Origin of the sequence: Rhizobium sp. AG207R (assembly GCF_027109195.1) — a bacterium.
GTDB classification, from domain to species: Bacteria; Pseudomonadota; Alphaproteobacteria; order Rhizobiales; family Rhizobiaceae; genus Rhizobium; species Rhizobium dioscoreae.
The window spans coordinates 225,563-281,706 of the sequence record NZ_JAEPVT010000003.1; the positions used below are offsets into that span (position 1 = coordinate 225,563).

The following is a 56,144-nucleotide window of genomic DNA, read 5'->3' on the forward strand; positions in this document are numbered from 1 at the left end:
CTTCGAGAATGTTCGTTTCGCCTACAAATCTGGCAAGCCCGTCATCAATGACCTTTCGCTGACGGTGCGGCCGGGCGAAAAGGTCGGCCTCGTTGGCCTCTCAGGCGCGGGTAAGACGACGCTCGCCAACCTGCTCCTGCGCTTCTACGATATTAAGGACGGCGCGATCCTGATCGACGGGCAGGATATCCGCGCCATCACGCAGGCAAGTCTTCGCCGCGCGATCGGCGTCATCGCGCAAGATGTGGCGCTGCTGCATCGTTCGGTCGGTGACAATATCCGCTACGGACGGCCGGAGGCGACCAAGAACGAAATTGAGGAGGTCGCGAAAATGGCTAGCGCCGATGCCTTCATTGCCGATCTCGCAGACAGCGAAGGCCGCAAGGGCTATGACGCCTTCGTCGGCGACCGCGGCATCAAGCTTTCCGGCGGCCAGCGCCAGCGCGTGGCCATCGCCCGCGCCCTGTTGAAAGACGCACCGATCCTGGTGCTGGATGAGGCAACCTCGGCGCTGGACAGCGAATCCGAAGCCGCCATCCAGGATAGGCTCAATTTGGTGATGGAGGGCAAGACAGTGATTGCCATCGCTCATCGCCTTTCAACCATTGCGAAGATGGACCGCATCGTTGTGCTTGATCACGGGCGCATCGTAGAAGAAGGCAGGCCCGAAGAACTGGCCGAACAGAATGGCCTGTTTGCCCGCCTGTGGAAACGCCAGACCGGCGGCTTCATTCCCGAAGACATCAACGAACTCCTGCCGACATCGTCTACGAGCTGATGTCAGAAGTCTACAGGCAACTGCTGCCTCAAGCATGTCGCGAAAAATACGAAGCGGTTTTACGATAACGACATGCGCAAAATCACGAGCCCCGAGCGCGGCGAGCGAATCTGAAAAATCGCCAAGCGCCTTAGCAGCCTTCTATCCCCTCGACGCGGCTGCGGGGCGCCCGGTAGGTGTTGATTTTTCGGTGGATGGAGCCTGCTGCGCCCGCTGGCTCAGCCAGACGCTGCCGAGCACGACGACAATGCCGAAGATCTGCATCGGGCTCAGCTGCTGGCCGAGCACGGCCCAACCCAGGATCACCGCCATCGTCGGGCTGAGGAAGCCAAGCGGCGAGACCATCGAAGGCTCGAGCCGCGACAGACCCCGAAACCAGAGAATATAGGTGAGTGCTGCGCCGATCAGCCCGAGATAGGCGAAGCCGAGAATGTTGGCGCCGGTCAGATGCGGCAGCGGTGGCTCAAGCAGCAGCGCCACCGGCAGCAACAGCATGCCGCCGGCCGTCAGCTGCCATGCCGTAAAGGTCAGCGGCGAGACATCGGGCCGCCAGCGGCGGCTGAGCACGGTTCCCGCCGCCATGGAGAAGGCACCGCCGATGCCAGCAGCGATGCCGATCGGATCGAGCGTCGCATTCGGCGTCAGAATCAGCAGTGCGACACCGCCGATGCCGGCAATGGCGGCAACAATCGAAAGGCTGCGGATCGGCGATCCCAGCAGCAAGCGCGCCAGCACGATGACGATCAGCGGCTGGACTGCACCGACCGTCGCTGCCACACCACCGGGCAGGCGATAGGCCGAAATGAACAGCAGCCACCAGAAGACGGAGAAGTTCAGTGCGCCGAGGGCCAGCGTTTTCAACCACCAGATCCCGCGCGGCAGCCGCCGCACGATCACAAGCAGCAGCAGCCCGGCCGGCAGGGCGCGCAGCATAGCGACCGTGAGGGGATAGCCCGCCGGCAGCAGTTGCGTCGTTACCAGATAGGTGCTGCCCCAGATCGCCGGCGCGATGGCGGTCAGCAACAGGTCGAGATTGCGGTTCATGATCTTGGCCTCGAATTTATCTCGACCTCAAGATAACCTGAAATACCTTGACGTCAAGATAAATTCATGGCGAAGTTCCGGCATGGATCGCATCGACAAAATTCTCGCCCAGTGGCGCCGCGAACGACCGGATCTCGACACCACGGCCATGGGCCTGTTCGGGCGCTTGCGCAATCTCGCGCTCCATCTCTCGCGCGAGATGGAGAAGACCTTCGGCCGCTTCGGCCTGAACTCGGCAAATTTCGACATGCTGGCGACCCTGCGCCGCTCGGGCGAGCCTTATACTCTCTCCCCCAGCGACCTTATGGAGACGATGATGGTCTCGTCGGGCACGATGACCAATCGCATCGATCAGCTGGAGAGGGCCGGCCTCGTCGCTCGCAGCCAGAACCCGGATGATGGCCGCAGCTTCCTGATATCTCTGACGCCGAAAGGCTTCGAGCTTATCGATGCGGCGGTGACGGCGCATGTCGAAACACAGAAACGCCTGATCTCCACCCTTTCCGAAGGCGAACGCATGGCTCTTGACCGCCTGCTGCGCAATTATTTAGCCGACTTCGAATCTGATTGATCGCTCCGACGCGATCCGGCGCAGACGTCGCGAATGCAGCCCCTCAGCCAGCGGTGCGCCGGGTCCGCATCCATGCGCGGATGCCAGAGCAGCGAGATCGTCACATCGGATGTCGGCACCGGCAGCGCGAAACTATGCATGCCGACACGCAGATTGCCCGTATAGCGCTCCGGCAGACTGACGATCAGGTCGGAGGCGCGCGCCAAGGCCAGCGCCGCCGAGAAGCTGCCGACAATCGTTGCGATCTGCCGCGCCAGCCCCAGTTTCTCCAGCGCCTCGTCGATCTGTCCCTTCTGCAGGCCACGCCGCGAAACGAGAATATGCCGGCCGGAGGCATAACACTCCGGGGTGATCTCCCCTTCGCTAAACGGATGCCCGCTTCGGACCACGCCGATGAAGCGATCATGAAACAGCGCCTGCGTCCTGAGCTCTGGGCCGGTATCGTCTCCCACGACGCCGGTCTCGAAATCGATCGTGCCGTCGCGCAGAGGCATGCTGTCCTTGTCCAGCTTCTGAGTGAAGTAGAGCCGAACGCCAGGCGCCTGCTCGGCAATGCGTGCGATCAGTTCGGCGCCAAAATTCTCCACGAAGCCTTCGCGGGTGCGCAACGTGAAGATTCGAGCAAGCTGCTTCAGATCGAGGCTTTCGGCGGGCCGCAAGGCCGCTTCCGCCTCCTGAACAAGATGACCGACACGCTCGCGTAGCTCCAGCGCCCGCGGCGTCGGCACCAGCCCTCGCCCGGCCCTGACCAACAATGGATCGCCCGTCGTCTCGCGCAGCCGCGCCAGCTGCCTACTCATGGCCGACGGGCTCAATCGCAATCGCCGGGCGGCGCGCGCGACGCTGCCCTCGGCAAGCAGGACATTGAGAGTGACGAGCAGGTTGAGATCAGGCGTGGACATGATGCGACCATAACATGGTTTTCTCAATGCATAGCGTCAAATGCACTGATCAAGTGCAAATGCTGCGTATTCCGCCATATCATGCCGAGAGCTACCTTTCTGCCGGAAGTTTTATTACGTCACTAGAAATGGAGCTCATGTTGCAGCCAATCATTGAAGATCCGGCCAAAGCCGGCCACACAAAGTCCACATCCTCCATCCGCTGGGCCCTTACCAGCCTATCGCTGTCCATGCTGATGCCTTCGCTCGATACCAGCATTGCCAATGTCGGATTGCCAACGCTCGCCCAGGCATTCGGCGCCTCCTTTCAGCAGGTGCAGTGGATCGTGCTTGCCTATCTGCTCGCCATCTCCACGCTGATCGTCAGCGTCGGACGGCTGGGTGACATTTTCGGCAGGCGGCGCCTGCTGCTGATTGGTATCAGCCTTTTCACCCTCGCCTCGCTCTTCTGCGGCATTGCGCCGACACTCTGGCTATTGCTCGCCGCCAGAGGTCTGCAAGGTCTCGGCGCCGCCATGATGATGGCGCTCACTGTCGCGATGGTCGGTGAAACCGTGCCGAAAGAGCGCACAGGCAGCGCCATGGGCCTGCTCGGCACAATGTCTGCGATCGGCACTACGCTCGGCCCGTCGCTCGGTGGCATCTTGATCGCCAGCCTCGGCTGGGAAACCATCTTCCTCGTCAACGTGCCACTCGGGGTCGTGAATTTCCTGCTCGCTGCGCGTTTCCTGCCAACTGAGCGGCAAAACAGCAAAAGAGCTCAGGGACGCCCGGACGGAATCGGCACTTTTCTGCTGGCCCTGACGCTGGCTGCCTATGCGCTGGCAATGACGATCGGGCATGGAAGCTTTGGCGCTTTGAATATCGGCCTGCTGTTGGCCGCAGCTTCAGGCATCGCCCTGTTTGCCTTCACCGAAACGAAGGTAAAGTCGCCACTGCTGCGCCTTTCCATGTTCCGCGATCCTAAGCTCAGCACGGGTCTTGTCATGAGCACCCTCGTTTCCACCGTCATCATGACGACGCTGGTGGTCGGGCCTTTCTATCTCTCCCGCGCTCTCGGCTTCGATGCAGCCCAGGTCGGCGCCATCATGTCCGTCGGCCCGCTGGTGTCAGCGCTGACGGGAGTGCCGGCCGGCCGCATCGTCGATCGCTTCGGCGCCCACCGCATGACCATGACAGGTCTTGTGGGCATGATCATCGGCCTGGTCCTGATGGCAGCACTGCAAGGCAGATTCGGAGTCGCCGGCTATATCGGGCCACTGGTCATCATCACCTCCAGCTACGCGATGTTTCAGGCATCCAACAACACCGCGATCATGAAGGGCATAGGCTCCGAGCAACGCGGCGTCGTTTCAGGCATGCTGAGCCTGTCGCGAAACCTCGGGCTGATAACGGGCGCGTCTGTCATGGGCGCCATCTTCACACTAGGATCGGGAACGAGCGATATTATCACAGCACGCCCGGAGGCCATTGCAACAGGCATGCAGATCACCTTTGTGGTCGGCGCCCTGCTGATCGGCGCGACGCTGGCCATCGCCGTCACAGGCATGGCACGTTCAAGGCGTGGCGCCCTTGCGCAAGAGGTCTCGTGAGAATGAGCCGAGAGGATGGCGGAGGATAATCCCGCCATCCGGTCACACCGATCCGTGGCCGCCGAATTGCGCCGAAACGAAATCGAGAAAGCTGCGGAGCTTCGGCGTGATGCGGCGATCCGGCGCATAGAGAACATGCAGCTGGCGCGTCGGCACGCTGTACCCGGGCAAAAGCGGCACCAGTGCTCCGGTTTCCAGGCTCGACTGAATGAGTTCGGACGACTGCAGAACGATACCGAGCCCTGCCAGCGCGGCTTTCAGCAGCGCCTCACCATTGTCGATCATCAGCCGGCCAGAAATCGGAACGCTCACATTCCCCTCTGGTCCTTCAAAATCCCAATGAGTCCTCAACATTGTATGCGAGAAGATCAGGCACTCATGATTTCGGAGATCGTCCGGCGTGGAGGGGGTGCCGTGGGCGCGCAGATAGCTCGGCGCAGCACAGATCATCAGGCGATAAGGCCCTAGACGGCGGGCGATCAATCCGCTGTCAGCAAGCTCACCGATGCGAAAGACCGCGTCATAGCCCTCATCGATCAGATCCACCATGCGGTTCGTCAGCGACAAATCGATCGAAACTTCCGGATGCGCATTCAGATATTTCGGAAGCACCGGAGCGAGCGCATGGATACCGAAGGTGACCGGGGCATTGACCCTCAGCTTGCCGCGCGGCACGGCCCGGGTTTCCGCCGCCAACGCCTCTGCTGCCTCGACTTCTGCCAGAATATTGCGCGAGCGCTCGTAAAACTGGCTGCCGACCTCCGTCAGGTGCTGACGGCGCGTGGTGCGGTGGAGAAGCCGAACACCAAGATGTTGTTCGAGAAATTGTACATGTTTGCCGACGAGCTGCGGCGACATGTTCAAGGCCTCTGCCGCGGCGCTGAACGAGCCGAGCTCGACTGCCTTGACGAAGATGCTCATGCCGGACAATCGATCCATTAGAAACAATCCGTTTAAAGTATCGATATATCTAGATCATTTATCCGGATATGGATATAATCTTATGTGTTTGTCAGTCACAACAAGGAGCTGACGAACATGAAAATCGCTGTCATTGGTACCGGAAATATGGGGGCGGGACTGGCTCGTCTGCTGACCCAAGCAGGGTCCGACCTGGTCATTGGCCATCGCGATCCCGCAAAGGCAGCAGCCTTTGCCGCCGAACTGGGCGCTGGCATCGAAGCGGGCGGAGTTGCCGCCGCTATCAAGCTTGCCGATATCGTCATACTGGCGCTGCCCTATAGCGTAATCGCGGAAACGCTGAAGGAAGCCGGAAATCTCAAGGGCAAGGTGCTGATCGATATCAGCAATCCCGTCACCGCAGATTTCAGCGACCTCGTCGTCGGGCACTCGAGTTCGGCCGCCGAAGAAATCCAGGCGCTTGCGCCCGAGGCGACGGTGGTGAAGGCTTTTAATACGATTTTCGCACCGCTGCTGCCCGTCGAGGGACGTAACAGCAAGGTGCTGCAGGTCTTCATTGCCGGAGACGACGAGAAGGCCAAGCGCGCCGTATCCAGCCTCGTCAAATCCATCGGCTTCGAGCCGGTCGACGCGGGTCCGCTCCGCAATGCCCGTTTCATCGAACCGATCGGCGAGATGAACATCCACTTCGGCTTCTTCCTCGGCAAAGGTCCGACGGTGGCACCGGCCTGGGTCCAGCTCTGACGGCACTCAGGACTCTAAAGCGCGTCGCGCGATCTTTCAGAGTCGTTTCCCGCGCTTTAGGTTTTTGATTTTGTGCATGTCGTTGTCGCAAAACCGCTGCGCACTTTTGCGCGACATGCTTTAGGATGAAAAAAGGGCTCGGAGCCTTCACTCCGAGCCCCTTTGCATAAGCGGATCGCAACCTGCGATCAGAAACTCGCCGTCAGCGGGTCCGGGCCGATGCGGCCACTGGCCGAATCGAGCTTGGCCATCTCGGCCAGGTCTTCGCTGTCGAGCTTGAAGTCGAAAACCTTGAGGTTTTCCTCGATGCGGCTCGGCGTCACCGATTTCGGGATGACGATCAGGCCGTTGTCGATATGCCAGCGGATAATGACCTGCGCTGGCGTGCGGCCATGTTTGGCGGCGACCTTGCCGATGGCGGCGTTGGTGAGAAGCTTGCCCTGGCCGAGCGGGCTCCAGGATTCTGTCTTGATGCCGAGCTTGTCGTGAACCGCACGCAGTTCCTTCTGCTGGAAGGTGGGATGCAGCTCGATCTGGTTCAGCACGGGCGTCACGCCGGTCTCGCCGATGATACGTTCGAGATGCGCGGCGGCAAAATTGGAAACGCCGATCGAACGGGCGCGGCCTTCTTCCTTCAGGCGCACGAAAGCCTTCCAGGTATCGAGGTAGCGGTTGCGGTGCGGCGACGGCCAATGGATCAGGTAGAGATCGACATAATCGGTGCCGAGCCGCTTCAGGCTTTCGTCGAAGGCCTTCAGCGTGGAATCGAAGCCCTGCGCCTCGTTCCAGAGCTTGGTTGTGAGATAGATATCCTCACGGGCGACGCCGGACTGGCGCATGCCTTCGCCGACGCCATCCTCGTTGGCATAGATGGCTGCGGTGTCGACATGGCGATAGCCGGCCTTCAAAGCCGTGCTGACCGCCATCGGCGCGACATTCTCCGGCGTCTGCCAGACGCCGAGGCCGACCTGCGGAATGGAATGGCCATCATTGAACGTGATTGTTGGTTGCGTGGTCACGATAAGTCTCCAAAGGATGATAAGTGGGTGGAGTGAAGGCGTGATTTAAATTCTGAAAGGAAAGGGCCGGCCTGGTCCGCACAAGCGACCGGTCGAAATCCCATATAGTGGAGAATATCCGGATGTTAACCCCGGGCGACCTTTCAGACAACCCGGACCGTCATACCTCTTCGCAATGATGGCAGGATGCGCTTCATGTCGCGCAGGTTGACCGCGATGCACCCGGCCGTCGGCTCGTATCCCGGCCTGATCAGGTGAAAGAAGATCGCCGAGCCGCGGTTGCGCCTGCGAGAGCTCACATTCCAGTCGAGCACCAGGCAGACGTCGTAGAGGCCGTCGCCTCGCCGCAATTCCTCGTGGCTCGGCCCGAAAGGAGCCTTCACCAGCCTGTTGTAGTTGGGATCGCCGGGCTGGTCGCACCAGAGCATATCCTCCCGGATATGCCGCATCGGCAAGGCCGTTCGCAGAAAGCGGATCCGATCGCCGCGCGTGAAGCCGTGAAGCAACTTCATATCCGCGATGGGTGTCGCGCCGTCTCCTTCACGCTTCAATATGCTGCGTCCGGATCGGCCGATTGCTGCCGGTACCGTCATGCTCCCCACCTGTACCAGCGCCCGCGTTTTCTTACCTGGCGCAGGACGCACGACGATTGTCGAAGCGGTCCGCCTGGCCCCCGCCCTTGTCTTTTGCATTTTCCTCACATGTTTTTGCTTTGCGTGTGATTTCGTTTGAAATCATAGCAGTTTCAACCAAACGACCAAGCCTGAGCCGCGTCGCGACTTGCTAAAAATGCAATTTGGCGTAGGACTTAAGTGGGATTAGAACGAGGACCCGAACGGCATGACCGCACGCACCATTCTCCTGGTGGACGATGATAACGACCTGCGTGAAATGTTGGTCGAGCAATTATCGCTTTACGAGGAATTCAACGTCCTGCAGGAGGCGACCGCCGGAAAAGGCGTGCAGACCGCGCGCACCGTACCCGTCGATCTCCTCATCATGGATGTCGGCCTGCCCGATATGGATGGCCGCGAAGCCGTGAAGCTGCTGCGCAAGAACGGCTTCAAGGCGCCGATCATCATGCTGACGGGGCATGACACGGATTCCGACACTATCCTCGGGCTTGAAGCCGGCGCCAACGACTATGTGACGAAGCCCTTCCGCTTCGCCGTCCTGCTCGCCCGCATCCGCGCACAATTGCGCCAGCACGAGCAGAGCGAGGATGCGACCTTCACGGTGGGACGCTACCTCTTCAAGCCAAGCCAGAAGCTGCTCACCACGGAAGACGGACAAAAGATCCGGCTCACCGAAAAGGAAGCCGCCATTATCCGGTATCTCTATCGCGCCGACCAGAAGGTCGTGACCCGCGATATCCTTCTCGAAGAGGTCTGGGGCTACAATTCCGGCGTGACCACCCATACGCTCGAAACCCACGTCTACCGCCTTCGCCAGAAGATCGAGCGCGATCCCTCCAACGCCGAAATCCTTGTCACGGAAAACGGCGGCTACAAGATCATTCCATAGGCGATCGATGGCGCTGAACGACGATATCCGACTGCTGTCGCAACTGCCGCTGTTTCACGGCATGGGCGATGAGCCGTTGCGGCTGATCGCCTTCGGCGCCGACCGCCGCCATGTGAATGAGGGCCAGACGCTGTTCCGGGAAAAATCGCCCGCTGAATGCGCCTATGTCATCACGCGCGGCAGTTTCGAGCTCAGCACCATCGATGCAAACGGCCAGACACAGGTGGAAGCGGTGGTCCAGGCAGGCACCATGCTTTCGGAACTGGCGATGGTGACCTTGGTAGAGCGGAAATACACGGCCGTTGCCGCCGAAGAATCCGACGTGATCCGCATCACCCGCGCCCTCTTTCACCGCTTGATCGAGGAATATCCAGACGCCGGCCTGCTGATCCAGAACCGTATCCGCGAAAACTTCGCCGCCCTTGCCAGGCAGGCAGCCGCAATGCTCGGCCGCTTCTCCTGACAGCAATTCCAGGAAAAGTATGAAGCGGCTTTCCGTCCGGAATTGCGTAAATACAAAAGGATAGAGCGTTTTCGCGATTCAAAGAAAAGCGCAAACGCTCTAGCAAGTTCAATCCCGCTTCAGAGATTGAAATGCGCCACGACCGGCACATGGTCGGACGGACGATCCCAGCCGCGCGCCGCCTTCAGAATCTCGATCCGCTGCAGATGCGGACCCAGATCGGAGGAGGACCAGATATGGTCGAGGCGGCGACCGCGGTCGGCAGCCTCCCAATCCTTGGCGCGATAGCTCCACCATGTATAGAGCTTCTCGCTTTCCGGCACCTGCTGGCGCATCAGGTCGAGCCAAGCGCCGCGTTTCATCACCTCGAGCAACCCTTCGGTCTCTACAGGCGTATGGCTGACGATCTTCAGGAGCTGCTTGTGCGACCAGACGTCGTGCTCCAGCGGAGCGATATTGAGATCGCCGACGAGGATCGCAGAGGTGTTCTGCTCGGCATTGGCATGCAGCTTCTTCATCTCCTCGATGAAATCAAGCTTGTGGCCGAATTTCGGATTTATCGTTCGATCCGGCTCATCGCCACCCGCCGGGACATAGAAATTGTGCAGGCGGATGCGCCGGCCGCCGCGCTCGAAGATGGCCGAGATATGCCTGCTGTCGCCAACATTGCAATAATCCTGGCGATGATCCTCGGTCAGCGGGAAACGCGATGCGATGGCCACCCCATGATAGCCCTTCTGGCCATGAATGATGATGTGCTCATAGCCAAGCGCCCGGAGCGGCGCATGGGGGAAAAGCTCGTTCGGAACCTTGGTTTCCTGCAGGCAGAGAATATCGGGCCGGGCCTGCATGACGAACTGCTCGACGATCGGCATACGCAGCCGCACCGAATTGATATTCCAGGTCGCAATCGAAAATCCCATACCCGAGCCTTTTCCTTGGAGCAATTCGAGGAAAAGTGCGCAGCGGTTTTCCGTCCGGAATTGCGTCAAAACAGACAGTCGGAGCGACTCGGCGATTCGATGAATCACCGCTCTCTCCGGTCAGCGTAAGGCTTTAGACCGGCTGTAGTGGAAAGAAAAGCGCCATTCGCCGCTTATCTATGGCTCGGGATGGAGTCGACCGTCAGCGCGTATAGTCGATGCGGAAAACGCTGTCGTCGAAGGCGACGTTCGTCTTCACGTTGTTGATGATAACATCGGTTGTCTTGCCCTGCGGATCGATAACGGTCCATTGGCGCAGGTCGTAGCTTTTCGAATCGAAGATCATCGTGATCGTCGAATCGCCAAAAACGGTGCGGTTGCCGAGCGTGAGCTTGGTCAGATCCGGCTGCGAATCGACATTGCGCACCATGTCGGCCGAAAGGTCGATCTTGTTGGCGAGCAGCAGGCTCAGCGGCGTCTTCGATAGCTGATACATATTTCTTGTCTGCGTCTGGTCGTTGATGACCTGTACGTTATTGCCGTCGCAGATTACGCGCATGCGCGACGGCGGATCGTAGTTGAAACGCATCTTGCCGGGCCGCTGGATGAAGAATGCGCCGCTCATCTGATCGCCGCGCGGTCCGATCTGCAGGAAACCGCCCTTCATCGACTTGATGGATGAGAAATGATCGGCAATGGCCTGGGCGATACCGGGATTGAGGGTCGCTGCAGCTGCCTGCGTCTGTGCTTGAGCCTGCGCGAAAGCCGAAACCGGCAGAGCGCCTGCCCCGCCGACGGCGAGCACGGCGCCGAGTAGGTGCCGGCGGGTCAGGGACAGTCGGCTAGACGGCTGCGCATCAAATTTCGTCATCGAATTCTCCTTCATGCTTCGTCCATGGCGCGCAAAATCGGCGTCTTCATGGCGCAACGGCCCAAGGCCGGTAAGGGGCGGCAATCAAATTTCCCTGAACATAGACGGGATATGCGACACGGAAAGGCTGATTGCCTCAGCGATCGAGAATATCGGCTTCGGTGGGAACGAGGATCTCACGTTTGCCGGCGTGGTTGGCCGGGCCGATCACACCTTCCTGCTCCATGCGCTCGATCAGCGACGCTGCACGATTGTAGCCGATGCCCAGTCTCCGCTGGATATAGGAGGTCGAAGCCTTGCCGTCGCGCAGCACGATCGCAACAGCCTGATCGTAGGGATCTTCCGAATCGGAGAGATTGGACGTGCCAACCGGACCGTGGCCGTCATCATCCTCGTCATCATCGGCGGTGATGGCATCGAGATATTGCGGTGCGCCCTGCGTCTTCAGATAGGCGACGATATCCTCCACCTCGCCATCGGAGACGAAGGGGCCGTGAACGCGCTGGATGCGCCCGCCGCCGGCCATGTAGAGCATGTCGCCCATGCCGAGCAGCTGTTCCGCACCCTGCTCGCCGAGAATGGTGCGGCTGTCGATCTTCGACGTCACCTGGAAGGAGATGCGGGTCGGGAAGTTCGCCTTAATCGTGCCGGTGATGACGTCGACGGACGGACGCTGCGTTGCCATGATGACATGGATGCCGGCGGCACGCGCCATCTGCGCCAGACGCTGCACGGCGCCTTCGATATCCTTGCCGGCGACCATCATCAGATCGGCCATTTCGTCGATGATGACGACGATGTAGGGCATCGGCTTTAGGTCGAATTCTTCCGTCTCATAGATCGCCTCGCCGGTCTGGCGATCGAAGCCGGTCTGCACGGTCCGGCTGATCGCCTCACCCTTTGCGACGGCCTGCTCGACGCGCGTATTGAAGCCGTCGATGTTGCGCACGCCGATCTTCGACATCTTTTTGTAGCGCTCTTCCATCTCACGGACGGTCCATTTGAGCGCAACGACGGCTTTCTTCGGATCCGTGACGACGGGCGAGAGCAGATGCGGAATGCCGTCATAGACGGAGAGTTCGAGCATCTTTGGATCGATCATAATCAGGCGGCACTGCTCCGGTGTCATGCGGTAGAGCAGCGACAGGATCATGGTGTTGATCGCAACGGATTTACCCGAGCCGGTGGTGCCGGCCACGAGCAGATGCGGCATCTTGGCGAGATCGGCAATCACGGGTTCGCCGCCGATCGTCTTGCCGAGCGACATGGCAAGCTTCGCCTTGGACGTCTCGAAATCGCGGCTGGCGATGAGCTCGCGCAGATAGACCGTTTCGCGCGTCGAGTTCGGCAGCTCGATGCCGATGGCGTTGCGGCCGGGAACGACGGCGACACGGGCGGCAATCGCGCTCATCGAACGGGCGATATCATCGGCAAGGCCGATGACGCGGGACGATTTGATGCCTGGCGCCGGCTCCAGCTCATAGAGCGTGACGACCGGGCCGGGGCGGACGTGAATGATCTCGCCCTTGACGCCGAAATCCTCGAGCACGCCTTCGAGCATGCGGGCATTCTGCTCCAGCGCATCGGCCGAGAGCGTCGCATCGCGGGCGACGGCCTTCGGCTCGGCAAGCAGATGGACGGCGGGGAGCTGGAAGCCATAGGGACGGATGAAGGAGGTCTGCGCCTCGCGTTCCGCCCGCGCACCCGGTTTCGGACGCGGCGCGGCCGGAGTGACGCGATGGCCGGCAGCGGCTCCCTTTGGAGCAGCCGGGGCCAACGGCCACTCGTCATCCTCATCGTCAGGCAGGATATCGGCCGGGCGCCGCGGATCGCGATCATAAGTCGAATCCTCGTCTTCATCCTCGTCATCGCCGAGACTGATCGACGGCGCGGAAACGACGCGGCGCGCCGGACCATCCATGGACGGCTCCAGACGGTCGCCCCGAGCCATGGGTGCCTTGGCGCGCACCGGCTCGTTCAGCGTACCGAATTCGTCGTCGTTGAAATCATAAGGCGCATCGAAGGCATGGTCGCGGCGCTTGCGCGGCCCCATGCCGAACAGCCGGCGAAGTCGGGCCTGCGTGTTGTACCAGGCATGCATGACCGCACCATAGGCCATGAAATTGGCAAGGAAACCGCCACGGTCGTCATCCTCGTCCTCATCGCCAACCCGGCGGGCACGGCTGCGGGTTTCCTCGTAATCGTCCTCATCACTTTCGTCTTCCACGAGGTTTTCGCCGATGACGCCCGAGGCGAAGAGCATGAGCCAAATGGCCGGAACGGCGAGGACCGAACCGATGATGATGGCGACGACACCGCTCGGATAGGTGCCGATGAAGAGGGCTGGAAGACGCAGAAGAAGATCGCCGACGACACCGCCGATACCGTTCGGAATCGGCCAGGTGGGCGGCGCCGGGAAGCAGGCGATGGAGCCGGCCGCGACGATGCAGCCGCCGAACCAGGCGCCGAGGCGCGAGGGCACACGATGAAGCTTGCGGTTGGCAATCAGCGCGAAGGCCCAGGCGACAACGGGTAACATCGCCAGGATCGAGGCAAGGCCGAACGACTGCATCATGATGTCGGCAAAGGCGGCGCCGGGAAAGCCGAGCAGGTTGGTCGGCGCATTGGCAGTTGCGTAGGAATAGCTAGGGTCCATGACGTTCCAGGTCGCCAGCGCGGCAACCGCAAGCGCCAGCAGGAACAGTATCGCGAAACCCGTCAGGCCCTTGACCTGACGCCAAACCACGCTCGATAGCGATAAACGGTCGGGGCGACCGCTCAACGCCGCCGAATTGCTTCTGCCCATGATATCCAGCCCCGTTCCTGTCCAAAGCGCAAACGAATCGGTCTATGCCCACTCGCCGGCAGGTTAGCCATACCTAATCAGAGGAGGGTTAATGGCATGTTAACCATGCATGCCAACCTCATGAATCGCCTGTCGTCTGAAGAAAAATGGCTGTGCACGAACGAAAAGGGCCCGAACCAAGGTCCGGGCCAAGGGCGCCTATTTGCAATGAAATAGGACGCGACGGGATGTTGAGCGAAACCGGAGCCTTGCCCCGGTTTCGCAAGCTCCGATCAGGAATTGTGGTAGGCCGCTTCGCCGTGCGAGGCGAGGTCGAGACCTTCGCGTTCGGCTTCCGGAGCGACGCGCAGACCGATAATGACGTCGACGACCTTGTAGAGGATCGCCGAGCCGATGCCGCACCACAGGATTGTCGTGACGACGGCGGTCAGCTGGACAACGACCTGGCTGCTCATCGTGACGCCATCGGCATAGCCGACGCCGCCGAGCGAGGCACTGGCGAAGATGCCGGTTGCGATGGCGCCGAAGATACCACCGATGCAGTGTACGCCGAAGACGTCAGCCGTATCGTCGTAGCCGAACTTGTTCTTCACGACCGAGACGAAGAAGTAGCAGAGCGGCGAGACGATGAGACCCATGACGATCGCGCCCATCGGACCGGCGATGCCGGCTGCAGGCGTGATGGCGACGAGGCCGGCAACCATGCCCGAAGCGCCACCGAGCATGGAGGCCTTGCCGCGGGTGAAGGTTTCGACCAGCGACCAGGAGATGATGGCGGCTGCCGTTGCGACGAAGGTATTGACGGTTGCGAGCATCGCGCCGCCGGAAGCTTCGAGGTTGGAGCCGGCATTGAAGCCGAACCAGCCGACCCAGAGCATCGATGCGCCGACCATGGTGAGCGTCATGGAGTGCGGAGCCATCATGTCCTTGCCGAAGCCGACGCGCTTGCCGACGAGAATGGCGCCGACGATGCCTGCAATACCGGCATTGATGTGAACGACGGTGCCGCCGGCGAAGTCGAGTGCGCCCATCTTGAAGAGCATGCCGTTGGAATCCCAGACCATGTGAGCGATCGGGAAGTAGACGAAGGTCGCCCACAGCGCGCAGAAGAGCACGGCTGCGCCGAACTTGATGCGCTCGGCGAAGGCGCCGATGATGAGTGCCGGCGTAATGGCGGCAAAGGTCATCTGGAACAGCATGAAGATGAATTCAGGGATGACCACGCCCTTGGTGAAGGTCGATGCCGTCGTCGAGGTCGAGACGCCCGACAGGAACATCTTGGCCGTGCCGCCCCAATAAGGGCTCGAACCGCCGCCGAAGGCGAAGGAATAGCCGTAGAGAACCCAGAGGATCATCACGACCGCGCCGATCATCGTGCACTGCATCAGAACCGAGAGCATGTTCTTGGCGCGGACGAGACCGCCGTAAAACAGCGCCAGACCCGGCACGAGCATGAAGAGCACGAGAATGGTGGAGATGAACATGAAGGCGGTGTCGCCCTTGTCCGGAACCGGTGCGGCGGCGGTCGCAGCGGCTGCCGCCGGAGCGGTCTCCTGCGCAAAGGCGATCGCCGGCGCAAGCAAGGCCGCAGAAAGCGCACCCACCCGTGTCAAGGCGGAGGAAAGCTTAGAAAATGACATGCAAATAACTCCCTGATCCGCCGTGTCTTACAGCGCTTCTGAATCGGTTTCGCCCGTACGGATGCGTACGGCATGGTCAATGGAATAGACAAAGATCTTGCCGTCGCCGATCTGGCCGGTCTTGGCTGCCGACGCGATGGCCTCGACGGCCTTGTCAACGGTTTCGGATGCGACTGCGACCTCGATCTTCAGCTTCGGCAGGAAGCTGACGGCATATTCGGTGCCGCGATAAATCTCGGTATGCCCCTTCTGGCGCCCGTAACCCTTCACTTCGGTCACAGTCAGGCCCTGGATGCCGACAGCCGTGAGGGCCTCACGGACCTCATCGAGCTTGAACGGCTTGATAATGGCCATCACAATTTTCATCTGGTTTCCCATCCTTTGTTAGCCTCGGCACGGAGCCGACTCTCCTTGCCGCCGACGAGTGTTTCTGCAGCGACTGGCCATATACATTCAAAGGACGTGCCAGATTCGTGACACATTTATAACGTGTTGAAATAAAACAGTTTTATTGCACAGACCCAATAAAGCGGCATTTCTCATTGTGAGGGCCGCACAAATAAAGTGCAAATTTATAAATTTGCCACAAATTTAAGCATTTGCCTTTTTACGAATCAGCCCTTCCTGCGCCACCGACGCAATCAGGATACCGGATCGCGTAAACAGGCTGCCGCGGGTAAATCCGCGGGCGCCGGAGGCACTCGGGCTTTCCTGGCTGTAGAGCAGCCAGTCGTCGAGCTTGAAGGGACGATGAAACCACATGGCATGGTCGAGGCTCGCCACCTGGACAGTCGGATCCAGTACCGATGTGCCATGCGCATTCAGGGAAACATCGAGCAGCGTCATGTCGGAGAGATAGGCGAGCACGGCATTCTGGTAGAGCCGGTTATCCGGCACCGGTCCCGTCACCCGAACCCAGATATTCTGCCGCTGGCTCGGCTGGGCTCGCGAAAAATAGCTCTCGATCGAAACGGGCCTGATTTCTATCGCCCGCTTGCGCTCCCAATAGCGGCGGACATTCTCCGGCGCATGGGCGAGATAGCGCTGTTTGACCTGCTCCTCGTCCATCAGTTTCTCCGGCATCGGCACGTCGGGCATGTCGCCCTGATGATCGAAGCCTGGCTCGTCGAGCTGGAAGGACGCCGTCAGAGCAAAGATCGCCTTGCCGTGCTGGATGGCCAATACACGCCGCGTATTGAAGCTCGAACCGTCACGCAGCCGATCGACCTGATAGAGGATCGGCACCGACGGATCGCCGGGCAGCATGAAATAGGCGTGCAGCGAATGCGCGAAGCGATCGCCATCCACCGTTCGCTGCGCCGCCATTAAGGCTTGGCCGATGACCTGCCCGCCGAAGACGCGCTGCCAGCCGACCTGCGGGCTATTGCCACGAAACAGGTTCATCTCGATCGTTTCGAGATCCAATGTCGCCAGTACGGTTTCCATCGGGGTGAGCTTCTCGGTCTCTCGCGACATTTTGCTTGAACTCCCATGGTAGGAACCGTCAACAGGATGCTCTATATAGAGCAGGACGTGACAGTAAGACACAGGGAAGCGCTATGTTGGACATGCTGGTAGTGGGTGGCGGATATGTGGGTCTTGCCGCAGCGGTCGCAGTCAAGCAGGCAGCCCCCCACCTCGATGTCATGATCGTGGAAGCCGCACCGGAATCCGCCTGGAAGAAGGATATGCGCGCATCGGCGATCATCGCCGCTGCCTCCAAGATGCTTGAAGTCCTCGGCGTCTGGAACGAGATCGCGCCGGAGGCCGAGCCGATCACCCGCATGATCGTCACCGATTCGCGCACAGGCGATCCCGTCCGCCCGGTCTTTCTCACCTTCGACGGCGAAGTGGCCGACGGCCAGCCCTTCGCACACATGGTGCCGAACCTCACCATGGTTGGCGCGCTCCGTGGCGCCTGCGAGCGTCTTGGCATTACGATCAAGCATGGCCTCAGCGCCACGGATTTCGTCACCGACGACAACAAGACCACGCTCACCCTTTCGGACGGCAGCACGCTCGAAACGCGGCTTCTGGTTGCCTGCGACGGCGTGCGCTCGAAGCTGCGCGACATGGCTGGGATCAAGACCGTCAATTGGGATTACGGCCAGTCCGGCATCGTCGTCACCGTCGAGCATGAGCGCCCGCATGGCGGCTGCGCCGAGGAGCATTTTCTGCCCTCCGGCCCCTTCGCCATCCTGCCCTTGAAGAACAATCGCTCCTCGCTCGTCTGGACGGAACGCACCCCCGATGCCGAACGGCTTGTGGCTTCCGACGACCTCTTGTTCGAAGAGGAACTGGAGCGCCGCTTCGGCCACAAGCTCGGCGCACTGCGCACGATCGGCGAACGCCGCGCCTTTCCGCTCGGCCTGACGCTGGCCCGCGCTTTCGTCGCGCCGCGCTTCGCTTTGGCCGGCGACGCCGCCCACGGCATTCACCCGATCTCCGGCCAGGGCCTCAATCTCGGCTTCAAGGATGTGGCGGCCCTTGCCGAAACCATCGTCGAGGCCGACCGCCTCGGCCTCGATATCGGCTCGATCAACACCCTCGAACGCTACCAGACCTGGCGCCGCTTCGACACCTTCCGCATGGGGGTGACGACCGACGTGCTGAACCGGCTGTTTTCCAACGACAACACGCCGCTGCGCATCGCCCGCGACTTCGGACTAGGGATCGTCGACCGCCTGCCCAGCCTCAAATCCTTCTTCATCGGCCAGGCAGCGGGGACGACTGCAAGGAATAATCCGCGGCTGTTGGCTGGTGAGGCGATCTGAAGCGCAGCAAATTGGAAGAGGTGTAATTCGCCGCAGATGTCTGCGAATGGTCGGGAGAGGACCGGAAGGTTTCAGGCGCCAAATGTTTTGGAAAGCCGCCATTAATCTGCACTAGGCTGGCTACGCCAGCACTATGCCAGCCTTCTCCGCACAGTAGACTCGTTCGCGCGCCTGCTCGATGATTTGCCGATTGTAGCGGGCCAGCATTGGACGATTGTTCTTCGTCACCGTCACATTGATTGTGGCCTGGGACCGCTGCCGCCAAGCGGCTAAGGCACTCGCCCCAAATGCAGGCGCAGCGCGACCTTCGACCAAGGTCGCAGCGTCGGCGAAAACGTAGTCCGCGAAGGCGGTGGAACACAGATTGAAGGACATCGCCATGTGCGCGCCGTCTGGAATGGGCTGGCAGTAGCTTCGATCCGAAAGCAGGCAGACGTCTTGGTCGTAGATCCAGACAAAGGCTGCAGCCTGCGTGTCGCGCGCCTCAAATAGCGCCTTAATCATGCCTTCGAACAGGTTCGTCCGGTCATCCCCGATCTGCATCAACAGAACGAAGATCAGCCGGAGCCACTCGACATAGGTCTCCTGCGATACGTCGAGTTGCCGGCACAGGTGAGCCTGGTGCGGCTTCTGTCCGTTGACGATCCGTCGATAGACAGCTAACAGTTCCGGATCGGTCGGTTCGTACTGTCCAACGCCGGGAAAGCTGTTCAACACCTTCTGGATGCAGAAGGGATTGCGGATGAAGTTCAGCAGCTTTACGGCGAACAAGTCAATAAGCTCAGTCTTGATGTCCGTGCTGCCCGCTGCCAGCTTTTCGAGCAGGCCTTTGGTATGAATCTCGACCTTCGCTTCGTACTTGTGGAACAGCGCCTCGAGGTTCATGCGCAGCGGTCCGCCTCCCGGCACGTCGAAGCTGAAGAGGTCAAGCATCGACAAGGTCGATACGATCGCACGCCCGCGGGGGTTCTCCAGCTCAATCCTGGAAGCCTCTCGATCCGCGATGCGAAACGAGTAGATCCGGAAATTATCGCCGGTGCTGTTCGGGTTGCTCGCGTTGAGCCTCTGCTCAACCTGCGACACAAAGTGCTGATTGCGTGTCTCGTTACCGCGCATGCTCCGACGTCTGTCTCCCTCAATTAAATTGTGGTACGGCCACCACCGCAGTGGCGGCGCCGGGATCGCGCGCCAATATGCCTAATTCGCCTCAAAGGCAGCTAAGGCGCTTGGCGCGCGCCACTTTGTCTGACCGCCTTGGAGACGCAAAGTCGCCATTCCATTGATCTCTGAGAGAAACGGCCGGCCTCTACTCCACAGTACCAGAGGGGCACGGTCCTCAATCCTCGATACGTCTTGCCTCCGAAATCAGCATGATCGGAATGCCGTCGCGGATCGGATAGGCGAGACGCGCCTTTTCCGAGATCAGCTCGTTCTTTTCCCGGTCGTAGCTCAGCCGCCCCTTGGTCAGCGGGCAGACGAGAAGATCGAGCAGTTTCGGGTCGACCTTGCTGACGGTGACATCCATCTGAAACTCCTACTGCAGCAGGGAATCGGTGTCGCCGGAGCCGGCGAGCACGATCTTGACGATGGCGATGAAGGTTTCTGCCCGGGTCTTCAGGTCGGGCGCCTCGAGAAGGGCCTGTTTCTCGGCCGGATCGAAGGGCGCCATCATCGATAGCGAATTGACCAACATCATGTTGTCGGCCCGCTCGACGCTTTCCCAATCCGCCTCCAGCCTGTTGGCCTCCAGATAGGCACGGAAAGCCGAAAGCAGTGCCGGGCGATCGACCGTGCCTTCCTCATGATGGGATTTCAGGTCGGAGATAAAAGGGGTGATGCGGAATGTGCGATAGGGCTGGTGGGCAGTGATTTCATCCATCAGCCGGAAACGGCATATGCCCGTCAGTGCGGCAATATAACGCCCATCGCCGGTCTCCGAGAGGGAGGTAATACGTCCGAGGCAGCCGACATGCGCCAGATTGGACGAATCCGGCGGCTCTCCCAGCGCCGGCTGGATCATGCCGATCAAACGATTTCCGGCGATCGCCGCATCGAACATGGCGAGATAGCGCGGCTCGAAGACATTGAGCGGCAGTTGCGCCCCGGGCAGCAGCAGCGCGCCGGATAAGGGAAAGACGACCACCGATTCGGGCAGATCGCCCGGCTTCAGATATCTCGCATTGCCGACTTGCATCTTTTCCATCCCGCTAGATCGCCCCGACGCGCTGCGCGCCGCAGTGGGCCGCGCAGGAACGACACACATTCGCGGTCATCGCCCCTTTTTGCGCCGCGTCACCGACAATGTGAGCCCGTCTGCCGAAAACACAAGAGTATTTTCGATGAAAACGCCGATGGGAGCCGTTTGCCGGATACATAGGACAGCCGTCTAACAAGCGATCGCCCGGAAGGTTCCGCGCGATCGCCATGCTCGTAGAACAGCCGACCCGTTATGAAAACAGAATAGAGGAAAGCTTGCGCCGCGCCGCGATCGTGGCGGGATCCTTGGCACCCCATACCTCGAAGAACTCCAGCAGCTGGCGGCGCGCGCCGTCATCGTCATAGCTGCGATCCTTGCGCATAACGGTCAGAAGATGATCGGCCGCCTCTTCCCGCTTGCCTTCGACATTGCGAATCTTGGCGAGCTTGATGCGCTGCTCGTGATTGTCGGGATTGGATGCCAGCTCCCGTTCGATCGCCACGGGATCGCCAAGCTTGCGGGCCTCGTCGATCTGGTCGAGCTTCTTCACCACCGCCTGGATGCCCGCATCGTTGGCGAGCGTCTCCGGCAGATCGGCCAGCGCCTCGCGGGCGCGCTGGCTCTGTCCGGCGGCGATCATGCATTCCGCCATGCCGGCGAGCGCCTTGGCATTTTCCGGGTCCGCCTGCAGCACCGCGCCAAAAAGCTCGGCCGCGCCATTGACGTCGCCGGCGGCAAGCAGGCCGCTTGCCTCTTCCAGAACGGCAGCAATCTCGGCTGCCGGATCGTCGCCGCCTGCCGGACCGCCGAGGCGATCGATGAACTGGCGAACCTGGCTTTCCGGAACCGCACCCATGAAGCCATCGGCCGGGCGGCCGTTAACGAAGGCGATCACGGCCGGGATCGACTGGATGCCGAGCTGGCCGGCGATCGAGGGATGATCGTCGATATTCATCTTGACCAGCTTGACGCGGCCCTTCGCCTCGGTGACGACCTTTTCGAGCACCGGCGTCAGCTGCTTGCACGGGCCGCACCAGGGCGCCCAGAAATCGACCAGCACCGGCTGGTTGCGCGATTCCTCGATAACGTCCTTGGCGAAGGTCGCTGTCGTCGTATCCTTGATCGGCGAAGCGCCGCCAGCGGCTGGCGTGGCGCTGAAGGATGCCGAGGCCGACATCTGCCCGCCGAAGGAAGCGTTATAGGGATTGTTCGAACCGCTCATGAGTGTCTCCCGCCTGCCGGCATCCTTGATTTTGTGAGAAGCATGATCTCCAGACGAGACGACGAGGTTCGCCTGCCAGCACGCTCCATGAAGTGGCCAAAGCGACCGGACAATCCGAAGAGAAGCCGACCGCTATAATCTTAGCGCTAAAATCGTACGTTAGCTCGTCACTTTCAAGACTAGCGGCGTATGACCCGTCGCCTCCATAAAGCGCAGGAGATCACCGCTGGCAATCGACGTCGTCGCATCGTTCGACAAGGGATGGCAATTGACGATGTCATGCGCCATCAGCTCGGAATCGAGAACGAAGGTGACATTGTTGGCGATGTCGTTGATCGCGCCGAAGGCCGTGACGGAGCCCGGGATGACGCCAAGATATTCCATCAGCTTTTCCGGCTTGCCGAAGGACACCTTGCTGGCCGCACCGATCAGCGTGTGCACGGTCTTCAGGTCGACCGTCGCGTTTTCCTCGACGGTCAGCAGGAAGAAATTGTCCTTCTTGTCCTTCACGAAGAGGTTTTTCGTATGGCCGCCCGGAATTTCGTCGCGCAGCGATACCGATTCGGCGACGGTGAAGACCGGAGCATGATCCTTGGTCGTATGGCTGATACCGAGCCCATCCAGGAATCGGAAAAGATCGTCGCGGTTTTTCGGGCTGGTCTCGGTCATGGCGTCTCGCAATCGAAAATGGTTCGCCCCTGATACGTCGCCTACAATTTCATTGCAATCTTCGAGACGACAAAGCCCGGCATTTCCGGGCTTTCCAATGGTTCGCGAAAAGAAGATGCAATTTTTCTTCGCGAACTCGTCATTTCCCTGTTGCATTTGAAAAATGGTTAGGCCATATAGCGCCCGTCGCCGCAAGACGACGCCCAGCGGTCCAAACACACTACCCCGGATCGCGACGGGAATGAGCGGGTGTAGCTCAGGGGTAGAGCACAACCTTGCCAAGGTTGGGGTCGAGGGTTCGAATCCCTTCGCCCGCTCCAGTTTTCAAATTTTCCTATGGAATAAAGACGCTACGGCTTGGCCGTAAGAGCGCCTTTCCGACTGGAAGGCGCATTTTTCACGCGCCTGTTTTCTTTTCCTCTCGCGCTCCGCGCAATGCGCTCGTGCTAGTTACGAACCGCGATCGTCGCGGCAGCACTTCCCATGCAGAAGGCTGCGCCGCGATTCATCAGGCGCATCGCCCGAGGCGATTGCAGGGACCGGCGCGTCTTCGCTCCAAGAATAGCGAAAGGGAACTGCACGGCGGTCAGGATGACGGCGGTTATCGCCAGAAGAATCGGAACGTCGGTGGCCGATAGCGCCCGGATGTCCACGACCGTCGGCAGGATGGAGATATAGAACAGGATCGATTTGGGATTGCCGAGCGTGACCAGAACGCCCGAAATGAATGCATTTGCGCCACTCCCCGGCTGGGCCACATGGCTTTCATCGAAGGTCTCGCCGGATCGCCAGAATTGCACAGCCAGCCAGCAAAGATAGGCGACGCCTGCCCATTTGATCGCAATCAGCAAATAGCTGAAGGTTTCCGCGATGAACGCCAATCCGGCAAGAACCGCGGCGAGGTACAATACGTCGCCGAACACCATACCGGCCGTCATCCATGCTGCACGCCGATAGCCGCTCTTCAAAGCTTGCGCCACGATGGCAACGATTTGCGGACCCGGAATGATTGCTGCAATCGCCAGCGCACTGGAATATGCGATGAATCCCGACTGAGTCATTTGCTTTCCCGTTCCTCTTCGATGCCGGAAACCGATTTTAACTCTTAATTCGTAAACATGCTCAGAGATGGCGGCAAGCATGTTTCTCCCCTCACCCACCTTCGCTCGGCGGCCGAAGCGCGGGTCTCAAATCAGTCTCATTTGACGTTCAGGTCTGAGCATCGGATGGGCCTATGGAACTTGGTATTGCACGCATGAAAAGAAAAACTTCCCTGCTGATGGCGATACTGTCGCTTCTGCCCGTTCCCGCGCTTGCCCATCCGCATATCTTCATCGACGCCAAGTTCGAGGTCGTCTCGGCGCCTGACGGCTCCATCAGCGAGCTGCGCAATGTCTGGAGCTTCGACGAAGTGTTCACCTCTTCCGTCCTTATGGATTACGGCAAGAGCGGCGACCAAGCTTTGAGCGCAACCGAGCTCAAGGCGGTGGGAAAGACGGTTCGGGATTCGCTGGCGCAGTATGACTACTACACGAACGTCACCAGCAACGGCAAAACAGTGCCGATGGCCAAGCCGGATGCGATCCAGGCGGACTACAAGAATGGTTCGCTGACGCTGACCTTTTCGCTGAAGCCGGAGCAGAAGACCTTCCTCAAGGGAACCACCATCTTCGGGATCTACGACAAGACGCTCTATACGGCGGTCGATTTCGCAACCGACAACGATTTGAGCACATCGGGGCCGGCCTTCGGCCGCTGCAAGCGCAAGGTCATCAGACCCAACCCGAAGGAAGTCATGGCGGAAAACCAGGCCGCACTGACAAGCATGTTCTTCAGCGATCCGAAGGGCACGGACTACTCACTGCTGGTGGCGACGCGGCTCGAAGTCCAGTGCTGATCCTGCCAAGGACACCTTCCCTCACTCGAAAGGCGGACCGTCGTCTTCGGCAGGCCTCTTGCCGCTTGCAGCAGGCGATATATAGCGGCGGGCGATGATCCAGCAGGCGAGCGCCCAGCTCGCACCGGCACACCAGCCGCCGAGGACGTCGGTCGGGTAATGCACGCCGAGATAGATCCGGCTCGCGCCGATCATCAACGTCAGCAGAATACCGGCCGCGACGATGAAGACCCGCGTCGAGCGATAGGTTCGCGTGCCTGAGATCAGCGCGGCAAGGGTCAGATAGGTCACGGCCGACACCATCGCATGGCCGCTCGGAAAGCTTAGATCGTGAACCTCGACCAAATGCGGTACGATATCCGGCCGCGGCCGCGCGACACCAACCTTCAAGGCTGTGCTCAGCGCCCATCCGCCCAGTACCGAAGCGAGGATAAAGATCGCGATGGCGCGCTGCCGGTCGAGCAACAGATAGATCGTCACCAGCGCCGTCATCAGCGCAAGCACAGTCGTTCCGCCGAGGCTTGTTATGTCCTTGACCGCATGGGTCAGCCAACCCGGACCGATCGGCACAGAGAGATCGCCGGGCTGACGAAGCGCCAGCAGGATCGCCTCGTCGAATCCCTTCGTGCTGCCTTCGAGCACCTCTCCTGTGAGATAGATGAAAAGAAGAATTCCGCCCGAAAGTGCGGCGAACATTACAAGCAGCAAGGGCTCATAGCGGTTCAACCATCCAGGAATACCCGATGTGCCTAACGGCCGACCCTTCATGCGCTAAAACCCGCCTTGCCTGCTCTCATATCGTTTCGTCCACGAACAAAGCCCGGACAAACCCTATCTAGGAATAAAATGCGCGGGTTCCAATCGATCAAAGCCGCGATGATATGTTCGGTGCCGCAGGCGCTTCAGGTTCGTGAAATAAACTGTCTCTATCTTGACGCGAATTTGCTGCAGCCGGCGCAGGGAGGATGTGGTCGGCGTCGTTTCCTGCTCAAGGATCACGATAAAGGATACCGTCAATGAACCAGACCAGCATCGCCTCCACGAGCCGTGCAAAAGGCAATTCGGCAAGAGGGTAGACGCCGTGTTTGCTTTCGAACTTTCCGCTATTTTCCAGGCCGCGAGCTGTGCTAGTAGTGCTGCAGGGGCGATCAGGCATCAGGTGTTTTCGAGTGTTAAATGTTGGGACATCTTTCTCCGCCCGGCTGTCTGCGCTGGCCGGAACGGGGCTGCTGGCAGCGTCTATTGTCGGCATGTTTCCCGCCTCATCCAGGGCGGACGATGCAGCCAAATCCTCATCCGATACCTGGGTCGTGACGCTTGGCGCAACCGTGGAATATGGCCCGAGCTATGAGGGATCGAAGCATTATACCTTCGGCGCCTTGCCGTCCTTCGACATCCATCGTTTGGGCGAGGCGCAGGAATACAGCGCACCGGACGACAATTTCGATTACCAGCTCTTCGATCTCGGAGGCCTCGAAATCGGCCCTGTGGTCGGCTTGAGAGACGATCGCTTCGATCTCAATGATTTGCATCTGCAAAGCCAGCGCAAGGTGCGCTGGAATTTCGATGCGGGCGGCTTCGCCCAATATTGGCTCATGGATAATCGGCTCCGCTTCCGCACGGAGATCCGCCAGTCGCTTTGGGGCGGCGATGGACTGGTCGGCGATTTCGCCCTCGATTGGTTCCAGCCGCTCGGAGACAAATGGCTATTGTCCGCCGGCCCTCGCCTGTCGATGGCAAATTCGGTCTATATGCGCACCAACTTCGGCATCTCGGAAAGTGAAGCCGCGAGGCATGGCCATATCAATGCCTTCGATGCCGGTGCCGGCGTGAAATCGGTCGGCTTCACCGTGGCGGCGACCTATACGATCTCGCCGGAATGGAGCGTACAGGTTTACGGAAAATATAACCGTCTGGTGGGCGATGCGGCCGACAGCCCGATCACCTCGCGCTTCGGCTCACCCGACCAGAACATCATCGGCTTTACGCTCAACAGAACCTTCAACGTCAAGTTTTGAAGCGCTCTTCGCTTCATTCTCGGCGATATAGTTGCGCGTCAGCGGAATGATGTCGTTGCGCTTGGCGATCTGGATCTGGAAGACGACGAGATCCTCGTAGCGGAAGGCGGCCTCCGCCGTCGAAAGATAATATTCCCACATACGGCAGAAGCGCTCGTCGTAGAGCTTGGCGGCTTCATCCCAGCGCGCCATGAAACGCTCCCGCCATGCCTCCAACGTCTTGGCATAATGCAGCCGCAGCACCTCGACATCGGTGATGGCAAGTCCGGCCGCCTCGATCTCCGGCACGATCTCCGACAGTGCCGGAATATAACCTCCCGGAAAGATATATTTGTCGAGCCACGGCGTCGTGAAGCCCGGTGTCGCCGAACAGCCGATGGTGTGCAGCACCATGATGCCGTCATCCTCCAGCAGCTCAGCGCATTTGCGGAAGAAGGTGCGATAGGACGCAAGCCCGACATGCTCGAACATGCCGACGGAAACGATCCTGTCGAAGCGGCCGGTCAGGCTGCGATAGTCCCTCAGCGCAAATTGCACCTCAGCCGGCGTTCCCCTGGCCCTGTTGGCAACCCGCTTGGAGGCATAGTCGTGCTGCTCCTCTGAGAGGGTCACGCCGAGCACGTAACCGCCCGGCGCATGTTCGGCCATATGCAGCGCGAGGCCGCCCCAGCCGCAGCCGATATCGAGGATGCTGTTGTTCGGCTCGATCAAAAGCTTGGCGGCGAGATGCCGCTTCTTGGCAATCTGCGCGTCGTCAAGCGATTGGTCGGCATGCTCGAAATAGGCGCAGGAATATTGCCGGTCCGGATCGAGGAAGAGCTCGTAGAGCCGGCCGTCGAGATCGTAATGATGGGCGACATTGGCTTTCGAGCGCCCGGGCAGGTTACGATGGCGGAAGATCCTGAGCTTGGTCCGGATATGATCGATGATGCGGGCAATAAGGGGGTGGGTGCTGTTCTGCCCCTCACGCAGCATCATCGCCACGAAATCGTAAAGCGTGCCGCATTCGACAATAAAGCGACCATCCATATAGAGTTCGCCCAGCCGCTTATCGGCGTCGATGAGGAGCGCCCATTCAGCACGGTCATCGGTGAAACGGACATGGACCGGCGCACCCGTGCCGTCGCCGAAGGTCAGCACACGGCCGCTGGCCGTCGTCACGGTCAGCGCGCCCCGCGTGACGATGGAGGAAAGTCCACGCTTCAGGCACCAGTCGACAAGGCTGGAGAAAATGGCGGGGGTTTTGCCCTTGGGGCGGTTGTCAGCTTGCATGTTGGACATCACCTATCCTTGCCGGTCCCCGTACGCAGTTCCTCCTGCTTCGGCTCCAATTCCTCATGATGCTCCTCCGTCTCGACACCGGCGCCTGCAATCAGCCAGACGCCCGTCAGGATCAAGCCGCTGCCGACCATCTGCAGGGCGACCACCCGCTCGCCGAAGACGAACCAGCCGGTCGCGACGATCAGCACATAGCTGATGCCCGTCAGCGGAAAGGCGCGGCTGAGATCGAGCTCGGCCAGCACACTCATCCAGATGAAGAAACCGACGATCTCGATGGCGATAGCCACCAATATCCATGGAGAGGAGAGAGCCTGCCAGAGCCATGCCTGCATACCTTCATCGTGCAATTGCCCGGCGCCGAGCTTGATGAGGACTTGGTACAGGGTGCTCAACACCGGCACGGCAAGCCAGAAAAACCGCATATTGGGCATTACGCATCCGCCTCGTCTGTCGAGAACAGCGGCGATACCAGTCGCAGCACACTCTGAAGCAAGGGATTGCGATGGTGAAAATACATCGCATTGGCGGTCAGCCTGCTGCCGAGGCGCACCTTGTTTGCATAGTGAGCCTGCCCGCTCTGATAACGACCCAGGCCGTTCTCCAGGCAGTAACGCAGATTGGTAAACCAGCTGATGAAATAGAGATTATAGGGCCGGCCCTTTTCCCCATCCATGCAGAAGAACTTGTCGATAGCCACGCGCTCGTTATGCACGATCAGATTGGCGGCAAGCAGCTTGTCCTCGACGAAATAGAAGGCGCAGAAAGAGCGGCCGGGCATATGGGCGAGAATGCCCTGGAAATAGGCAGGCGTCAGCTCCTCGAACTGCCATTCGCTGCGATTGCGCGTGTCATGATAGAGCGCCATCACCTGAGGCAGGAACTCGCCGAAATCCGTCCGCATCTCCACCCTGACCTGGTCGAAGGATTTCATCTTGCGGCGCATATCCTTGCGGGTGCCAGCCGAAAGCCTGGCGAGATATTCGTCGATCGTCTTGAAATCGATGTCGAGCCACGCCGTCGGAAGAGCGCCGATCGAGGCATAGCCGCGCGCGGCAAACAGATCGCCGAACTCGGCCGAAGCCTGCTCCGGAATATCCTTCAGACCAATCAGCGCACACCGCTCCGTCACGGCAACCTGCTCGAAGAAGGACAACATCTTCGTCAGCAGGACGCGACGACGCTCCTGCGGGATGTCGGGATGAAAGCCGATCGCACCGGTCTCGGTGCAGGGCGATCCCAAACATGCAAGGCGCAGCTTCAGAAAACCTGGAAAATATCGCTGCACCCTGCGCACGGACCGGCGCAGGAATCCCTCATCCAGCGTCGTATCGAGAGCGTAGAGGCAGAGAAAGGCCGGCATGGCGACGCTCACGCGCCCACCCTCCGTAACGGTGATATAGCGCCATTCGAATCCTTCGAGGCCGGCTTCCTCGATCGCCAGCAGGCAATCATAATCCTCGACGTCATTCGGGAAGCATGCATTCCATGCGTCGCGGCCGATGGCGCGGATGCTGAAGTGAACTTCGGCCACCGGGTCACCCATGGGCTGCGGCACGATTTTAAGCAGCGGCTGCGACATGACGCGCCTCGAAGAAGTCGGCCGTGAAATCGGCCACCTGCCGATGCTGCCGGTCGACATGGATCATATGATAGCTGTCCGTGATCCATTTCAGCTCATGCGGAGCACCGATATGCTCGGAAATATAGCGGGCATGCTTCGGGCTGGCGAGATCGTCGTCCTCGGCATGCAGGATCAGCGTCGGCGTCTGCATCTGCGGCAGCAGGCTGCGAAGCGTCTTACCCAGCCGATGCATCTCGACCAGGCCCTTGCCGGGGAATTTTTCCAGAACCCCTTCGCTCGCCATGCCTTCGATCAGCCGGCGCATGCGCTCGTCCTTGATCCCGAGCGAGGTGGTCTCGCTGAAGCTCAGCCGGTCGAGGAACGGAACGCGCGACAGCCAGCCAATCTGCGAGGCCAGCAGCGGATAGTAGAAAGGAACGTCCCAGCCGTCGTAACTGAAGCAGGGAGAATAGATCGCCACCGCGCCGATGGTCTTCTTCTGCTGTTCGGCAGCCAGCATAGCGAGCTTGCCACCGACGCAGATGCCAGCGGCAAACACCTCCTGCGTTCTGGATGCCAGCAGCTCCGATGCTTCGACGACAGAGGCGAGCCAGTCTTCCCAGCGGGTCTGGCGCAACGTCTTCGCATCGACGCCGTGGCCCGCCAGCAGCGGCGCATAGATACTGTAGCCCCTGCGGTTGAGATGTCGAGCCACCAGTTTCATTTCGGCAGGCGCACCCGTCAGTCCGTGGACCAGAAGGACGCCCTTGCCATTTGAGCCCTCCATGAAGAAGCTCAATTCATCAGCTTTCATGAGATAGCTCCGACTGCCGGTTTTCCTTGGCCATGAAGCCAAGCGCATGGCAGGTGCTGATCACATGCGTGCCGTTCTTTTCCTGCTCTTCCTTGATCTGCTCGTGCAGCGCCTGCAGCTTCGTCCAGTGGGTGCGGGGACGATAATGGTGCTCGGCATGATAGCCATTGCCGAACCAGAGCCAGTTGTAGAAAGGCTTGTGACTCGAAACGCCCCAGGCGATCGGCTCGTCCGGATCGCCGTTCAGATGCTCGTAATAGCCGTTCAGCGACGACAGGCAATTGCCGATATAGTAGAACGGCACGAAGAACAGCACCGCCTTCCAATCGTAGATCAGCGCGACCGCGGCAAGCCCCAAGAAGAAATAGAGCTCGAAACGCCCCCAAGCCGCATCGAAGGGGCGGTTGCGGGCAATCGCTTTGTGGATGTCGCCAAGGCTGTCCCGGAAGAAGCTCAGGAACGTATAGGACCAGACGTTTTCCGGTTGGCCGTCGCGGCCATAGCGATAGATCGAGAGCATGTCGATCGTCTCGCCCTTTTCATTCGGACGGTCGCTGTTGCCCGAATGATGGCGCATATGCACCCAATGATAATAGGTCTGCGAAAAGCCGATCGCGACCGACTCCAGGAGACTGAAGCCGTAGTTCATCCAGCGCGGCTTGAAATAGGGCGTGTGGATGAAATTGTGCGATATGCTGTTGATGTTCCAGGAGATCGAAACGGCATAAAGGCAGCCGAGAATGGCCGAGAGCCAAAGTGGCCGGCTTTCGAAGCCGACAATCAGATAGACGTCAAAGGCGAGATGGGCGACGGCGGCAAGCACCGGTGCCAGATCCCATCGGGTGTGCGCAAAGATTTTCATAGTCCTGTAACTCCCACGCAAACCACACCGGCGGTGACGAGAAACACGCCCGTCGCGTGGCGCAGGTTGATGTTTTCCTTGAAGATGACGGCGCCGGCGAGCACGATGACGACATAGCTCATCGCCATCAGCGGAAAGGCGATGGTCAGTGGCACGTGCTCCAGAACGGCCGTCCAGGCGAAAAGCTCCACGGCCCAGAGCAGAATGCCGAGCCAGGTGACCGGTTTTGCCAGTGCCTTAAAGGGGGCGTTCTCACTGGCGGATTGCTTGAAGCAGACTTCGCGGGCGGTTTCCGCGACCACGCAGAACAGGATGAGCCCAAGCATGGGAAGTGTCAGGCTGCCAGTCATTGCATATACTCCGCCAGCACCTCCAGCAGGGCATGATTGGCCGCGCTGTTGATGTTTCTCATTGTTTCGGCACCCTGCCGCATACGCGGCTGATCGATGAAGATCTCCGCGCGCTTCATGAACTGTGTCCGAAGGCTGCCAGCATAACTCGGGGTCGAATAATCCCCGATGACATCGGCGCCGATAATGCGGTGACGGCTGCCGATTTCGCTGATGAGGGAGAGGAGATAGGGCAACCGCATGCGGCCCTGATCCCAATTGGTAACGGCATCGTCGGCGGCCAGCACGTCCTTATCGATCGTCACGTAGACCGCCTCGGTGCGAATGCGGCTGAGCATATGATCGATGAAATTTTCCTCGCCGATTTCGGCGATCGATTTCCAGTGCAGCGCACCTCTTTCCTGTCGGTAGCTGGCACCGGTGCCGTAATCGGCCAGTACACGGCTCGGCGGATGTTCGTAAGGATAGAGTTCCAGCTTGCCGTCGGCGAGCCAATGCAGGTTGGCCCCCTTGCGCTCGGGGCTGCGAAGATCATGACTGCAGACGCCGATCGTAATGACCTTCTGGATGCAGGGATTGGCAAGGGCGCGATTGACCCAGGAGCCGCAATGCATGCCGCCGTCGAACTTGACCCAATCCGGATGATTGTCGAAATGGATCAGTGTGGCCGCACCGGATTGTCGCTCGAGCGCGCCATCGAGCAGCAAGGCCGTGACATGGTGGAAATCGCCGGAGCCCATGAAGCACAATTGCGGGTCCTTGCCGGTCGTCGGCCTGTTCTTGACGATCTCGCGACTGAGATCATCAAGGGCGCTCTGTTTGCTCCACAGCCGAACCTGTTGCCCCGCATTCTTGCCGAAATACTGGTGCGCGCCGGCAAATTTGCAGGCGCGCACAAAGTCAGGCTGCAACTCCAAAGCATCATCGAGATGAAGAAGCAGCAGTTGCACCGTCTTATCTCCGGGCAGCACGCGTCAGAAGCTGATCGAGGAGCGCAAGCGCCAGATCGATCTCTTCGCGGGTGATCAGCAGGTTCGGAGCGAAGGTGATGACGTTCTTGTGGTAGCCGCCGACATCGAGCACGAGGCCGTAGGTCCTGCCGCCGACCTGAAGGTCGCCCTTCATGCCTTCATCGCACATCCAGTCCATCGTCGCCTTGTCCGGCGTGTAGCTGTCGTCCTTGCAGATTTCCATGCGCAGGGCGAGGCCGAGACCGTCGACTTCGCCGACGATGGCATGGCGCTTCTGCAGCTGCTTCAGCCCGTCGAGGAAATGCGCGCCCTTTTCCATGATCGCAGCGCCAAAATCCTGCTCTTCCAACATCTTCATCGTTTCAAGCGCGACGGCAGTCCCCATCGGGTTGCTGGCGAAGGTCGAATGCGTGGAGCCGGGCGGGAAGATCGTCGGGTTGATCAGCTCTTCGCGAGCCCAGACGCCGGAAAGCGGATTGAGGCCGTTGGTGATCGCCTTGCCGAAGATCAGCGCATGCGGCGAAACGCCGAAATGCTCGATCGACCAGAGCTTGCCGGTGCGGTAGACGCCCATCTGGATTTCGTCGACGACGAGCAGGATGCCGTGATCGTCGAGCACCTTCTTCAGTTCGACGAAGAAGTTCATCGGCGGAATGACGTAGCCGCCCGTGCCCTGGATCGGCTCGATATAGAAGGCCGCATATTCGGATTTGCCGGCCTTCGGGTCCCAGACGCCGTTATATTCGCTTTCGAACAGGCGGGCGAATTTCTGGACACAGTAATGTCCGTATTCTTCCTTCGACATGCCCTTCGGGCCGCGGAAGTAATAGGGGAATTCAACGAACTGCGCGCGATCGCCGAAATGGCCGTAGCGGCGGCGATAGCGATAGCTTGACGTGATAGCCGAAGCGCCGAGCGTGCGGCCGTGATAGCCGCCTTCGAAAGCGAACATCAGGCTCTTGCCGCCTGTATAATTGCGCACGAGCTTCAGCGAATCCTCGACTGCCTGCGAGCCGCCGACATTGAAGTGAACGCGACCCTTGTGACCGAACTTACGCTCGGCATCCTGGGCGATCATCGCCGCAAGCTCCACCTTTTCGCGGTGCAGATATTGCGACGCGACCTGCGGGAGACGGTCGAGCTGGCGATGGGCGGCTTCGTTCAGGCGCTCGTTGCGATAGCCGAAATTGACGGCGGAGTACCACATCTGCAGATCGAGGAACGGTGTGCCGGTCCGATCGTAGACATAGGAGCCTTCGCATTCCTCGAAGAATTTGGGCTTATCCGTGTAGTGAACCGTATCGCCATGGGAGCAATAGAGCTCCTCAAGAGCGCGCAATTCCTCTTCGGAGCGGACGGACTCGGTCTCGCCGCTGAAGGCTTCGGCTACATTCGTTTTCATTCAATGCCTCTTGGTCTGGTTCACGCCGTCTTGACTTGCGGCAGTGCACGGGAGCGTCGCTCGACGCTCGGGAGAACGGCTTCCATCTTTGGAAGCAGATCGGAGAAGTCTTCGAAGCCGACATAGGGAATGCCGTTTTCCTCGCAGTAATCGACAAGCTTGGCCTTGGCGAAAACGAGGTCGACCTTGTCGGAAACACAAAAGTCGCTACGCCCGTCGCCGATATAGACGTGCAGGTCGCTGCTATCGACGACGCGGCATTTGCAGACACCGGCACCGGATACGCAGCCCGTCGCCGTAAACGGCGGAAACAGCGAATAGGATTCGCGGCCCTGCGAAACGCTGCAGGTCAGCACATTGGCGACGATCGGCAGACCCTCGATGCCGTGACGCGCCAGGATGCGCCGGATGAAATAGTCCACACCATCGCTGACGATCGTGACAGGCAATTCGTCGCGGCGGCAAAAGGACAGGAAACTCTCGAAGCCCGAATCGATCGACAGCGTGTCGAGAAACCGGTCGAGCTCGCCCCGGCTTGCCTGGATGAGAGCGATCTGCCGGCGCATGCATTCACCAGAGCCGATCAGCCCCTGCTTCCACAGCTGCTCGATATCTTCCCACTCGGGGCCGGCGAAACGAGACAACACCATATCCGTCGCGTCTTCGATGGATATGGTTCCATCAAAATCGCAAAACACCTGCATGAAATACCCCTTCGCCTAATCCTAAGTTGCGTCTAACAACCTGAGATGAGCCGGGCATGAGCGGAAAATGATGCGAAAATGAAAAACGACGAGGCGTTGTACTTTTAACTCAAGGGCAATCTTAGATCGACCTGAAGACCGTTACCCAAACGTGAGGTAGAAAGGTCGACCGTTGCCGAGAGACGGTCCGCCGTATCCGCAACGATAGCGAGACCAAGGCCTGCCCCTTCAGTGTGAAGTGTGTTGAGGCGATAGAAGCGCTGGAATACCGCCTCCCTCTCATGCGGCGGGATGCCGGGACCGCTGTCGCTGATGGAAATGCAGCCAAAACCGTCCTCCGAAGCGATCGAAACTTTGATCTCCCCTCCGACGGGCGTGTATTTGATGGCGTTGTCGAGCAGATTGGTAACCAGCATCCGCAGAAGCGACTCGTCCGTCCTGACCTGGATCGGCTCGTCCCCTTCGAGCACGACCTCGAGCTCGCGGCTGGTGATGATGTTGCCGAATTCGGCAATAAGCGACGCCATCCAGTGATAGAGCGGCACCGATGTCAGATTGAGGGGATGGTGGCTGACCCTGGCGAGCCGCAGCAGCTGCTCGATCAGATGGATGGTACGGTTGTTGCTGGCCACGAGATCGGAAATGATCGCCTGCCGCTCGTGATCGCTGTCGCTGTGTTCGAGCATCCGCAAAAGCAGCTTCACGCTCGCCTGGGGTGTGCGCAACTGATGCGCGGCAAGGTCGGAGAAGCGCCGCTCCAGTGTCAACGATTGGCCGAGCTTTTCCAGCAGCTGATTGATCGACCGGCCAAGCGGGAGCAGATCGCGCGGCAGCTCTTCAACGGGGATAGCCGAGAGATCATCGGGCGATCGCGTGCGGATCTGCCGCACCAGCCCGTGGATGGTGCGCAGACCACTATTGATGCCGAGCCAGATGAGAAAGCCGATGACCGGCACCAGCATCAGCAGCGGAAAGAACAGATTGAGGAGAATGTTGGAAACGAGCGTTTCGCGAAGCGCGATCTTCTCGCCGAGCTCGATCACGATGGTCGTGTTCGGGATCGGCAGGGAATAAACGCGCCACTCATCTCCCCCATAGGTCAGCGTGGTGAAGCCAACCTTCTGCTGCGGCACATCGGAGAGAAAGGCCGTGCTGCTGTAGAAGCGGATATTGCCATCGACCCAGGCGCGAAACATGTGCGCATCGGCATAATCATCGGCGTCTTCATTGAAGGCCAGCTGATTGTCCATGTTGAAGTCGATATCGTCGATCTGCTTGGCCGTATGGTCCGGATTCTTCTCCAGCGGGCGACGCAGCAGGCTCCAGATCACATTCGCATCGTCGATGAGCTGGGCATCGTAGATATTGTTGATCTCCCGCGTCGCGCTGTTGAAGGCGAAAGCTGCGATCACGACGATCGTCACCACGACGACAGGCGCGATGCGCAGAAACAGCTTGCGGGTAAGCGTGGAATTGTTCATCGCTCAATCATGTAACCGACGCCACGGATCGACTTGATGAAATCCGTGCCGAGCTTCTTGCGCAGATTGTAGATCGTCACTTCGATCGTATTGCTCTCGACGGTGTTTTCCGCGTCATAGAGCGCATATTCGATATCGTTCTTCGTCACATATCGGCCGCTGCGCTCCATCAGCAGCTTCAGGAGATGGAATTCCTTCGCCGTGGTATGGACCTGCACATTGCCTTTGCGCGCCACCATGGCGGAGGGGTCGACTTCCACGTCGCCGCAGCGGATGACGCTTTCGGTCCTCCCGTCGCGCCGGCGGATGAGCGCGCGCAGCCGCGCCAGCAGCTCGTCGAGATCGAAGGGCTTGACCAGGTAGTCGTCGGCACCCTCATCGAGGCCTTCCACCTTCTGGCGCACGGAATCCATCGCCGTCAGCAGCAGCACGGGCACGGAATTTCCCCGCTGGCGGATGCGCCGCAACACCTCCATGCCGCTCAGCTGCGGCAGATTGATATCGAGCACGATCGCCGCGAAATGGGAATGCGCCGCCGCCTCGAGGCCGGATTCGCCATCGCGCATCCAGTCGACGCCATAAGCGTGCTTTTCCAGCGCCTTCTTCAGCGATGATCCGAGGATATTGTCGTCTTCAACAAGCAGAACGCGCACGACCAACCTCACTTAGCCGAATATTTCATAGCCGATATCGGCCGCAATTGGAGCGGCGATGTGGCAAAGCTATGACGGATCATTTCTGCCTGGCAAGAGCGGGGGCGTCCTGCATCTTCCGAACAGGCCGAAAACGCTCCGCAATCCACTGGCGGAAAATACTATCTCAGTTTCCGCATGGAGGCCTCCAGCGCCTGGAAAATCCGAGGATCAGTCGACTGCGCGACATTGAAGCGCATGAAGCGTCCGGCCGTATCCGAGAGGCTGAAAACATTGCCGGGCGCAAGGACGATGCCTTCGGCAAGGCAGGCACGCGCGACATCGGCGGCATCGAGCCCTTCCGGCAGCCGGCACCATAGAAACATCCCGGCCCGGGGCTTCAGCCAAGGCACGATGCCGATCGCCTCCAGCCGCGTCGACACCTCCGCCATGGTCTTGGCAAGCCGTACCCGCAGGGCCTCGACATGCCGGCGATAGCTGCCATCCTTCAGCGCGAGATGGACAAGCTCGGCCGACAATTGCCCGCAGCTGAAGCTGCTGGCAACCTTGAGATCGACAAGACCGTCGATCCAATCCCGCCGCGCCGCGATGAAGCCGCAGCGCACCGAGGCCGAAAGCGTCTTTGAAAAGCTGCCGATATGGATCACCCGGTCGAGCCCGTCATAGGCAGCGAGACGTGGCGCCGGAACATCCTCGAAATCGGCGAAGATATCGTCCTCGATGATCGTCAGCCCGGCAGCATCCGCCAGCTTCAGCAGCCGGTGTGCCGTCACGGGCGAGAGCGTCGCACCCGTCGGATTGTGGATGGCTGAATTGGTGATGTAGAGCCGTGGTTTGTGCCGTTCGAGGATCTGCCCGAACAGCTCGACATCCGGCCCCGTGGGCGTGAAAGGTACGGAGACGACATTGGCACGATGCGCCCGCAGGAGCGCATGAAAATTGAAATAGCAGGGATCGTCCACGAGCACGGTATTGCCCGGCTCGAGCAGGAAACGGCAGAGAAGATCGATCGCCTGCGTGCCGGATTCCGTCAGCAGGATCTGATCCGGCGACACCGTGATACCATGTTCGCCAAGGCGCCGGGCGAGCAACTGCCGCAGCGGCGGCAGGCCCAGCGGCGTCCCGTAATTGGCAAGCGCTGCCATGTCTCCACGCGCCAGCGTTCGCATCGCCCTGCGCAACGCCGCCTGCGGCAGCCAGGAGGGTGGAAGCCAGCCGCAGCCGGGCTTCAGGACATCGTCTCCCACCTCCAGCGATTGCCTGGAAATCCAGAGCGGATCGACGTTGCGATCCGATCTTGCTCCGGTCTCGGACAAGGAAAGCGGCGGCAGCGGGCCGCAGACGTAAAATCCGGCACCCGGCCGCGAACGGATCGTGCCCTCTGCGGCAAGCCGCTCATAGGCCTCGACCACGGTTGAAACAGACACCTGCATCGTCTTTGCGAAGCTGCGCACAGAGGGAAGCCGGGCGCCTGGCATCAGGCTGCGAGTGGCGATACGGTCGGAAATCGCAGCCATCACTCCCTCGATGCGCGTGCCGCCGCCTGCGCTTGCCACCGACAGACCATCCATCCGTACTGCCCCTTACACCATAACAGTTCCTATGAATTGTACTGCACCGTCTCTGGCTTGGCCACACAAATGCGTCGATACCGCGAAGATCAAGACGGAGCATGCGCGATGGACAGGACGACGACAGGATGGATCTATGGTTTGGCGGGAGTGGTCATCTTCAGCGGCTCCCTGCCGGCGACGCGGGTGGCCGTGATGGATTTCGACCCTCTGTTCCTGACGGTTGCCCGAGCCGCAATCGCCGGCCTCCTGGGCCTCGGCCTGCTATTCGCTTTTCGCGAAAAGCGCCCGACCCGCGGCGATATCACCTCGCTCGTCATCGTCGCCCTCGGCTGCGTCGTCGGCTTTCCGCTCTTGACGGCACTGGCGCTAAAGCACGTCACATCGGCCCATTCCATTGTCTTCATCGGCTTGCTGCCGCTGGCAACCGCCATCTTCGGCGTGATGCGCGGCGGCGAGCGGCCACGCCCGGCCTTCTGGATATTCTCCATCCTCGGCAGTGCGCTGGTCTGCGGCTATGCGCTTGCGCAAGGCATGTCGGCCTCGCCTGTCGGCGACCTCCTGATGCTTGCAGCCGTGATCATCTGCGGCCTTGGCTATGCCGAAGGTGCTGTGCTCTCGCGGCGGCTCGGCGGCTGGCAGGTCATCTGCTGGGCTCTGGTCCTGTCCCTGCCCGTCACCGTCGCGCTCTGCTTCATGACCATGCCGCACAGCATTGACGGCATCGGCGGTCCTGCCTGGCTCGGCCTCCTCTATGTCTCGCTCTTCAGCATGCTGATCGGCTTCATCTTCTGGTATCGCGGGCTCGCCCAGGGCGGCATTGCAGCTGTCGGCCAGCTGCAATTCCTGCAGCCCTTCTTCGGCTTTGCGCTTGCCGCAGCCCTCCTCAAGGAAAGCGTCAGCTGGTCGATGCTCGTCGTGACCCTGGCCGTCGTCGCCTGCGTCGCCGGAGCGCGAAAATTCGCCAATTGAGTCCATCACCCGGCAAATCACGGCGCTTGACCCTCTAAACCGATAGGTCTATTAACGACAAATCAGTTTAGAAGGAGCGCATCATGCCGACCCCACTCGTCCCGCCTTTCACCCGCGAAACCGCCATCGCCAAGGTCCGCATGGCAGAGGATGGCTGGAACAGCCGCGATCCGGAACGCGTCTCCAAGGTCTATACGGAAGACAGCCAGTGGCGGAACCGCGCCGAATTCCCGCGTGGCCGCAAGGAAATCGTCGAATTCCTGACGCGCAAATGGGCACGTGAACTCGACTATCGGCTGATCAAGGAACTCTGGGCCTTCGAGGGCAATCGCATCGCCGTGCGCTTTGCCTATGAATGGCATGACGACAGCGGCCATTGGTTCCGCTCATACGGCAATGAGAACTGGGAATTCGATGCCGACGGCCTGATGCAGCGCCGTTTCGCCTCCATCAACGACATGCCGATTAAAGAAGAGGACCGGAAATTCCACTGGCCGCTCGGCCGCCGTCCGGACGATCATCCCGGCCTCTCCGACCTCGGCCTTTGAGATGGTGCGTACCGTCTTCGAAAGATCCGATGCCATCGCCCTCGTTGCCGAAGTCTTCCGCGAACTCGGCTACGAAGGTGCGTCGATGAGCGAGATCACCGCCCGCACGAAATTGTCGAAAGGCAGCCTCTATCACTTCTTTCCGGGCGGCAAGGAAGAAATGGCGGCGGAGATCATGGCCAATATCGATGCCTGGTTCGTGACGGAGATGTTCAAGCCGCTGGAAGAGGGCGAGCCACGGTCAGCGATTGCCCGCATGTGGGAGACGACAGACAGCTATTTCCGCTCCGGCCGCCGGGTCTGCCTGATTGGCGCCTTCGCGCTCGATGAAACGCGCGATCGCTTTTCCACCGCTATACGTAACTATTTCCATCGCTGGGTCGAAGCGCTTGCCGGCGCTCTGCTCAGGGCCGGAGCGCCAGGCACCGAGGCGAAAATGCTCGCCGAAGAGGCCGTCATCGGCATACAGGGCGCTTTGACCCTTGCCAGAGCCCTTGGGGATGAGGCAGTGTTTGGCAGAACCTTGGCGCGGCTGAAGCGACGGCTGGAAACGGCGCTCGGCTAAACCGTTTCATCGACACGAATCACCACATAGCCAATGCTTCGCCCCTTTTCGAACAGGCTCGCGCCGACCGCTATTCGTGCGCTTCTGCTGGCGATATCGCCGAAAATCACCTGGAAAGGACATCTTCAAGCCCTCAGGGCTGGGGATGACCACCTCAACAACCCACTGATATTAAAGAATCCTCCACAAAAGTATGTCATCGTTAATCATGTTTGATTTGCAACTATCCAAGCTCCTATGTTCAGCAGGGAATGGGAGCATCGAGGAGATGGATAGAAGATGCTGCAGCAGGTAACTGAAACCGACGACGCGCTGATCGACCGATTGCAACGTTCGGCCTTCGACTATTTCATGCTTTACACCAATCCGGAAAACGGACTGGTGGCGGATACGTCGATCAAGACGAGCCATTGCAGCATTGCTGCGGTCGGCTTTGCGCTGTCGAGCTATCCGGTCGCCGTCGAGCGTGGCTGGATTAGCCGTGCCGATGCGGCCAAACGGGTGCTGGCCGCCCTCGATTTCTTCGCCGACAGCCAGCAGGGCACCGAGCGTGGCGCCACCGGCCATCGCGGCTTCTACTATCACTTCCTTTATATGGAAACTGGCAAGCGCGCCTGGAACAGTGAGCTTTCGACGATCGACACGGGCCTGTTGCTGCTCGGCGTGCTGACCGCAGCCGCTTATTTCACCGGAAACAGCCAGGTCGAGCGCGATCTCCGCAAGCAGGCGAAATTCCTCTATGAGCGCTGCGACTGGCATTGGGCCTTGAACAAGGGCCAGACCATCAGCATGGGCTGGAAGCCGGCCAGCGGTTTCCTGCGCTGGCGCTACCAGGGTTATGACGAGGCGATCTTCCTCTATGTGCTGGCGCTCGGCTCGCCCACGCATCCCGTCCCGCCATCAAGCTACGACGCCTTTGCCTCGACCTACACCTGGATGATGTTCAAGGACACGCCCTTCCTCTATGCCGGGCCGCTGTTCATCCACCTCTTCTCGCATGCCTGGATCGATTTTCGCGGCATCCGCGACAAGCATGTCGCCGACAAGGACATCGATTATTTCCGCAATACGCAAACGGCGATATCAGTGCAGCGCGACTATACCGAGCGCAATCCCGGCCATTTTGTCGGCTATACGAAGGATATCTGGGGCCTTTCCGCCTGCGACGGCCCGAACCCGACAGGCACCAAGCACAGCCTGCGCTATGCCCCGAAGGTCTTCGGCTATGCCGCCCGCGGCGCCCCGCTCGGTCCCGACGACGGCACCATCGCCCCATGGGGACCGCTGTCCTGCCTCGCGTTCGACCGCCAGGCCGCACTCGACGGCACGCGGGCGCTGCTTTCGACCTACCCCAACCTGCTGCTCGACGGCCGTTTCCCCGGCGGCTTCAATCCGAGCGTCAAAGGCCCCGGCCCGGAAGGATGGGTGGACGACCGCTCCGTCGCCATCGACCAGGGCCTGCTGGTCATGATGATCGAAAACGCCCGTACCGGCATGATCTGGAACCTGATGCGGCAATCGCCGATCCTCCGCACCGGCCTGGAGCGCGCCGGCTTTACCGGCGGCTGGCTGAACGAGAAGCCGGCCATCGCGTGAGAGCGGATCGAGGGTGGCAGTCAGGCGTCTCCGTCAATGTCGTGACGATGTGCCTGGCCCCTCACCCTAGCCCTCTCCCCGCAGGCGGGACGAGGGGACGATAGAGCCAGCCAACTAGAGCCATTTCGCTTTTCTTCGAATCGCGAAATGCTCTATCTCTTTGTTCTCTCGCAATTCCGGACGGAAAACCGCTACGCACTTTTCCTGGAATTGCTTGCCTCTCATCCGTGTAGCGCGCTGCTTTGCGCGATAACTCCCTCGCCCCGCCTGCGGGGAGAGGGCTGGGGTGAGGGGCGTGTTTGAAAGCGCGGCAAATACACACTCACCCGACCAGCGCCTTTGACATCTCAAAGCCTCTCGATCGCCGCGATCACCTCGTCCTCGACAGTAATCCCCTCCGTCAGCGCAAGACGCCGCGAACTCTGCCCGCGCCGACCCGGCAGGCGGACATTCGGATCGCGGGTGATTTCACCCGCCAGCAAAGCCAGCCGTTGAGCCGTATCGGCAGCACTCGTCGCCGCCGGATTGATCGCGATGATCGTTTGGCCGAGCGCCGGCGGAGCGCCTTTGTCGTCAAAGAGCGAGGAAGCCTCGAAGGCGTAATTCGCACCGGTCAGACCGGCGGCCAGAATTTCGACCATGAGGGCAAGTGCCGCACCCTTGGCATCGCCGGCCGGGATCATGGTGCCGGCCAAGGCCTCTTCGGCATCCGTGGTCGGCCTCCCCTCGCGGTCGAAAGCCCAGTCAGCCGGGATCGGGGCACCCTGTTGCCGCGCCGCCATCACCTTGCCACGCGCCACCTTCGACAGCGCCAGGTCGATGACAACAGGCTCCTCGCCGGGCAGCGGCGCAGCGAAAGCAATCGGATTGGTGCCGAAAACCGGTGTCTTGCCGCCCCAGGGCGCCATCGAGGCCGGCGCATTGGCGACCATCAGCGCCACCAGACCCTGATCGGCAAAACGCTCCACCGTCAGGCCCATGACACCGGCATGATGGGAGCGGCTGATGGCGGCAAGCGCAATCCCCTGTTCGCGGGCGACGGCCGGAAGCTCGGCAACAGCAAGATCGAGCGCGGGATAGGCATAGCCATTGCCGGCATCGATGCGCAGCACGGCCGGAAAGGGCCGGCTCAGCTGCGGTGTGACGAAGCCATCGACCTTGCCGACCTTGGCCTGACCGGCATAGGCGGGGACACGGCGCAGACCATGGCCACTCTGCCCGGCAGCCTCCGCCGCGACAAGCGCGACAGCCACGGAACGAGCGTTCTCCGCACTTACCCTGTTTCGCTGCAAAGCCTCCATGACCAATGTTTCGGCTTCGGCAAGCAACAGATGCATGGGACAAGACCTTGAAAACATATGGGAAGACAAAGGCTTTCTACGCCTTCATCCTCTCCATCGCAATGCAGCAAGGCTCTCGCGCTATGCCACGTCGAACTTGACGCCCTGGGCAAGCGGCAGGGTGCGGCCGTAATTGATCGTATTGGTCGCTCGGCGCATATAGGCCTTCCAGGCATCGGATCCGGACTCGCGCCCGCCACCGGTTTCCTTCTCGCCGCCGAATGCGCCGCCGATCTCGGCACCGGAGGGGCCAAGATTGACGTTGGCGATGCCGCAATCCGAACCACGCGCGGAGACGAACGTCTCGGCTTCCCGCATGTCATTGGTGAAGATCGAGGACGACAGGCCTTGCGGCACGGCGTTATGCAGCGCCAGCGCCTTGTCGAAATCGCTGTACTTCATGACATAGAGGATCGGCGCAAAGGTCTCCTGCTCGACGGGGCCGGTCTGCTCGGGCATTTCGACGAGCGCCGGGCGGACATAGAAGGCATCGGCAGAGCCGTTTTCGACGCGCTCGCCGCCCGTCACGGTGCCGCCGGCCGCCTTCGCAGCGGCGAGGGCCGCCTGCATGCGGTCGAAGGCCTGCTTATCGATCAGCGGGCCGACCAGAGTACCGGCTTCAAGGGGATTGCCTATCGTCACCGAACCGTAGGCCTTCTGCAGACGCGGAACGAGCTGATCGTAAACGCTGTCGTGGACGAAGAGGCGGCGCAGCGTCGTGCAGCGCTGGCCGGCCGTGCCCATGGCCGAAAAGGCAACGCCACGCAGGGTGAGGTCGAGATCGGCCGTCGGGCAGACGATCGCGGCATTGTTGCCGCCAAGCTCGAGGATGGCGCGGGCGAAACGGCCTGCAAGACGCGGGCCGACGGCGCGGCCCATGGCCGTCGATCCGGTCGCCGAGACCAGCGGCACTTGGCGATGATCGACCAGCAACTCGCCAAGATCGCGGCCACCGATCAGCAGGGTCGAAAGATTGGCGGGCGCCTCGCCGCCCTCGGCGACGTAGCGCTTCAGCGCCTTTTCGAACAGGGCCTGCACGGCAAGCGCCGTCAGCGGGGTTTTCTCCGACGGTTTCCAGATGGTGGAGTTGCCGCAGACCATGGCAAGCGCCGCATTCCACGACCAGACCGCGACGGGGAAGTTGAAGGCCGAGATGATGCCGATCGCGCCCAGCGGATGCCAGCTTTCCATCATCCGGTGCTCGGAGCGCTCCGTAGCGATGGTGAGACCATAAAGCTGGCGCGAGAGACCGACGGCGAAATCGCAGATATCGATCATCTCCTGCACTTCGCCGAGGCCCTCGGAGGTGATCTTGCCCACTTCGATCGAGACGAGACGCCCAAGGGCCGCCTTGCCGGCGCGCAGCTCCTCGCCAAGCAGGCGGATCAGCTCGCCGCGCTTCGGCGCCGGCACATTGCGCCAGATAAGAAACGCGTCGTGTGCCGCCGCGATCGCAGCCTTCGCCTCATTAGTCGAATGCTCCTTCAGCCGACCGATCTCGGCGCCGGTGACCGGTGAGGTGACGACCAGCGTTCCGCCGGTGTAGCGATCGGCCGATACGGCAAGTTCCGTCAGTATTGTCTTGGTTTCGGCAGCAAGATCTGATGTCGCGATCATCTTGTTTCCTCTTCCCGTAATGCCTGTTGGATTATTTTACACCCGGGCACCGACGAAATGCGCGGCCTGGGCACCGGCCTCGTACCACATTTCCTTTGCCGCCCTGAAGCTCGGCTCGACGATATCGGTTACCGGCAGCGGCAGATCGGCCTCGGAAATCTGCCCCAGGATATGGCTGGCAAGCACCTTGCCGAACACTGTGCCGGGCGCAATCCCGCGGCCGTTATAGCCTGAGAAACCGACGACATTCCGGTCCAGCTTGTGGAAGCGCGGCAGCGCATTGTCGGTCATGCCGATCTTGCCATACCATTCGCATTCGAATTGAATGTCGCCAAGCTGCGGAAAGAGTTTCCTGATCGAGCGCCGAGCCCAATTCTTGTGGATGGCAAGACCGGTGTTGCGCAGCGCGCCGACGCTGCCGAATACGAGCCGGCCGGCCTGATCCATACGGAAGGACGAGAGCACTTCCTTGGTATCCCAGGCGCCTTCACGCCCCGGCAGCACGGATTTGCGCAAGTTGTCGCCGAGCGGGACGGTAGCGAAATTGAAATAGGGCAGATGCACCTGTTCGTTCCGAACCTTTTCCCACGGGCCGGTGCTGTAGGCGTCCGTAGCCACCACGATCCAGTCGGCGCTCACCTTGCCGCGCTCGGTCGAAACCACCCATTTCGCACCGCTTCTTTCCGTCGATGTCACCCGGCTGCCGGTGTGAATGGCAACGCCGGCTTTGACGACGGCATGGGCAAGGCCGCGCGCATAGGCAAGCGGCTGCAGCGTGCCGGCGCGCATGTCGAGCAACGCCCCGGTGTAGGCCGAGCTGCCGACCCGGCGCTCCGTCTCCCGCGAATCCAATACCGTGACCGGCGCACCGCGCTTTTCCCATTGCCGGGCCCGCTCTTCGATTTCCTTCAGCCCCTCCGGCCCGACAGCGCAATGCAGTGTGCCGTTGCGTTCGAGTTCGCAGGCGATGCCATGCTTGTCGATCAGCTCCATAACCAGCTTCGGCCCGTTGCCGAGCAGATCGAGCAGTCGCTCGCCGTGGACGGCACCGAGTTCGCCGGGCAAATCGTCCGGCATCACCCACATGCCGGCATTGATGAGGCCAACATTGCGGCCCGCGCCGCCAAAGCCGATTTCATTGGCTTCCAGCAGCACGACGCTGGTACCAGCTTCCGCCAGATGCAACGCCGTCGAAAGACCGGTATAGCCGCCCCCGACCACCACGACATCGGCATTGATATCACCGGAAAGCGGCTTGGTTGCCGGCGGTGGGGGAGCGGTCTTTTCCCAAAGACCGTGAGAGCGCGGGTCATTCAGCATGAAATCGGTCCAATCGACAGAGATAATCGCGCCAATCTAGCGCCATGCTCGAAATTGCGGAAGCGGCAAGAGCAACATCCGATGGACATGGCATGATGCCAAAAAATCATCGGCTCTGGAGAAAAACTTGCATGGCGAAGGCGCTTTCGACCATGATAGGGAAAAGCCGGCCGCTATGGCGGCGGCAGACAGAAGCAGGACATTCTCATGAAGCCCATTTTCGTTCAGCTCCAATGCGCCCCCGGCAAGACCTATGAGGTCGCCGATGCGATCTACCAGACGGAGCTTGTTTCGGAACTGTATTCCACCAGCGGCGACTACGACCTGCTGATGAAGGTCTACATCGCCGAAGAGCAGGATATCGGCAAGTTCATCAACGACCACATCGCCAATATCCCGGGCATCGTCCGCTCGCTGACGACGCTGACCTTCCGAGCGTTTTGAGAGGCTTGGACTCGGGTCGCAATTGAAGTCACATTCGCGGGATTGCCCCTCATCTAGCCCTCTCCCCGCTTGCGGCAGGGCTATCGCATATGAGCGGAGATCGCCGCCGTCCTCCTTCTCCCCAGCGGGGAGAAGGTGCCGACAGGCGGATGAGGGGGTGCCTGCCAAGACCACCAAAATCCATGAATTCAAATCGATAACCCCCTCATCCGACCCTTCGGGCCACCTCTCCCCAAGGGGAGAAGAAGCTTATGGTGCTCGTCCGCCTCCATATGCGATAGCCCTGCCGCAAGCGGGGAGAGGGCGGGAGTGAGGGGCAGGTCACAGGAGCAACCGACAATCATGGTGTCGCGCCACCGCACATCCACCAGACAAGCTCCTCCCACTCCGCAAATCGGCCCGACATTAACCCTCTTGTCCGAAACCGCTGGGCTTTCTGCGCAGAATTAAACCCTTTTTAACCGACCCGATGATCTGCTTTGCCAACTGATCAACGGGCGGCGCGCTGCAGCGCCGGATTGCCGGTGCATGGCGCGGCATTGGGGTCGAGGGTGGATCGATGACATCGGCTGTTGCGGATATTCAGGCAAACAAGCAGGCCGGGCCGCTGATCGTGCATGTCGTGCGTCAGTTCCTGCCGAACAAGGGCGGCCTTGAAGATGTCGTTGCCAATCTGTGCCGCCAGCTGGTTTCTCGCGGCTATCGCGTCCGCGTCGTCACCTGCAACAGCCTATTTTCCGATCCCGGCCGGGAACTTGCCGAAAGCGAGACCATCGACGGCATCGAAATCGTCCGCATTCCCTGGTCCGGCTCCAGCCGATATCCGCTGGCGCCCAAGGTTTTCCGCCATCTGGCCGATGCCGACCTCGTTCATGTCCACGCCGTCGATTTCTTCTTCGATGCGCTGGCCTGGGGCAAGCTGATGCACGGACGGCCCATGGTCGCCACCACCCATGGCGGCTTCTTCCACACGCAGAAATATGCGGCCATCAAGAAGGTCTGGTTCAACACGGCAACGCGGCTTTCCGCGCTCGGTTATGCCTCTCTCATCTGCTGCAGCCAGTCCGACGCGCGGCTCTTTGCGCAGATTGCCGAAAGCCGCGTGCACCTGATCGAAAACGGCGCCGATGTCGGCAAGTTTTCCAATTGCGCCGCTTTGGAAGCACGTCGCCGCATCGTCACGATAGGCCGTTTCTCGATCAACAAGCGACTCGATCATCTGCTTGACGTCATGAAGGTGCTGGCAGGCCGCCATGAGGACTGGCATCTCGACATTATCGGCGCCGAATCGGATCTCGACCGGGCAATGCTGGAAAAGGAAATTGCCGTTCGCAATCTGGAGCGCAATGTCGCGCTGCATGTCTCGATCGACGAAGGCTCGATCCGCAACATCATCGCCCGCGCATCGCTCTTCGCCTCGGCCTCCGAGTACGAAGGCTTCGGTCTCGTGGCGATCGAAGCGATGAGCGCCGGCCTGCTGCCGGTGCTGAACGCCAACGAGGCCTATAAGGCGATGGCCGAAACCCACCCGGCCCTCATGCTCTCGGATTTCTCCAATCCGGAAGCTGCCGCCGATGCGCTGACCGCCGCCTTTGAGCGCCTACAGGGCGACGACCTGAGCCTGCGACAGGAGCTGTTGCGCGATGCCCGTGCCTATGCCTGGGACGAGGTCGCCCAGCGCTATATGGATATCTATGCGGAAACCCTGACGCCGAAAGGCAAGTCGCCTCAGTTCCTGCGCCAGCGCGGCCAGGCGGCGTAACCTTCCAGAATCCCCACCAGCCAGGCGCGCTTGTAGCGGGCCGCATCAAGGTTGAATCGCGCCAGCGCCGCCAGCCAGCCGGCGACCGGGCGAAACAGGCGATAGCTGACATAATACAAGGGAAAGGCCTGCTTGCGCATCAGCGCGCCGAAGCCGCGCCCATATTTGCGCGCACGCTCCACCTGCCGCGGCCCGTATTCGCTCGTGACCTGATCGTGATGGACGATGAGCTCGGGAAAGAACATCGCTTGTCTGCCGGCGCCAAGCGCGCGAAGCAGGAAATCCGCCTCTTCGCCGCTCTGGAACGGCGATTCCGAGCCGACGCCGAGATCCTCGTCGAAACCACCGATATCGACCAGGGCCGCACGGCGCACGAAGATGCCATTGGAATTGCCGCACCTCAGATAGTTCCACCGGGTCAGGGCAAGCCGCGTCTCACCCGTCGGGCTGACGGAGGCAAGACCTTGGGCATCAAGCGTTCGGCCGGTGACGATCGCGAGGTCGGGGTGCTCGGCAAACAAAGTCGCGGCCGTCGAAAGCGTATCGGCCTCGTACCAGCAGTCATCGTCGGGAAAACAGACGTAATCGCCCTCCGCAACCGCCATGCCTTTGTTGCGCGCCCGCGAAAGTCCCTTCGGCGAACGGACGTGACGAATGAGGAAGGAGGGGGAAAAGCGGTCGATAAGCTCGCGCAGCCGGTCGTCGAGGTTCTGATCGACGACGATGACCTCGAAATCCTTATGACTCTGCCCCACCAGCGAACGGAATAGCCGCTCCAGCTGATCGAAACGATCGATCGTGCAGACGATAAGGCTGAACAATGAAACCCTCCGCACAAGCCCTCGAGCGGCCAATATCAGAGAGAAAGAATATTAGCCGAAGTAAAAAACGAACTTAGCGCAGCATTAAACCCTAAATATTAAGGCATATGAAATAGAGCTGACGCTATCCCCACGAAAAGCCGGACATGTGCGGTAGGTTCCGGCAGTTTGAGGAGCGGTCTATCTTCATGACGAAGAGCATAATGGCAAATTCGGTTTTGAACGCGGCGGCGGGATTGACCCTGCTTGCGACCGGCTTTGCATGTTCGATCATAGCGGCGCGCCTGCTGGGCCCCGAGGCCAACGGCATCATCGCCTTTTCTCTGTGGCTGACGACGACGGGAGCACTGATCGCCGAGCTCGGCGCCGGCGTTACCCTGCTGCGCATTCTGCCCCAGCTGAAGGGGAACGGCTATTCTACCGAAGAACGGCTTGGTTTTGCCGCGTATCTTCTGCAGCCGACGATTCTCGCAACCGTGATCCTGCTTGCAGGCTACGCCGCCTATTATTGGGATACGGAGCGGCTGCATTGGGCGGGCGATGCATCCGAAGTCATTGTGATCACGGGCGTATTCTTCGTTCTTCAGTCTCTCGGCGCCTACAGCAAGAACTATCTGATCGGCGAGCAGCAAGTCGGCGCTTTCCTGCGCATCACCATAATAAGTTCGGCGCTGCAGCTCGTTACCGTCCTTGCGGGAGCGATCTTCTTCGGCGTCAGCGGCGCGCTCGCCGGCTATGCGATTGGGCAGCTGCCGATGTTCATCGCGACGCTCAGGATTGCGATCGCGCGCAAGAACAGCTGCGGCGTCGGCCTTTCCGCTCTCATCGGCTCGTCGCTCATCCTCTCGATCGAACTCATCAACAGCTCGATTTTTCTCAATCGTATCGAACTCGTCTTCCTGCAGCGCTACTGGGGCATCGAAGCGGTCGGCTTTTATGCCGTCGGCCTCTCGCTCGCCAATCTCGCACTGCAGCTGCCCGTACAATTAAGCGGCAGCCTTCTGCCCTATTATTCCGAACAGATGCATGCCCGGGCATCGGACAAGCTGCCGGTCGAGGTCTTTGCCGGCGTGGCGCGCAGCATAGCCTATATCACCCTGCCGATGAGCTTCGGACTTGCCGCCATTTCGCCGGAGCTTGTCGTGACGATCTTCGGCCCGGCCTTTGCGCCGAGCGGCGGCATGGTGGCGCTGCTGTCCCTGACCGCGGTGCCCTATGTCTTCATGCAGATTTGCACGCAATATCTTTATTCGCTGGATCGCGTGCGCGAACGCACCGTCCTCGGCGTCATCGCCAGCGTCATCATGGTCATCGGCTGCGTCATCGCCGTACCCTTTTTCGGAGGCGAGGGTGCGGCGCTGGTTCGTCTGCTCGCCTTTGTCGCCCTGTGCCTGATGACGGTACGCCGCATGGAATTCGAAGGATCGACGCGCGGTATGCTCATCAACCTTGCAAAAGTTACGGTTGCTGCCATTCTATGCGCGGTTGCAGCCTATGGTTTCGTTCAGGCGCTGACCGGTGTCGCAGGTCTCGTGGGCGCCATCATCGCCGGCGCTCTGGCCTATGGCATTGCGCTCAGAATGCTGAAAGCCGTTCCAGCCGAAGATATCGAGGTCATGCAGAAGATCGCGACGCGGTTGCCTGCACGTATCAATCCGATTGCCACTCAGGCTCTGGCCCTATTGGCCCCACGCCGAATGTGAGGAGACTAGCATGGCTGGTTGGGGAGCCGCCGAGGAAGAAGACAAAGGAAGGCAGTCGAGATCGGCAGCGGCCCCGGTAACCTTCGCCGGAACGGTCGGCCTGTTCACATCGGCCATGGCACCTTCGCGCAACACCGCCGCCCTGTTTCTCAGCCCCTGGGGCTTCGAGGAAATGTGCCTGCGCAAGTTCTGGCGGATTCTGGCCGAGGATCTTGCCGAGATCGGCGTCGCCAGTCTGCGCTTCGATTATGCCGGCACCGGCGATGCGCTCGATATCGTCGATGCGGGCGAAGGTCTGTCGCCGTGGCATGAAACCGCGCTGGCCGCCGCTACACAGTTGAAAGCGCTTTCCGGCTGTGAGCGGCTGATGCTCGTCAGCCAGGGTCTCGGCGGGACCATCGCCACTGCTCTCGCCGAGCGGCTTGCCGGCATCGACGGCATAGCCTTTCTCGCGCCCGTCATCTCTGGCCGCGCCTATCTGCGCGAACTGACCGTCTGGTCGAAGATGATCGATGAAAGCATGGGGCTTTCCGAAGCGCAGCGTCAGACCGAGGGCGTCACCGTCGCCAGCCTGCGCATGCCCGATAGCGCCGCCGATGCGGTCAGGAAGCTGAACCTCATGACGCTTGATCGACTGGCCACGCCGAATTGCTTGATACTGACACGCCCGGGCCGCCCGGGAGACGACGATTTCGCGCGTCATCTCGAAACGCTCGGCCCCCGGGTCACGCAGGCCTCCTTTGATGGTTACGACGATCTCGTCTCGAACCCGACCATCGCCACCATGCCGACGGCGGCCCGCCGGAAAATAGCCGAATGGGTGCGGTCGATCGCGGGCAACACCACTGAAATCGCATCGCCCGATCTTACGCCGCCGGTCGCGGAAGCTCTCATCGGCGAAGGCTTTCGCGAGACGCCGCTGCGTTTCGGCGCGGACAATCGACTGTTCGGCATTCTCTGCGAGCCGCAGGGTGCCCGAACGGGCGCGACCGCCCTGCTCCTGACGACAGCCTATGACCGACATGCGGGCTGGGGCCGGATGTCGGTCACCATGGCACGTGCGCTTGCCCAGGACGGCATTGCCTCGCTGCGTTTCGATACGGCCAATGTCGGCGACAGCCCGCCGCTTTCCGGGGCACCCGAGCAGGTGCTCTATTCCCGCGACCAGCATCTCGATGTTATTGAGGCATTGGACTTTCTGGAGAAGCGGGGCTTGCTGCCAGCCTATGTGGTAGGACGCTGCAGCGGCGGCTATCTCGCCTTTCAGGCAGCGTTACGCGATGTGCGCTGCCGCGGCCTCATCACGGTCAATCCCTACAGCTTCCATTGGGACGAGAGTCGATCGGTCGATGAAGCGCTGCGCTTCGCTCCCCGATCGCTCGAAACCTACGGGCGCAAACTCCTGCAGATGGAAACGCTGAAGCGGCTCTTCGGCGGCCAGATCGATGCAAGGAGCGCCATATGCAACATGGCGACCGGGCTCGGACGGCGGGCGATACGGACGGCTCGCCACCTGCTCGGTACGTTCCCCATCTTTGCTGCGGCTCAAGGACCTGTGCTGGGTGGTTTCCGAACGCTTACCAAACGCGGCGTCGACATGTCCCTGATCTACAGCGCCCATGATATCGGCCTCGATCACCTGCATGACGAGTTCGGCGAAAACGGCGCGGGCCTGAAGCATTTTCCGGATATACGCCTCACCATCATTCCCGAAGCCGACCACAATCTGACCCCGCCCTATGCGCGCAAGGTCTATCTGAGGGAGGTCCGTGAGATGGGCCTAAGGCTCGCCAACCGATGATCCACTGACTGGAAAACCGCCGGAATTGTTCGCCATATCCGACACTTGCTGTATAGTCGCTTCATGAGGCTCCTGATCGTCGAAGACAACCGCGAACTGGCGTCCTGGCTCGGCAAGGCGCTGCGTCAGGCGCAGTATGTCGTCGACATCGCTTATGATGGCGAGGATGCCGAGCACATGCTGAAAGTGGCGGCCTACGCCATTGTCATCCTCGATCTGTCGCTACCGAAAATGGACGGGCTGACGCTGCTCAAGCGGCTGCGCCAGAGCGGCAACAAGGTGCCGGTCATCATCCTGACGGCCAATGCCAGTCTCGACGGCCGGGTCGCCGGCCTCGACAGCGGCGCCGACGACTACCTCGCCAAGCCTTTCGAGATTGCCGAGCTGGAAGCCCGCATACGCGCGGCCGTCCGCCGCGGCCACGATCGCGCCGCGCCGGAGATCGCCGTCGGCGACTTGGTGTTCGATGGCGGCACGCGGCAATTCTATCTGGCCGGCGAATCGCTGGCGCTGACGCCGCGCGAACATGCAGTGCTCGAACATCTCGTCATGAAAGCCGGCACGACCGTCACCAAGGCGACGCTCTCGGAAAGCGTCTTCGGCTTCGACGATCTCGCCGATACCAGCGCCATCGAGATCTATGTGCATCGCGTCCGAAAGAAGCTCGAAGGCAGCTCCGTGCAGATCGCGACACTGCGCGGCTTGGGTTACCTCCTTCGCCATGCGCAATGATGAAGCCCCTGCGTCGAAGAGAATCGTCGGCCGCAGCCTTCGCGCGCTGACGACGAGCCTGCGCGCGCAGCTGTTTGCCTGGGTCGTATTGACCCTGATCGGCGCGATCTGCATCAACCTTTATCTAAGCTTCCGTTCGGCCGATGCGACGGCCGATCTTGTCACCGACCGCACGCTGCTCGCCTCGGCCCGCGTCATCGCGGAAGCGACGCATGTCGACGGCAGCGGCACCGTGCAGATCGATATTCCCCCGGCAGCGCTGGAAATGTTCGACACCGGCTATGGCGACCGCGTCTTCTATCAGGTGGTCACGGCGTGGGGGAACCTCATCGCCGGTTTTCCCGATCTGCCACGGCCGAAACGGGATTTTAGCGGCGAGGACATGACATTTCGGACCGATGGCGTCCGCGTACTCATGCTGAGCCACCCGGTTGTTGGCCTCGATCAGGACAGCACGATTTCCGTCACCGTTGCCGTTACCCATAACAGCCAGTATGCCATGCGCCGCAGGCTGTGGCTGTCGGATTTCACCAAACAGCTCGCGCTTGTCCTGCTTGCCGGGCTGGTGACCATCATCGGCTTGCAGCGCGGGCTTGCTCCCGTGCTTCGGCTGCGTGATGCCGTGCGCGAACGCGGACGGCAGCGCCTCGATCCGCTGGACCCTCACATGGTGCAGAATGAGCTTCGGCCGCTCGTCCACGCCCTCAACGACCACATGGAGCGGGTGCAGAACCAGATGGCGGCGCAGCGTCGCTTCGTCTCGAATGCCGCTCACCAGCTGCGGACACCGCTCGCCCTGATCTCGACGCAGGCAAGCTTTGCTGCCCGTGAAACCGACAATGTCAGGCGCGACGAGGCGCTGACGGCATTGCGGTCCAGCACCCGGCAGGTGACGCGGCTTGCCAGCCAGCTCCTGACGCTTTCACGCGCTGAGCCCGGCAGCCGCCGGCCACGAAGCGATACGATCGATCTGGCGGAAACGGCCCGGCGCGTGCTGGAAACGCTCGCCGAGGAAGCCCTGCGGCGCAATATCGACCTTGGGCTCGAGGCGGATGAAACGGCGGTCCATATCGAAGGCGACGGCACCATGCTGCGCGAAATGCTGGTCAATCTCGTCGACAATGCGCTGCGCTACACGCAGCCGGGCGGCCGCGTGACGGTCGGCGTCAGTCGGGAAGGCGATACGGCTCTGCTATGGGTCGAAGACAACGGGCCGGGCATCCCGGAAGCCGAACGCACGCAGGTTTTCGAACGCTTCTATCGCATCATGGGCACCGAACCGGAGGGCAGCGGCCTCGGCCTCGCCATCGTCCGCGAAGTCGTCGATGGCGCCGGCGGCTCGGTCACGCTTGGCGACGCATCCGGCGGCGGGCTGCTGGTCAGCGTGCGGCTGCCGGCTGTTTGAGGCACGAGGCCCGGTTGCCCACCACCCGCCCTTCGTGGTTCGAGATGGCCCTGCAGGCCTCCTCACCATGAGAGCTAACTTTCTGGGCAAGACTGCATGCTAAACTAGCTATACGATGCGGCGCGCACTCCATCCTCACCCTGAGGAGCGAAGCCTCGAAGGGCGAGGATGGCCCTGTCTTCTGACCAACAAAAAAGGCCGGGCGAAACGCCCGGCCCCTGGCCTTGGGAGGTGCCAGAAAAGCAACGCTTAATGCGTGTCGAGGCTCTGCTGCGGACGCCAGCGGGTGATGCGGTTTTCGATGAGCGTCATCACATATTCGGCGCCGAGCGTGACGATCATCACCAGGATGATCGCGGCATAGAGGCCGGCTGCGTCATAGGTGCCCTTGGCAATCGAGATCAGGTAGCCGATGCCGGCCAGCGATCCGACGAACTCACCGACGATGGCGCCGATGATGGCAAAGGAGAAGGAGATGTGCAGGCTTGCAAAAATCCAGCTCATCGCCGACGGCAAAATCACCTTGCGGGTGACCTGCCAGTTGGAAGCACCGAGAATGCGGGCATTCGCAATCATGTTGCGGTCGGCTTCGCGAACGCCCTGAAAGGCATTGGCGAACACGACGAAGAACACCATGATGAAGGCCAGCGCCACCTTCGACGCCAGGCCGAGACCCATGATCATCACGAAGATCGGCGCGAGAACGACGCGCGGGATCGAGTTGATCGCCTTGATGTAGATCGAGAGGATATCGGAAGCGAGCTTGTTGCGGCCAAGGGCGACGCCGACAAGGACGCCGGTCACAGAGCCGATGATAAAGCCGATCAGCGCTTCTTCCATGGTGACACCGAGGTGATACCAGAGCGAGCCGCTCTCGGTGCCGTCGACGATCCACTCCCAGAGGCGCAGCGCGATGCCATAGGGGCTAGAATAGAAGAACGGATCGATCCAGTGCAGGTCGGAGGCGAGCTGCCAGAGGCCGAGGATGGCAAGCAAAATGCCGATCTGCCATGCCTTGACGACATACTTGCGACGAGCGAGCGCCTTCAGTGCTGCGGCTTCGATTTCCGCGTCCGAGGTGCCGGCGCGGAAGATCGGGGCATTGCCTGCTTCGAGAGCTGTGTTTGCCATGATCAATCCTCCCTTATGCCGCTTCCGCGGCACGGCGATAGCTGGTTTCGACTTCTTCGCGCAGGTCGTCCCAGATCGTCTTGCAATAATCGATGAAGTTCTGCTCGTAACGGATTTCCGAGACGACGCGCGGGCGCGGCAGGTCGATCGTGTAGACCGATT

General features: G+C 60.6%; 55 protein-coding genes and 1 tRNA gene (2 of these 56 running past the window's edge). 20 read left to right on the forward strand and 36 right to left on the reverse strand.

Annotation, left to right across the window (positions count from 1 at the left end; genetic code table 11):
• A protein-coding gene (locus tag JJQ51_RS08615; protein ID WP_269244573.1) for an ABC transporter ATP-binding protein crosses the window boundary here: on the forward strand, positions 1-778 show its end. Its footprint begins 1,103 nt before the window's first position; the window shows 778 of its 1,881 coding nt (coding positions 1,104-1,881); its start codon lies beyond the left edge, outside the window; its stop codon occupies positions 776-778.
• Positions 779-919: 141 nt separating this feature from the next.
• Here the strand turns inward: JJQ51_RS08615 and JJQ51_RS08620 are convergent, their stop codons facing one another.
• Positions 920-1,822 carry an EamA family transporter gene (locus JJQ51_RS08620; protein ID WP_269244574.1) on the reverse strand — a complete coding sequence of 301 codons (903 nt, stop codon included), beginning with the start codon at positions 1,820-1,822 and terminating at the stop codon, positions 920-922.
• A gap of 82 nt (positions 1,823-1,904) precedes the next feature.
• Here JJQ51_RS08620 and JJQ51_RS08625 point away from each other — a divergent pair, with 82 nt between their 5' ends.
• A complete protein-coding gene (locus JJQ51_RS08625; protein ID WP_113330864.1) occupies positions 1,905-2,393 on the forward strand; it encodes a MarR family winged helix-turn-helix transcriptional regulator in 489 nt (162 codons plus the stop codon).
• Here JJQ51_RS08625 and JJQ51_RS08630 read toward each other — a convergent pair.
• Positions 2,366-3,295 carry a LysR family transcriptional regulator gene (locus JJQ51_RS08630; RefSeq protein WP_113330865.1) on the reverse strand — a complete coding sequence of 310 codons (930 nt, stop codon included), beginning with the start codon at positions 3,293-3,295 and terminating at the stop codon, positions 2,366-2,368. The genes JJQ51_RS08625 and JJQ51_RS08630 overlap by 28 nt on opposite strands.
• 137 nt (positions 3,296-3,432) lie before the next feature.
• Between JJQ51_RS08630 and JJQ51_RS08635 the strand changes: the two genes are divergently transcribed.
• Complete coding sequence (locus JJQ51_RS08635; RefSeq protein ID WP_269244575.1) at positions 3,433-4,887, forward strand: MFS transporter; 1,455 nt, start codon at positions 3,433-3,435, stop codon at positions 4,885-4,887.
• Between the two features lie 42 nt (positions 4,888-4,929).
• On the opposite strand, the gene JJQ51_RS08640 is transcribed toward JJQ51_RS08635, so the two are convergent.
• Positions 4,930-5,826, reverse strand: coding sequence for a LysR family transcriptional regulator (locus JJQ51_RS08640; protein ID WP_113352927.1), 897 nt, complete (start codon positions 5,824-5,826; stop codon positions 4,930-4,932).
• 66 nt (positions 5,827-5,892) lie between these two features.
• Between JJQ51_RS08640 and JJQ51_RS08645 the strand changes: the two genes are divergently transcribed.
• Positions 5,893-6,552, forward strand: coding sequence for an NADPH-dependent F420 reductase (locus JJQ51_RS08645; RefSeq protein ID WP_269244576.1), 660 nt, complete (start codon positions 5,893-5,895; stop codon positions 6,550-6,552).
• 188 nt (positions 6,553-6,740) lie between these two features.
• Here the strand turns inward: JJQ51_RS08645 and JJQ51_RS08650 are convergent, their stop codons facing one another.
• Positions 6,741-7,571, reverse strand: a complete 831-nt coding sequence (locus tag JJQ51_RS08650) for an aldo/keto reductase (RefSeq protein WP_113352928.1) — start codon at positions 7,569-7,571, stop codon at positions 6,741-6,743.
• Positions 7,572-7,714: 143 nt separating this feature from the next.
• The gene (locus tag JJQ51_RS08655) at positions 7,715-8,263 is read right to left on the reverse strand and encodes a L,D-transpeptidase family protein (protein ID WP_113352929.1); all 549 of its coding nucleotides are present in this window, start codon (positions 8,261-8,263) and stop codon (positions 7,715-7,717) included.
• 148 nt (positions 8,264-8,411) lie between these two features.
• On the opposite strand from JJQ51_RS08655, the gene JJQ51_RS08660 reads away from it, so the two are divergent.
• Positions 8,412-9,095, forward strand: a complete 684-nt coding sequence (locus JJQ51_RS08660) for a response regulator transcription factor (RefSeq protein WP_092717256.1) — start codon at positions 8,412-8,414, stop codon at positions 9,093-9,095.
• A 7-nt stretch (positions 9,096-9,102) separates the two neighbouring features.
• On the forward strand, positions 9,103-9,558 hold the full coding sequence (locus JJQ51_RS08665) for a cyclic nucleotide-binding domain-containing protein (RefSeq protein ID WP_145635963.1): 456 nt from the start codon (positions 9,103-9,105) through the stop codon (positions 9,556-9,558).
• Between the two features lie 119 nt (positions 9,559-9,677).
• Here the strand turns inward: JJQ51_RS08665 and JJQ51_RS08670 are convergent, their stop codons facing one another.
• The 6 genes from JJQ51_RS08670 to tesB all read right to left on the reverse strand — a co-directional run bounded on the left by JJQ51_RS08670 (position 9,678) and on the right by tesB (position 17,274).
• Positions 9,678-10,481 (reverse strand): exodeoxyribonuclease III, encoded by an 804-nt coding sequence (locus tag JJQ51_RS08670; protein WP_145635961.1) that lies wholly within the window; start codon positions 10,479-10,481, stop codon positions 9,678-9,680.
• A gap of 202 nt (positions 10,482-10,683) precedes the next feature.
• Complete coding sequence (locus tag JJQ51_RS08675; RefSeq protein ID WP_269244577.1) at positions 10,684-11,352, reverse strand: outer membrane lipoprotein carrier protein LolA; 669 nt, start codon at positions 11,350-11,352, stop codon at positions 10,684-10,686.
• A gap of 136 nt (positions 11,353-11,488) precedes the next feature.
• The gene (locus tag JJQ51_RS08680) at positions 11,489-14,158 is read right to left on the reverse strand and encodes an FtsK/SpoIIIE family DNA translocase (RefSeq protein WP_269244578.1); all 2,670 of its coding nucleotides are present in this window, start codon (positions 14,156-14,158) and stop codon (positions 11,489-11,491) included.
• Between the two features lie 272 nt (positions 14,159-14,430).
• Entirely contained in the window at positions 14,431-15,798 is a 1,368-nt protein-coding gene (locus tag JJQ51_RS08685) for an ammonium transporter (protein WP_113330874.1), read from the reverse strand.
• 27 nt (positions 15,799-15,825) lie between these two features.
• A complete protein-coding gene (locus JJQ51_RS08690; protein ID WP_015341499.1) occupies positions 15,826-16,176 on the reverse strand; it encodes a P-II family nitrogen regulator in 351 nt (116 codons plus the stop codon).
• Between the two features lie 213 nt (positions 16,177-16,389).
• Positions 16,390-17,274 (reverse strand): acyl-CoA thioesterase II, encoded by an 885-nt coding sequence (gene tesB / locus JJQ51_RS08695; RefSeq protein WP_269244579.1) that lies wholly within the window; start codon positions 17,272-17,274, stop codon positions 16,390-16,392.
• 83 nt (positions 17,275-17,357) lie between these two features.
• Between tesB and JJQ51_RS08700 the strand changes: the two genes are divergently transcribed.
• The gene (locus JJQ51_RS08700; protein WP_442967291.1) at positions 17,358-18,572 is read left to right on the forward strand and encodes a ubiquinone biosynthesis hydroxylase; all 1,215 of its coding nucleotides are present in this window, start codon (positions 17,358-17,360) and stop codon (positions 18,570-18,572) included.
• Between the two features lie 120 nt (positions 18,573-18,692).
• On the opposite strand, the gene JJQ51_RS08705 is transcribed toward JJQ51_RS08700, so the two are convergent.
• The 5 genes from JJQ51_RS08705 to JJQ51_RS08725 form a co-directional block, all read right to left on the reverse strand.
• On the reverse strand, positions 18,693-19,688 hold the full coding sequence (locus JJQ51_RS08705) for a hypothetical protein (protein WP_269244581.1): 996 nt from the start codon (positions 19,686-19,688) through the stop codon (positions 18,693-18,695).
• A gap of 220 nt (positions 19,689-19,908) precedes the next feature.
• Positions 19,909-20,097, reverse strand: a complete 189-nt coding sequence (locus JJQ51_RS08710; protein WP_037154712.1) for a Trm112 family protein — start codon at positions 20,095-20,097, stop codon at positions 19,909-19,911.
• A 9-nt stretch (positions 20,098-20,106) separates the two neighbouring features.
• Positions 20,107-20,766 (reverse strand): LON peptidase substrate-binding domain-containing protein, encoded by a 660-nt coding sequence (locus JJQ51_RS08715; protein ID WP_113330883.1) that lies wholly within the window; start codon positions 20,764-20,766, stop codon positions 20,107-20,109.
• A gap of 253 nt (positions 20,767-21,019) precedes the next feature.
• A complete protein-coding gene (trxA, locus tag JJQ51_RS08720; protein ID WP_269244582.1) occupies positions 21,020-21,991 on the reverse strand; it encodes a thioredoxin in 972 nt (323 codons plus the stop codon).
• Between the two features lie 159 nt (positions 21,992-22,150).
• Positions 22,151-22,660, reverse strand: a complete 510-nt coding sequence (locus tag JJQ51_RS08725; protein ID WP_145635942.1) for a prolyl-tRNA synthetase associated domain-containing protein — start codon at positions 22,658-22,660, stop codon at positions 22,151-22,153.
• 245 nt (positions 22,661-22,905) lie between these two features.
• Between JJQ51_RS08725 and JJQ51_RS08730 the strand changes: the two genes are divergently transcribed.
• Positions 22,906-22,980: transfer RNA gene (locus JJQ51_RS08730), tRNA-Gly, on the forward strand.
• Between the two features lie 126 nt (positions 22,981-23,106).
• Here JJQ51_RS08730 and JJQ51_RS08735 read toward each other — a convergent pair.
• Entirely contained in the window at positions 23,107-23,721 is a 615-nt protein-coding gene (locus tag JJQ51_RS08735) for a LysE family translocator (protein WP_269244583.1), read from the reverse strand.
• Between the two features lie 194 nt (positions 23,722-23,915).
• Between JJQ51_RS08735 and JJQ51_RS08740 the strand changes: the two genes are divergently transcribed.
• On the forward strand, positions 23,916-24,557 hold the full coding sequence (locus JJQ51_RS08740; protein WP_269244584.1) for a DUF1007 family protein: 642 nt from the start codon (positions 23,916-23,918) through the stop codon (positions 24,555-24,557).
• A 21-nt stretch (positions 24,558-24,578) separates the two neighbouring features.
• Here the strand turns inward: JJQ51_RS08740 and JJQ51_RS08745 are convergent, their stop codons facing one another.
• Positions 24,579-25,325: a phosphatase PAP2 family protein gene (locus JJQ51_RS08745; RefSeq protein WP_269244585.1), complete on the reverse strand. Its 747-nt coding sequence runs from the start codon at positions 25,323-25,325 to the stop codon at positions 24,579-24,581.
• A gap of 401 nt (positions 25,326-25,726) precedes the next feature.
• On the opposite strand from JJQ51_RS08745, the gene JJQ51_RS08750 reads away from it, so the two are divergent.
• Positions 25,727-26,575, forward strand: coding sequence for a MipA/OmpV family protein (locus tag JJQ51_RS08750; RefSeq protein WP_113352939.1), 849 nt, complete (start codon positions 25,727-25,729; stop codon positions 26,573-26,575).
• Here the strand turns inward: JJQ51_RS08750 and JJQ51_RS08755 are convergent.
• The 12 genes from JJQ51_RS08755 to JJQ51_RS08810 form a co-directional block, all read right to left on the reverse strand.
• Positions 26,516-27,847 carry a class I SAM-dependent methyltransferase gene (locus JJQ51_RS08755; protein WP_442967295.1) on the reverse strand — a complete coding sequence of 444 codons (1,332 nt, stop codon included), beginning with the start codon at positions 27,845-27,847 and terminating at the stop codon, positions 26,516-26,518. The genes JJQ51_RS08750 and JJQ51_RS08755 overlap by 60 nt on opposite strands.
• Before the next feature lie 8 nt (positions 27,848-27,855).
• On the reverse strand, positions 27,856-28,287 hold the full coding sequence (locus JJQ51_RS08760; RefSeq protein ID WP_113330890.1) for an EamA family transporter: 432 nt from the start codon (positions 28,285-28,287) through the stop codon (positions 27,856-27,858).
• Complete coding sequence (locus JJQ51_RS08765) at positions 28,287-29,435, reverse strand: peptidogalycan biosysnthesis protein (RefSeq protein WP_269244587.1); 1,149 nt, start codon at positions 29,433-29,435, stop codon at positions 28,287-28,289. The genes JJQ51_RS08760 and JJQ51_RS08765 overlap by 1 nt, the downstream gene beginning before the upstream one ends.
• Positions 29,416-30,231: an alpha/beta hydrolase gene (locus JJQ51_RS08770; RefSeq protein WP_269244588.1), complete on the reverse strand. Its 816-nt coding sequence runs from the start codon at positions 30,229-30,231 to the stop codon at positions 29,416-29,418. Before JJQ51_RS08770 ends, JJQ51_RS08765 begins: the two co-directional genes overlap by 20 nt.
• Entirely contained in the window at positions 30,221-31,093 is an 873-nt protein-coding gene (locus tag JJQ51_RS08775) for a fatty acid desaturase family protein (protein WP_269244589.1), read from the reverse strand. Before JJQ51_RS08775 ends, JJQ51_RS08770 begins: the two co-directional genes overlap by 11 nt.
• Complete coding sequence (locus JJQ51_RS08780; RefSeq protein WP_069614805.1) at positions 31,090-31,443, reverse strand: EamA family transporter; 354 nt, start codon at positions 31,441-31,443, stop codon at positions 31,090-31,092. Before JJQ51_RS08780 ends, JJQ51_RS08775 begins: the two co-directional genes overlap by 4 nt.
• Entirely contained in the window at positions 31,440-32,393 is a 954-nt protein-coding gene (locus JJQ51_RS08785) for an arginase family protein (RefSeq protein WP_113352945.1), read from the reverse strand. The genes JJQ51_RS08780 and JJQ51_RS08785 overlap by 4 nt, the downstream gene beginning before the upstream one ends.
• A 4-nt stretch (positions 32,394-32,397) precedes the next feature.
• On the reverse strand, positions 32,398-33,816 hold the full coding sequence (locus JJQ51_RS08790; RefSeq protein WP_269244590.1) for an aspartate aminotransferase family protein: 1,419 nt from the start codon (positions 33,814-33,816) through the stop codon (positions 32,398-32,400).
• Positions 33,817-33,836: 20 nt separating this feature from the next.
• Complete coding sequence (locus JJQ51_RS08795) at positions 33,837-34,520, reverse strand: MtnX-like HAD-IB family phosphatase (RefSeq protein ID WP_113352947.1); 684 nt, start codon at positions 34,518-34,520, stop codon at positions 33,837-33,839.
• 104 nt (positions 34,521-34,624) lie between these two features.
• Positions 34,625-36,001, reverse strand: coding sequence for a sensor histidine kinase (locus tag JJQ51_RS08800; protein ID WP_113330897.1), 1,377 nt, complete (start codon positions 35,999-36,001; stop codon positions 34,625-34,627).
• Positions 35,998-36,654 carry a response regulator transcription factor gene (locus JJQ51_RS08805; protein WP_069614823.1) on the reverse strand — a complete coding sequence of 219 codons (657 nt, stop codon included), beginning with the start codon at positions 36,652-36,654 and terminating at the stop codon, positions 35,998-36,000. Before JJQ51_RS08805 ends, JJQ51_RS08800 begins: the two co-directional genes overlap by 4 nt.
• Before the next feature lie 161 nt (positions 36,655-36,815).
• Positions 36,816-38,225, reverse strand: a complete 1,410-nt coding sequence (locus tag JJQ51_RS08810) for an aminotransferase-like domain-containing protein (protein ID WP_113420391.1) — start codon at positions 38,223-38,225, stop codon at positions 36,816-36,818.
• A gap of 108 nt (positions 38,226-38,333) precedes the next feature.
• On the opposite strand from JJQ51_RS08810, the gene JJQ51_RS08815 reads away from it, so the two are divergent.
• From JJQ51_RS08815 to JJQ51_RS08830, 4 genes are all read left to right on the forward strand, one after another.
• A complete protein-coding gene (locus tag JJQ51_RS08815; RefSeq protein WP_269244591.1) occupies positions 38,334-39,197 on the forward strand; it encodes a DMT family transporter in 864 nt (287 codons plus the stop codon).
• A gap of 83 nt (positions 39,198-39,280) precedes the next feature.
• Positions 39,281-39,745, forward strand: coding sequence for a nuclear transport factor 2 family protein (locus JJQ51_RS08820; protein ID WP_113420393.1), 465 nt, complete (start codon positions 39,281-39,283; stop codon positions 39,743-39,745).
• A 1-nt stretch (position 39,746) separates the two neighbouring features.
• Positions 39,747-40,310, forward strand: a complete 564-nt coding sequence (locus JJQ51_RS08825) for a TetR/AcrR family transcriptional regulator (RefSeq protein WP_113420394.1) — start codon at positions 39,747-39,749, stop codon at positions 40,308-40,310.
• A 279-nt stretch (positions 40,311-40,589) separates the two neighbouring features.
• Positions 40,590-41,906, forward strand: coding sequence for a glucoamylase family protein (locus JJQ51_RS08830; protein ID WP_145635905.1), 1,317 nt, complete (start codon positions 40,590-40,592; stop codon positions 41,904-41,906).
• A 347-nt stretch (positions 41,907-42,253) separates the two neighbouring features.
• On the opposite strand, the gene JJQ51_RS08835 is transcribed toward JJQ51_RS08830, so the two are convergent.
• The 3 genes from JJQ51_RS08835 to JJQ51_RS08845 all read right to left on the reverse strand — a co-directional run bounded on the left by JJQ51_RS08835 (position 42,254) and on the right by JJQ51_RS08845 (position 46,183).
• Positions 42,254-43,243 carry an Ldh family oxidoreductase gene (locus tag JJQ51_RS08835; RefSeq protein WP_269244592.1) on the reverse strand — a complete coding sequence of 330 codons (990 nt, stop codon included), beginning with the start codon at positions 43,241-43,243 and terminating at the stop codon, positions 42,254-42,256.
• Between the two features lie 84 nt (positions 43,244-43,327).
• On the reverse strand, positions 43,328-44,863 hold the full coding sequence (amaB, locus tag JJQ51_RS08840) for an L-piperidine-6-carboxylate dehydrogenase (RefSeq protein ID WP_113420397.1): 1,536 nt from the start codon (positions 44,861-44,863) through the stop codon (positions 43,328-43,330).
• A gap of 36 nt (positions 44,864-44,899) precedes the next feature.
• Positions 44,900-46,183, reverse strand: a complete 1,284-nt coding sequence (locus tag JJQ51_RS08845) for an NAD(P)/FAD-dependent oxidoreductase (protein ID WP_183809630.1) — start codon at positions 46,181-46,183, stop codon at positions 44,900-44,902.
• A 207-nt stretch (positions 46,184-46,390) separates the two neighbouring features.
• Here JJQ51_RS08845 and JJQ51_RS08850 point away from each other — a divergent pair, with 207 nt between their 5' ends.
• Positions 46,391-46,627: an Lrp/AsnC ligand binding domain-containing protein gene (locus tag JJQ51_RS08850; RefSeq protein ID WP_015341532.1), complete on the forward strand. Its 237-nt coding sequence runs from the start codon at positions 46,391-46,393 to the stop codon at positions 46,625-46,627.
• Between the two features lie 559 nt (positions 46,628-47,186).
• Complete coding sequence (locus tag JJQ51_RS08855; protein WP_113352957.1) at positions 47,187-48,389, forward strand: glycosyltransferase family 4 protein; 1,203 nt, start codon at positions 47,187-47,189, stop codon at positions 48,387-48,389.
• On the opposite strand, the gene JJQ51_RS08860 is transcribed toward JJQ51_RS08855, so the two are convergent.
• Complete coding sequence (locus tag JJQ51_RS08860) at positions 48,356-49,210, reverse strand: glycosyltransferase family 2 protein (protein WP_113352958.1); 855 nt, start codon at positions 49,208-49,210, stop codon at positions 48,356-48,358. The genes JJQ51_RS08855 and JJQ51_RS08860 overlap by 34 nt on opposite strands.
• 188 nt (positions 49,211-49,398) lie before the next feature.
• On the opposite strand from JJQ51_RS08860, the gene JJQ51_RS08865 reads away from it, so the two are divergent.
• The 4 genes from JJQ51_RS08865 (at position 49,399) to JJQ51_RS08880 (ending at position 54,851) form a co-directional block, all read left to right on the forward strand.
• Complete coding sequence (locus JJQ51_RS08865; RefSeq protein WP_113420400.1) at positions 49,399-50,913, forward strand: lipopolysaccharide biosynthesis protein; 1,515 nt, start codon at positions 49,399-49,401, stop codon at positions 50,911-50,913.
• 10 nt (positions 50,914-50,923) lie between these two features.
• Positions 50,924-52,714, forward strand: a complete 1,791-nt coding sequence (locus JJQ51_RS08870) for an alpha/beta fold hydrolase (RefSeq protein WP_152095763.1) — start codon at positions 50,924-50,926, stop codon at positions 52,712-52,714.
• A 63-nt stretch (positions 52,715-52,777) separates the two neighbouring features.
• Complete coding sequence (locus JJQ51_RS08875; protein ID WP_095433066.1) at positions 52,778-53,446, forward strand: response regulator; 669 nt, start codon at positions 52,778-52,780, stop codon at positions 53,444-53,446.
• A complete protein-coding gene (locus tag JJQ51_RS08880) occupies positions 53,436-54,851 on the forward strand; it encodes a sensor histidine kinase (protein WP_113352961.1) in 1,416 nt (471 codons plus the stop codon). Before JJQ51_RS08875 ends, JJQ51_RS08880 begins: the two co-directional genes overlap by 11 nt.
• Before the next feature lie 249 nt (positions 54,852-55,100).
• Here the strand turns inward: JJQ51_RS08880 and JJQ51_RS08885 are convergent, their stop codons facing one another.
• Together JJQ51_RS08885 and JJQ51_RS08890 are read right to left on the reverse strand one after the other, a co-directional pair.
• Positions 55,101-55,982 carry an ABC transporter permease gene (locus JJQ51_RS08885; RefSeq protein ID WP_113352962.1) on the reverse strand — a complete coding sequence of 294 codons (882 nt, stop codon included), beginning with the start codon at positions 55,980-55,982 and terminating at the stop codon, positions 55,101-55,103.
• A 13-nt stretch (positions 55,983-55,995) separates the two neighbouring features.
• Positions 55,996-56,144, reverse strand: the final stretch of a protein-coding gene (locus JJQ51_RS08890) for an ABC transporter ATP-binding protein (RefSeq protein ID WP_113249660.1). The gene runs 670 nt beyond the window's last position; 149 of the gene's 819 nt are visible here — the last part of the coding sequence; its start codon lies beyond the right edge, outside the window — the gene reads right to left on this strand; its stop codon occupies positions 55,996-55,998.

Excerpts from the sequence above, each read along its gene's own strand:
- JJQ51_RS08625 (WP_113330864.1), top strand. The coding sequence starts at position 1,905 with ATGGATCGCATCGACAAAATTCTCGCCCAGTGGCGCCGCGAACGACCG.
- JJQ51_RS08710 (WP_037154712.1), bottom strand. The coding sequence starts at position 20,097 with ATGGATGTCACCGTCAGCAAGGTCGACCCGAAACTGCTCGATCTTCTC.
- trxA (WP_269244582.1), bottom strand. The coding sequence starts at position 21,991 with ATGAGCGGTTCGAACAATCCCTATAACGCTTCCTTCGGCGGGCAGATG.
- JJQ51_RS08675 (WP_269244577.1), bottom strand. The coding sequence starts at position 11,352 with ATGACGAAATTTGATGCGCAGCCGTCTAGCCGACTGTCCCTGACCCGC.
- JJQ51_RS08635 (WP_269244575.1), top strand. The coding sequence starts at position 3,433 with ATGTTGCAGCCAATCATTGAAGATCCGGCCAAAGCCGGCCACACAAAG.
- JJQ51_RS08700 (WP_442967291.1), top strand. The coding sequence starts at position 17,358 with ATGTTGGACATGCTGGTAGTGGGTGGCGGATATGTGGGTCTTGCCGCA.
- JJQ51_RS08705 (WP_269244581.1), bottom strand. The coding sequence starts at position 19,688 with ATGCGCGGTAACGAGACACGCAATCAGCACTTTGTGTCGCAGGTTGAG.
- JJQ51_RS08715 (WP_113330883.1), bottom strand. The coding sequence starts at position 20,766 with ATGCAAGTCGGCAATGCGAGATATCTGAAGCCGGGCGATCTGCCCGAA.
- JJQ51_RS08810 (WP_113420391.1), bottom strand. The coding sequence starts at position 38,225 with ATGGATGGTCTGTCGGTGGCAAGCGCAGGCGGCGGCACGCGCATCGAG.
- JJQ51_RS08790 (WP_269244590.1), bottom strand. The coding sequence starts at position 33,816 with ATGAAAACGAATGTAGCCGAAGCCTTCAGCGGCGAGACCGAGTCCGTC.
- JJQ51_RS08770 (WP_269244588.1), bottom strand. The coding sequence starts at position 30,231 with ATGAAAGCTGATGAATTGAGCTTCTTCATGGAGGGCTCAAATGGCAAG.
- JJQ51_RS08830 (WP_145635905.1), top strand. The coding sequence starts at position 40,590 with ATGCTGCAGCAGGTAACTGAAACCGACGACGCGCTGATCGACCGATTG.
- JJQ51_RS08775 (WP_269244589.1), bottom strand. The coding sequence starts at position 31,093 with ATGAAAATCTTTGCGCACACCCGATGGGATCTGGCACCGGTGCTTGCC.
- JJQ51_RS08630 (WP_113330865.1), bottom strand. The coding sequence starts at position 3,295 with ATGTCCACGCCTGATCTCAACCTGCTCGTCACTCTCAATGTCCTGCTT.
- JJQ51_RS08760 (WP_113330890.1), bottom strand. The coding sequence starts at position 28,287 with ATGCCCAATATGCGGTTTTTCTGGCTTGCCGTGCCGGTGTTGAGCACC.
- JJQ51_RS08755 (WP_442967295.1), bottom strand. The coding sequence starts at position 27,847 with ATGCAAGCTGACAACCGCCCCAAGGGCAAAACCCCCGCCATTTTCTCC.
- JJQ51_RS08885 (WP_113352962.1), bottom strand. The coding sequence starts at position 55,982 with ATGGCAAACACAGCTCTCGAAGCAGGCAATGCCCCGATCTTCCGCGCC.
- tesB (WP_269244579.1), bottom strand. The coding sequence starts at position 17,274 with ATGTCGCGAGAGACCGAGAAGCTCACCCCGATGGAAACCGTACTGGCG.
- JJQ51_RS08740 (WP_269244584.1), top strand. The coding sequence starts at position 23,916 with ATGAAAAGAAAAACTTCCCTGCTGATGGCGATACTGTCGCTTCTGCCC.
- JJQ51_RS08735 (WP_269244583.1), bottom strand. The coding sequence starts at position 23,721 with ATGACTCAGTCGGGATTCATCGCATATTCCAGTGCGCTGGCGATTGCA.
- JJQ51_RS08870 (WP_152095763.1), top strand. The coding sequence starts at position 50,924 with ATGGCTGGTTGGGGAGCCGCCGAGGAAGAAGACAAAGGAAGGCAGTCG.
- JJQ51_RS08815 (WP_269244591.1), top strand. The coding sequence starts at position 38,334 with ATGGACAGGACGACGACAGGATGGATCTATGGTTTGGCGGGAGTGGTC.
- JJQ51_RS08690 (WP_015341499.1), bottom strand. The coding sequence starts at position 16,176 with ATGGGAAACCAGATGAAAATTGTGATGGCCATTATCAAGCCGTTCAAG.
- JJQ51_RS08855 (WP_113352957.1), top strand. The coding sequence starts at position 47,187 with ATGACATCGGCTGTTGCGGATATTCAGGCAAACAAGCAGGCCGGGCCG.
- JJQ51_RS08620 (WP_269244574.1), bottom strand. The coding sequence starts at position 1,822 with ATGAACCGCAATCTCGACCTGTTGCTGACCGCCATCGCGCCGGCGATC.
- JJQ51_RS08660 (WP_092717256.1), top strand. The coding sequence starts at position 8,412 with ATGACCGCACGCACCATTCTCCTGGTGGACGATGATAACGACCTGCGT.
- JJQ51_RS08765 (WP_269244587.1), bottom strand. The coding sequence starts at position 29,435 with ATGTCGCAGCCGCTGCTTAAAATCGTGCCGCAGCCCATGGGTGACCCG.
- JJQ51_RS08850 (WP_015341532.1), top strand. The coding sequence starts at position 46,391 with ATGAAGCCCATTTTCGTTCAGCTCCAATGCGCCCCCGGCAAGACCTAT.
- JJQ51_RS08795 (WP_113352947.1), bottom strand. The coding sequence starts at position 34,520 with ATGCAGGTGTTTTGCGATTTTGATGGAACCATATCCATCGAAGACGCG.
- JJQ51_RS08655 (WP_113352929.1), bottom strand. The coding sequence starts at position 8,263 with ATGCAAAAGACAAGGGCGGGGGCCAGGCGGACCGCTTCGACAATCGTC.
- JJQ51_RS08825 (WP_113420394.1), top strand. The coding sequence starts at position 39,747 with ATGGTGCGTACCGTCTTCGAAAGATCCGATGCCATCGCCCTCGTTGCC.
- JJQ51_RS08800 (WP_113330897.1), bottom strand. The coding sequence starts at position 36,001 with ATGAACAATTCCACGCTTACCCGCAAGCTGTTTCTGCGCATCGCGCCT.
- JJQ51_RS08665 (WP_145635963.1), top strand. The coding sequence starts at position 9,103 with ATGGCGCTGAACGACGATATCCGACTGCTGTCGCAACTGCCGCTGTTT.
- JJQ51_RS08845 (WP_183809630.1), bottom strand. The coding sequence starts at position 46,183 with ATGCTGAATGACCCGCGCTCTCACGGTCTTTGGGAAAAGACCGCTCCC.
- JJQ51_RS08880 (WP_113352961.1), top strand. The coding sequence starts at position 53,436 with ATGCGCAATGATGAAGCCCCTGCGTCGAAGAGAATCGTCGGCCGCAGC.
- JJQ51_RS08820 (WP_113420393.1), top strand. The coding sequence starts at position 39,281 with ATGCCGACCCCACTCGTCCCGCCTTTCACCCGCGAAACCGCCATCGCC.
- JJQ51_RS08875 (WP_095433066.1), top strand. The coding sequence starts at position 52,778 with ATGAGGCTCCTGATCGTCGAAGACAACCGCGAACTGGCGTCCTGGCTC.
- JJQ51_RS08725 (WP_145635942.1), bottom strand. The coding sequence starts at position 22,660 with ATGACCGAGACCAGCCCGAAAAACCGCGACGATCTTTTCCGATTCCTG.
- JJQ51_RS08670 (WP_145635961.1), bottom strand. The coding sequence starts at position 10,481 with ATGGGATTTTCGATTGCGACCTGGAATATCAATTCGGTGCGGCTGCGT.
- JJQ51_RS08835 (WP_269244592.1), bottom strand. The coding sequence starts at position 43,243 with ATGCATCTGTTGCTTGCCGAAGCCGAAACATTGGTCATGGAGGCTTTG.
- JJQ51_RS08780 (WP_069614805.1), bottom strand. The coding sequence starts at position 31,443 with ATGACTGGCAGCCTGACACTTCCCATGCTTGGGCTCATCCTGTTCTGC.
- amaB (WP_113420397.1), bottom strand. The coding sequence starts at position 44,863 with ATGATCGCGACATCAGATCTTGCTGCCGAAACCAAGACAATACTGACG.
- JJQ51_RS08640 (WP_113352927.1), bottom strand. The coding sequence starts at position 5,826 with ATGGATCGATTGTCCGGCATGAGCATCTTCGTCAAGGCAGTCGAGCTC.
- JJQ51_RS08745 (WP_269244585.1), bottom strand. The coding sequence starts at position 25,325 with ATGAAGGGTCGGCCGTTAGGCACATCGGGTATTCCTGGATGGTTGAAC.
- JJQ51_RS08685 (WP_113330874.1), bottom strand. The coding sequence starts at position 15,798 with ATGTCATTTTCTAAGCTTTCCTCCGCCTTGACACGGGTGGGTGCGCTT.
- JJQ51_RS08865 (WP_113420400.1), top strand. The coding sequence starts at position 49,399 with ATGACGAAGAGCATAATGGCAAATTCGGTTTTGAACGCGGCGGCGGGA.
- JJQ51_RS08680 (WP_269244578.1), bottom strand. The coding sequence starts at position 14,158 with ATGGGCAGAAGCAATTCGGCGGCGTTGAGCGGTCGCCCCGACCGTTTA.